This window comes from Pontibacter cellulosilyticus, assembly GCF_014306105.1.
In the GTDB taxonomy this organism is placed as follows: Bacteria; Bacteroidota; Bacteroidia; order Cytophagales; family Hymenobacteraceae; genus Pontibacter; species Pontibacter cellulosilyticus.
Map to the genome: position 1 here is coordinate 421731 of NZ_JACRVF010000004.1, position 57039 is coordinate 478769.

The following is a 57039-nucleotide window of genomic DNA, read 5'->3' on the forward strand; positions in this document are numbered from 1 at the left end:
TACCAAAGAGGCGCTGCAGATGATCGAGGAAGACGAGTTCCTGCGTGGCGCCAACTCTACAGTTCTATTCAAAGACAGCTGGCACAAAGGCGTAATTGGAATTGTGGCCTCGCGTTGCATCGAAAAATACTATCGCCCCACTATTATACTTACACAGTCTAACGGCAAGGCATCAGGCTCTGCGCGTTCGGTACATGGCTTTAATGTGCACAGTGCCATCGAGAGCTGCTCTGACCTGTTGGAACAGTTTGGCGGCCATATGTATGCAGCAGGCCTCACCCTGCCTGTAGAGAATATACCGGCTTTCAGAGAGCGTTTTGAGAAAATTGTGGCCGATACCATTACGGCGGAGCAAAAGATACCACAGATCGAGATTGATGGCAAAATTGAGCTGAAGCAGATAACACGCAATTTCTACAACATTGTGCGGCAGATGGAGCCTTTCGGTCCCGGTAATATGAGGCCTGTATTCGTGTCGGAGTTAGTGTATGATACGGGCAGTGTACGTATAGTTGGAGATTCACACTTAAAGCTACGCCTGACACAGGATGGCTACCATAGTATAGATGCCATCGGTTTTGGCCTCAGCGATTATTACCACAAAATAGCGAAAGGCATTCCATTCGACGTGTGTTATACAGTGGAAGAAAACATATTCAGAGGAGTCATCACACTGCAGCTTCGCATTAAAGATATCCGCATGAAGTAAACAAGAAAGGCTCCCGTTACAGGAGCCTTTCTTGTTGTTAACCTTAATATATACTATCTATCATACTATGGCTTAGGGTACATATGCTTTAGCTGCTGCAGTGGACTTTCTTGGGCTATTGCATTATCTTGCAGGCAAAGCTGTGCCAGCGTTTCGAAATCGCCAGCAAAGAAATTGATATCGACGGCTGCATTTATACCTGATACGCTTCCCCTGTCTGTATACTGCCAGAACATCCAGCTGTCGGTATGGTGTATTTCAGGTTTGTTATCGCTATAACGCGCAATCCAGAACAGGTAATCAGAAAAATGACCTTTTAAATGACGGCGATAGAAGCTCTGTCCAGTATAAATAATAGGCTTGACACCATAATGTGCCGTAACAGCTTCTAACCAGGTTCTGATGCTTTTGCGCATCTCCTCGCTGCTGATCTTTGCGTCAGCCACCTCAATATCTAAAACAGGAGGCAGATCACCTGGCTCCAGCGTTACAGTGCTCAGGAAAAGATCTATCTGGCCCTGTACAGGAGCTTCGGGTTTAAAGAAGTGGTAAGCACCTCGCTTAATACCATGGCGTTTGGTCTCTTCCCAGTTGCGGGCAAAGTATGGGTCTAATCTAAAATCGCCTTGAGTTGCTTTTACAAAAGCAAACGAAACATCTGACTCCTTTACTAATGCCCAGTCTACCTCTTTCTGCCAGCGTGAAACGTCAATTCCTTTTAAAGATGATGTGGTGGCAGAGGTTGTAACTTTAGGCTCGTTGTTATCAGGCGCGGGCACGCCTGTAGGCACTCCGGTATAACCGGTGAATAGAAGTAATCCGGATACTGCCAGCTTTTGGCCAGCTGAAAAGAGTAAAGAAAGAATCATAAAGGTAGTTGTAATATCAAGCGAGTTATCAAATTAAGTATTAATAAGATAACTTTCAATACCTTATGATAAGGTTTATATACTTTGTTAATTAAATTTAAAAAGTAAAAGTTCAATATAGTGGATTGTTAGTGGTAATAAAGCTGTAAAGATGCACGTTGCAGGATGCAGCCTTTATGCGTAATTTAGCCCCGATGATATTGAGAGCAGAACACCTGATAAAGAAGTATAAGTCTCGCCTTGTGGTAAACGATGTGAGCGTAGAGGTAAACCAGGGAGAGATCGTTGGATTGCTTGGCCCGAATGGCGCCGGTAAAACTACATCTTTTTACATGATTGTGGGACTGGTAAAGCCAAACAGTGGCAAGATTTACCTAAACGACGAGGAGATAACTGATATGCCAATGTACCAGCGCGCCAAGCGCGGAGTAGGTTACCTGGCGCAGGAAGCGTCGGTGTTCAGGCAACTTACAGTGGAAGAGAATATACTTTCTGTGCTGGAGATGACGAACCTGTCAAAGCAGGCGCAGCGTGAGAAGGTAGAGGAGTTGCTGGAGGAGTTTTCTTTAACGCACGTTCGCAAGAACAAAGGCATTGTATTGTCGGGTGGGGAGCGCCGCCGCACCGAGATTGCCCGTGCCCTGGCCGTAGACCCTAAATTTGTACTGCTTGACGAACCCTTTGCCGGCGTAGACCCTATTGCCGTAGAAGAGATTCAAAGTATAGTGGCTAAGCTTAAAAACAAGAACATCGGTATCCTCATCACCGACCACAACGTAAACGAAACCCTGTCTATCACTGACCGTGCTTATCTGCTGTTTGAGGGCAAGATACTGAAAGCCGGTACCGCCGAAGAACTGGCCGCCGACGAGCAAGTACGTCGTGTATACTTGGGTAAACATTTCGAGCTAAAAAGAAAAATTTAGTCTTTAATAGGTATATTACAAGGCTAATGTTTGCACACTCAGATATAGGCAACGCATTTTAACCATTTAGCCAAACCACCTGTGGAGATTATAAATTCGATCGTTACTTGGGTAATGAAGAAGCGGATCCATGATATAGATCTGTTTCGGAAGTATCCGCATGAAGTGCAGCAGGAGCTCTTTCAAAACCTGATCAATACTGCAAAAGGTACAGAGTGGGGTAAGAAGTATGGCTATGCTGATAACCTAAGTGTGCGGGAGTTTCAGGAGCGTGTTCCGATAAGCTCCTACGAAGAAATGTATCCGTACATTGAGCGGGTGATGAAGGGAGAGCAGAACCTGATTTGGCCATCAAAAATAGAATGGTTTGCCAAATCGTCGGGTACAACTAATGCCCGCAGCAAATTTATTCCTGTAAGTCCTGAATCTTTGGAAGATTGCCATTATAAAGGTGGCAAAGATATGCTCTCCATCTATGTGAATCTCTACCCTGACACAAAGCTTTTTACTGGTAAAGGTCTTTCTATTGGTGGTAGCCACCGCCCAAGTGAGATAAACGCTAAAGTTAATTGCGGCGACGTATCGGCGGTGATTATGCAGAACCTGCCTATCTGGGCAGAGGCCATGCGTACTCCTCCGCTTAAAGTAGCCCTGATGGACAAATGGGAGGAGAAGATAGAGAAGATGGTGGAGCTAACCGTAAAGGAAAACGTTACCAGCCTAAGCGGCGTGCCCACCTGGACCTACGTACTGTTAAAGCGCATACTGGAAGTTACCGGCAAGAGCAATATGCTGGAAGTATGGCCTAACCTGGAGCTGTTTACGCATGGTGCTGTGGCGTTTGGACCTTATCGTCAGCTTTTCCGCGACATCATTCCATCTGATAAGATGAACTATCTGGAAGTATACAATGCTTCTGAAGGCTTTTTCGGGATACAGGACCAGGCTGGCACCGAAGACGAAATGCTGCTGATGCTGGACTACGGCGTATACTATGAGTTTATCCCCATGGACCAGGTAGAGGAGGAGAACCCAAAAACGCTAACACTGGACCAGGTAGAACTTGGAAAGAATTATGCCCTCGTTATCTCGACAAATGCCGGGTTGTGGCGCTATAAGATCGGCGATACCATCCGTTTTACCAATCTCAGCCCGTACCGTATTAAGATATCTGGCCGTACGAAGCACTTTATAAATGCCTTTGGCGAGGAAGTAATAGTAGAGAATGCCGAGACAGCCATAACCAAAGCCTGCCAGGCAACAGATGCCGTTATTTCTAATTTCACAGCTGCGCCTGTTTATATGGAAAGCGGCAAGCGCGGTGGCCATGAGTGGCTGATAGAGTTTGAAAAAGAGCCAAACAATCTGCAGCAGTTTACACAGGTGCTCGACGAAACGCTGCGAGAAGTAAACTCCGATTACGATGCCAAGCGGCAAAATGACATTGCCCTACAGGAGCCTATGGTGCATATAGCCCCACAAGGTACCTTTATGAGCTGGCTCCGCGACAAAGGCAAACTAGGCGGCCAAAACAAGATTCCACGCTTGAGCAATACCCGCGAGTATCTGGAGGAGATGATGCAGTATTTGGAGGTGAGGAGCTAATAATATGGCAAGCATAGCAAAAGCTGAAGAAAGAGCATAAGCCTTAGCAAATATCAGCAGAAACACTAAGTGCAGGTGTATAAGTATGAATGAGAATCCCCGGCAAGTATGAACTGCCGGGGATTCTCATTTTAAAGTATTGCTTAGTAATAAATCTCAAATCACGAATAGCGGAGCTGATAAATTGCTGCATACAGGCCTAACCCCAGAAACAGCATGAGTAAGATGTTTGCTATCACAGGTATCTTCTTATCCTTGATTTCTTTATAGCGAATAAGGTTAAAAGTAACAAGCCCCAACAGTATAAGATTGATGATAGTTAGTACTTTGTTTAAAGTGTGCCATCCGTTTCTGATTTCTGCTGTCATATGTTTTTAATTGCTTGGCTTGAGACTAATTTCTGCATTTTATACTACTGCACCTAATTCATAATTTCTGATTGGGAGCGTAGCGATTTTTTTATTCCATAAAGCTGCTGAACATACCGCCTTCTTTTCTAGCGTTCTCTCCCTGTGGCATCAGCGCCTCAATAAGTTTCTTCACTGGCATTGACTGTAGCCATACTCTGCCTGTGCCTCGTAAGGTTGCTAGAAATAAACCTTCGCCGCCAAATATCATAGACTTTAAGCCACCAGCACGCTGTACGCTAAAATCAATTCCTTCTTCAAAGGCCACCACACAGCCAGTATCTACGCGAAGTGTCTCGTTGTTTAGGTGCTTCTCTACTACGGTGCCGCCGGCGTGTATAAACGCTCTGCCATCGCCCTGCATCTTCTGAAGTATAAAACCCTCGCCGCCGACGAAGCCGGAGCCAAGGCGCTGGTTGAAATGGATGCTTAGCTTAGTACCCAATGCGGCCGCCAGAAAAGCATCTTTTTGTGTAATGAGGCTGTTGTTGCGGGTAGTGCTAAGGTCAATAGGAAGTATAGTGCCCGGATATGGTGCAGAGAATGCTACATGGCTTTTGCCGTGGCCGCGGTGGGTAAAATGCGTCATAAATAACGATTCGCCTGTAATCAAGCGACTGCCTGCCGATACCAATTTACCCAAAAAGCCCTGGCTGGGATTGGATCCGTCTCCCATTTTCGTCTGGAAATCAATGCCATCTTCCATGTACACCATAGCGCCAGCTTCGGCGATTACCGTCTCGTTTGGGTCAAGCTCAATCTCCAGTACCTGAATGTCGTTTCCAAAAATTTTGTAGTCTATCTCGTGTGAGTTTCTCATAGTTATAGTAATGCGTTGGTTACTGTAGAAAGTTAAGTTTTTAGAATCAATAATAAAAGAAGGGCAAGCAGCTTAACTGTAAGTTTGTCTGCTTGCCCTTCTGGTGTGGCGATTATTTTATACTATAGGCTTATAGGCTACTCATCTTCCTCGTCCTCATCTTCTTCTCCTTTCTTACGGCGACGTGCCTTTGGCAGGTCTTTCACCTCATCTTCCTCGTCTGATGCTCCGCTGGTGTTGCGCACAAAATCCTCGTCGGTTTCTTCTACCTCCTCGCTTTCCTCTACATGATAATCTTCCTCCTCTTCACGTTTTGCTTTCTCGGCGGCATCACGTTTCATTAGCTTTTTATCGTCCACGTTCTTGTTCAGGAACTCGTTAATACGATCTATACTATAGTTGGAGATGATTTCACCGTGCTCGTTTACTTTGATCTCGAAGCCCTCTAGGTCCTTATGCACCCGCGACTTTTTCTTGCTGCTCTTGCTCTCTTTTTTATTTTTAGCCATGATCTTCTGGGTTATACTTATTGATGTATAAGCTAAGAAGGGTTAATTTGTTACAAGCCAGCCCAATTGCAGCAAATAAAAAAGGCCAGCCTATACAGGCCAGCCTCTTTTATACTTTATACTTTTTATAGTTAAGCCGTTGCGTACTGGCTTAGTCTTTCGATAGCAGCTTCAATGCGGTTAGCGGTTTCTTCGCGACCAATTACCTCAATGATATGCATCAGATCAGGACCTGCTTCTGCACCAGTAACAGCTAAGCGTAGCGCCTGCATTACCTGGCCAATCTTCATACCGTGGCGCTCAAGTATAGCTACAAGTAAATCCTTAACAGAATCAGCGTTGAAGTTCTCCAGCGATGAAAGTTCGTTTTTAAAATCTTCGAATACGGCTACAGACTGGCTGTTCCACTTCTTAGAAGCTACTTTCTCGCTATACTCTGTTGGAGCCACAAAGAAATATTCGGCCTCTTTCCAGAAATCCTGCGGGAAGCTTACACGCTCCTTCATTAGGCCGGCAATTTTCTCTGCTTTCTCTGGAGTAGTAGAAATACCGTGCTCCTCTAATGCCTTTATCAGGTAGCCAGCCAATTCGCTGTCTGGCTTGGCACGCAGGTACTGCTCGTTAAACCAGCGTGCTTTCTGAATATCGAAACGAGTGCCTGACTTACCGATACGCTCCACAGAAAACTCTTGGATCAACTCATCCATAGAGAAGATCTCTTGCTGCGTACCCGGGTTCCAGCCCAGGAAGGCAAGGAAGTTGGTGAAGGCCTCTGGCAGATAACCACTCTCACGGTAACCAGACGATACTTCATTTGTAAACGGATCTGTCCAGCGTAGTGGGAACACCGGGAAGCCTAGTTTATCGCCATCACGCTTGCTTAGCTTGCCGTTTCCGTCTGGCTTCAGTAGCAGTGGCAGGTGCGCAAACTCAGGCATGGTATCTTCCCAGCCTAAGTAGCGGTACAGCAACACGTGCAGCGGCGCAGATGGCAACCACTCCTCCCCACGAATCACGTGTGTGATCTTCATCAGGTGGTCGTCTACAATATTGGCCAGGTGGTATGTTGGCATACCATCCGACTTCATCAGCACTTTATCATCAATAGCAGAAGAGTGTACCATTACCCAACCACGGATCAGGTCTTTCAGGCGTACTTCCTCTTTGCGCGGTACTTTCAAACGGATTACGTAAGGGTCTCCGGACTCCAGGCGCTTCTTCACTTCATCCTCTGGCAGAGTAAGTGAGTTTTTCATGGTCATGCGCGTGATGGCGTTATACTGCGGCGTAGCTACCTTGGCAGCTTTCAAACGCTCACGCATCTCATCCAGCTCCTCAGCTGTATCGAAAGCATAATAAGCATGACCGCTCTCAACCAGTTGCAGGGCATACTGCATGTACATTGGCTTGCGCTCCGACTGGCGGTAAGGCGCGTAAGGGCCTCCGTTCCATGGGCTTTCGTCCAACTCAATGCCGCACCACTCCAGCGACTCACGGATGTAATCTTCGGCACCCGGCACAAAACGGTTTTGGTCAGTGTCCTCGATGCGAAGTATCATTTTACCGCCTGTTTTACGGGCCAGCAAAAAGTTGTAAAGGGCAGTGCGCACACCACCGATATGGAGAGGCCCTGTCGGGCTTGGGGCAAAGCGTACTCTAACTTCTCTTTCCATGTATGGTTGTTGTATTCAAATCAAATTTGGTGCAAAGGTACAAAATAAACTATGGTTTCGGTAACGCTAAAAGGTTGGGAGTGTTGCAAAGTATAAATAACAGTTGCCAGGGTTAATTGTTGCCATAGTATAAACATAATCAGCTAATTGCGTATTGGCTATATAAATACAATGAGGCAACTTATAATGGTGCATAAAAGGATATTGATGTCATGGGGCTTGTTGAAAGAGACTTGGCTGGAGTTTCTGGACAACAAATCTTTCCAGAAAGGAGCTGCACTGGCATACTATACCATCTTTGCGTTGCCGCCCATGCTTATCATCATCATCAGTGCCGCAGGTTATTTTTTTGGAGAACAGGCTGTTTCCGGAGAAATATACTTTCACATAAAAGAGCTTATAGGTTCTGAAGGCGCTTATTCGGTACAGAAGATGGTGGAGAATGTAAATGAGTTCGGTGATTTCAATATTGCCGCCATTATAGGTGCTGCTGCCTTGTTCGTGGCGGCTACTGGTGTCTTTATATCGCTGCAAGACTCTCTAAATGAGATTTGGTATGTAAAGCCAGTGCCTAAGCGGGGATACCTTAAACTTATACTTGACAGGGTGCTCTCTTTTGGGATGATATTGGCCATTGCTATCATCTTGCTTCTTTCTCTTTTAGCAAATACTATTTTGGTAGCAATTGGAGACTTCCTGACGGCACGGTTTTCCGGCTGGATCATCTATGTGATACATGTAGGAAATTTTTTGTCAGCCTTTCTGCTGATGTCCTTCCTGTTTGCCTGTATCTATAAATTTTTACCGGATGCTAAAATCAGGTGGCGTGATGTGGGAGTAGGTGCACTAGTTACTTCGCTGCTGTTCGTAGTGTTTAGGGGCCTGATCGGGTTTTATCTGGGTAACACGGATGTTGGTTCTGTTTATGGGGCAGCCGGTTCTATCGTGGTTATACTTACATGGGTATTCTTCACTTCACAGATCATTTTCTTTGGCGCTGTTTTCACGTTTGTGTACTCCCGTAAGTATGGTTTCAACATCTATCCAGCAGATTATGCTGTGCGTGTGATACGCCAGGAGGTGGAGGTAGGCAACTCTGCTGTAAATGCCGAGCCTGGGAAGCATGATAAGGAAGTTTATGGTGATTTGGAAGAGGAGGAAGAACCTGAAATTACTGACGAAGGCGAAAAGCAGGAGGGGGCGAATATTTAAAGAGTTACGAGTGCTGAGTTCTCAGTCTTGAGTCAAAGAGTAGATTTGGTAGTAAAACTAAGGTCTTACTTTTAGCTGTCCTTGCAGTGTGTTTTCACCGGCAAGTATAATTGATGCAGAATTATAAATTGGCAGTGGTGGAAAGTCTCCTTCTGAGGGGATAAGGGCTTATGACCAACAGCTGCTACAAATGCAAAAAGACAAAGAAGCTATACTTTGCTTCTTTGTCCTTCGTCAATAAATCTTCTGCTAAAATAGACTACTTCGTAGCAATACAAGAGATCTCTACGTTTACATCCTTCGGCAAACGGCTAACCTCTACCGTTTCGCGGGCAGGTGGGTTGCTGGTAAAGTAGCTACCGTAAGTCTCGTTAATCTTACCAAAGTTGTTCAGGTCTTTTACAAAAATGGTGCACTTTAAAACGTTGCTAAAATCCATGCCAGCCTCAGAAAGTATAGCCTGCAGGTTCTGCATTACCTTGTGCGTTTCGTTTTCGATGCTGTCGTTTATTAAGTTGCCACTGTCAGCGTCCAAAGCAATTTGGCCGGATACATAAAGTATTCCGTTAGCTAATGTTGCCTGGCTGTAAGGGCCGATAGGGGCCGGAGCTTTGGTAGAGTTGATGATGGTATGTGCCATAGTAGAATCTTTTAATTTGTATATTTACCATCAAAAGTACAGAAATATGCATATAGTTGTTTTGTCTGGCCCGGAAATGGCCGCCGAGTTCAAACAAAAATTTCCGGAAGGGAGAGAAGGTGTAAGCTACACTTTCCTGCAGTCCCATAGCCTACTAAATCAGCAACTTTCACCTACAGATATAGTATTTGACTTTCTGTTGCACGAGCAGCCGGAGCGCTTAAGTACGTATGCCCCTCAGCAGGTTGTCTTCTGCAATGCAGTAACAATGCAGCTGGCAGAACTGGTGCACCAAAGCGAATTAGAGGAGCCGTGTACCTTAATTGGTTTCAATGGATTACCTACACTCTTCAATAGACCTATACTGGAAGTAAGCCTTCTGAACCGAAAAGATGAAGAGAGTCTGAAAGAAATATGCGAGACTTTGGACACTGAGTACTTATTAGTTGATGATCGTGTTGGTATGGTAACGCCACGCATGATTTGCATGATCATTAACGAAGCGTTTTATACTTTGCAGGAGCAAACTGCAAGTGTAGAAGATATCGACCTAGGGATGAAACTCGGTACTAATTATCCGAAGGGACCGTTTGAGTGGGCGAAGCAGATAGGTATAGAAAATGTATACCAGGTGCTGCAGGCTGTTTACGAAGACACTAAGGAAGAAAGGTATAAGATATGTCCGCTGCTTAAGACGAAATACCTTAAAGACGAGGCGGTAGTATAAGTCTCAGAAATAAAAAAGGGAGCCAATTGGCTCCCTTTCCTTTTATACTTTGATTGTTACTCAACTGTAACAGACTTCGCCAGGTTACGAGGTTGGTCAACGTTACAGCCGCGCATTACCGCAATATGGTACGATAGCAACTGCAGCGGAATTACAGACAGAAGCGGCATCAGGTGCTCACTTGTCTCTGGGATTTCAATCACATAATCAGCCATAGAAGGAATGGTTTTATCACCTTCGGTTACGATGGCAATCACTTTACCCTTACGCGCTTTTACCTCCTGCACGTTAGATACAATCTTCTCGTATGAGCTGTCCTTCGTGGCAATTACCACCACTGGCATTTGCTCATCGATCAATGCGATAGGACCGTGCTTCATTTCGGCAGCAGGGTAACCTTCTGCATGGATGTAAGAAATTTCTTTCAGCTTAAGCGCACCTTCTAAGGCAACTGGGAAGTTATAACCACGGCCCAGGTACAGGAAGTTAGTTGCATCTTTAAACAATTCAGAAATTTTAACGATCTGGTCGTTAAGTTCCAGTGCCTTCTCAACTTTAGCAGGAATACTTTCTAGTTCCGCCATCAGTTGGTGCAGCTTGGTTGTTTCTAAAGTGCCGCGCTTGCTGCCCAATATCATAGCAATAAGCGTAAGCACTGTAACCTGTGCAGTGAAGGCTTTTGTACTTGCCACGCCAATCTCTGGGCCTGCATGTGTATAAGCGCCAGCGTCTGTAGCACGGGCAATAGAAGAACCTACCACATTACAGATACCAAAGATAGTAGCACCCTTAGACTTCGCCAATTCAATAGCGGCCAACGTATCGGCAGTCTCACCAGATTGCGAAATGGCAATTACAATATCTTTTTCTGTGATGATCGGGTTGCGGTAACGGAATTCAGAAGCATATTCTACTTCTACTGGGATGCGTGCCAAATCCTCGATCAGGTATTCAGCTACTAAGCCGGCATGCCACGATGTACCACACGCTACAATAATGATTCTGTCAGCGTTGGCAAGTTTGTTCTCATACTCACGCACGCCGCTCATCATCAGGTGGCTGCTTTCTGCCACCAGGCGTCCGCGCATAGAGTCAAGTATAGAGCGTGGCTGCTCGTAAATTTCCTTCAGCATGAAGTGCTCGTAACCACCTTTCTCAATAGACTCTAGTTCCATCTCTAAGCGGTGTACATAAGGCGTCTGCTTTACGTCCTCCTTCGTTCTGATTTCAAGCTCTCCGTCTTTAATCACTACCAGTTCGTAATCGTTCACATAGATCACATCGTTAGTGTACTCTATGATCGGAGTAGCATCAGAGGCCAAGAAGTACTCATCTTTACCAACACCTACTACTAATGGGCTGCCCTTACGCGCCGCGATCAGTTGGTTCTGGTCTTCTTTAGAAAGAACAACTATGGCATAAGCGCCAACCACTTCGTGCATGGCCAGGCGCACAGCCTCTGGTAAAGTGCAGTTGTTGTTCACTCTGATATCCTCAATAAGGTTAATAAAAACCTCAGAATCAGTATCAGATTTGAAAGTATGGCCTTTTTCCTGTAGCAGGGTTTTCAGAGCTCCGTAGTTCTCTATGATACCGTTGTGGATGATGGCTATTTTCCCAGAACTTGAGTAGTGTGGGTGCGCGTTCTTATCGTTAGGCTCTCCGTGCGTGGCCCAACGGGTATGTCCCATACCAATATGGCCATGCGTGTCCTTATCTGCTAAGAACTCTTCTAAGTCTGAAACTTTACCTTTTTTCTTATATACATTCAGGCTGCCATTCATAAGGGCAATTCCAGCGCTGTCGTATCCGCGATACTCTAATCTTTTTAAGCCTTTAATTACTATAGGGCAAGCTTCTCTGTGCCCTACGTATGCTACGATTCCACACATACTGTTTTTGTATTTTTAAAATAAAATAGGTACCCTGCAAAGGTACCTATTAGATTGATATAAAATAAACCTTCTAGTTCAGTTTTGAATAGTATACAACCAACTGCACTTTGTTGCTCTCAGTGTTGCTGATGATAGCCCGGTATGGCCTTGTCTCTGGCGCAATAGAGAACACTCCACTTTGAGTAGGAACAACTGTTGCTGATGCCAATAGCAAGCCTGTATTCGGCTTCTTGTCCAGCAGCATTGCCTGGAAGTATGATGTGATATTTAGCGTATACCTGTTCTTCTCACTGTCATAAGCAAGTGGTGCTGGGAACGCTGTGCCGTTTATCTGTCCTACTCCGTTTTGCTGCACCGCTATCGGATTGCCATTGGCATCTTTCAAAATGCGGTTTGTATTGTTTGTCTGATACAACACCAGTTGTGGCGGAGCTGGCAAGGCCGATGTTGATGATGCCTTCACAGGGATGATCAACTCAGCACGGTTGATTATGATTGTGCCGGCTGCTTGTTTAAACTGCTGCAAGTATGGCAGGGTAAGTTTTGTAACAAGCTGCGTGTTGTTTTGAATGTAGCTTTCGTTGCCTGTTTGTTTAGCAGGTATGAAGTTACCTTTTTGAGTTAAGCTAGCTACAGAGGTGCCTGTGCGATTTCCTTCAAAATTAGTAAAGTAATCTACAGCAGAGCTTTGCGCAAAACGGAAGATATGCTTTTTCTTGTCAGCTCCGTTTTTGTAATGTACTACAATTTTTGAGCTGTCAGCAGCCAGGTTAAGAGCTAAAATGCTAGATGGATCACCTGCAGGAGCAATAGCCAAACCTTTAAAGAAAGCCTCGAAGTTTGCTTGAGACTTAAGCGGCGCCTGACCAGACTGAGCCACAAAATCGTTAATTAAGCTTTGCGGTAGCTTTATCTTTACAAGCCTCTTTGCTGCTGTAGAGTCTACATCAAACTGCTTTTTCTTTTCGTAAAGCAAGGGAACAAGCGTAGTAGAGGCAAGTGGTGTTGCTTCTTTTGCCAGTGTAGATGTTGTAAAGTATGAAGCTTTTTCTTGGAAGCCCTCCGTTAAGCGAAATACGTTTATCTTTAGCGGCTCTGTTTTGTTGCCATAGATAAAGCTGTAGTCCAGGGTAAGCACCATAGAGTCTACCTGCGGATTTTCGCCAAACGTAATGTCGGCACCATTTAAAGCTACTTCTGTATAAGTTGTAGCTTTTAAAGTGCCTAGTACTGGGTCTGCTAATATACCTACTTGTGCAGGTGCTACCTTAAACGACAAGATTGAGTCGGGTAAGAGTACCGTGCCTGTGTTTATTGTAATTGTATCTGTAAAATTGGTGCCTATCTGGTTTTCATCCTGCAGGTCAATGCCAATTTCTGTTGGGTCGTCGCAGGATGCAAGGGTGGCGATAGAAAAGAAGAATAATAGAAATCTCCTAACGGCTAAGTTCATTATACAGGGTGTAGTATGAGTCTAAAAGGGTGTCGTCGGCGCTAACGGTGCTAATGCTTTTTGTCTGCATAAACTCGTTAAACAGTTCGTTGATATTTTCGCTAAAGTTTTCGTTCGTTTTGATAACAGAGTCAGCGTACTCCATACCAATTTTAATAAAGCTATCCAGATCAGCAGTTTTCAGGTGCTCCAGCATGCTGTCATCGATGTCAAGCATTTTCACTTTCTCCAGCAAATCCCCGTCAAACTTATGCTTATAGTTGTGGTTGTACACAGTAAACATCGACTTGGCATCCTTAAAGATTGGATCTTTTTTGTAAGTTGTCTTTAAGTACATCGGTATCAGACCTGTCATCCAATCATTGCAGTGTACAATGTCTGGTGCCCAACCAAGTTTCTTCACTGTTTCCAGCACGCCCTTGCAGAAGAAGATCGCACGCTCGTCGTTATCCTGGTGAAACTTGTTGTTCTTGTCAACGAAAACGGATTTTCTGTGGAAATAGTCTTCGTTGTCAATAAAATATACTTGCAGCTTGGCATTCGGGATAGATGCTACCTTAATAATCAGTGGCTTTTCGTCGTCGCCAACAGCAATATTGATACCTGAAAGGCGTACCACTTCGTGCAAACGATTTTTACGCTCGTTTATTAGGCCAAAACGCGGAACAAAAATTCGGATCTCCATCCCACGTTCCTGCATACCCTGTGGCAGCGTCTGCAAAAACTCGGCTACTTTAGTGGTTTGTAAGAAGGGATTGATCTCGGTGGCGGCGTAAAGAATTCGCAATTTGGACATAATAAAAAGTTAAAAATTAATAAGCAACAGTAATGGGACGTGCAAAATTAGTATTTTTTATTCTAATTTTCAATTCTATACGTTATAACTTACATTTGCCGGCCTTAAACAAGACAACAAGCATACCAACCAATGGAAGTTATAAAGCAGGTTAGCACCATCCGCGAAAAAATGCAGTCTCTTAGGTGTAGTGGCAAGCGCATAGGCTTTGTACCCACCATGGGAGCACTGCACGAAGGGCACCTGCAACTGCTTCGCGCATCTAGCCGTGAAAACGACGTAACGGTGTGCAGTATTTTTGTAAACCCCACCCAGTTTAATAACCCGGAAGATTATAAACTGTATCCCCGTACCTCAGAGCAGGATATCGCGCTTTTACAATCTGTAAACTGCGACTACCTTTTTTTGCCTGATGCACAAGAAGTATACACACAACAGACGCTGCTGCAGTTTAGTTTCGGAGCGCTGGAGGCGGTAATGGAAGGTGAGCACCGGCCGGGGCATTTTAATGGAGTAGCCACCATTGTAAGTAAACTATTTCATTATATAACACCACACCGCGCATACTTCGGGCAGAAGGATCTGCAGCAGGTAGCTATTGTGCGGCAATTGGTGCAGGCGCTGAGTTTTGATTTGGAATTGGTATGCTACCCAACAGTGCGGGAAGAGAGTGGCTTGGCCATGTCGTCAAGAAATGAGCGACTGAATCCAGAGCAAAGAGAAGTTGCTGCCAACCTATACAAAGCACTGCAAATGGCAGCAAGTATGTTGCCGGAAAAACCAATTCAAAGTATAAAACAGGAAGTGGCTGACTACCTGCAAAGTATAAACCAGATAGAACTGGAATATTTTGAAATCGCCGATCCTGCTACGCTGCAGCCTGTAAAGGATGTAAAGCAGGATCAGGAGATGGCACTGTGCATTGCGGCACAGGTAGGTCCGGTGCGCCTGATCGACAACATACTGGTGAATCTAAATAAGGAGTAAATTGTTTGGTTAGCGTGCAAGGCATACTGCTTAGGCTTTGGTAGTTAATCTGCGGGCAATTGCCTAACTTTGCGGCTTATTACAAGATCACCATGTATATTGAGGTTTTAAAATCGAAAATTCACCGTTGTAAGGTAACACAGGCCGAGCTGCACTATGTTGGCAGCATTACCATTGATGAGGACCTGATGGATGCCGCCAATGTAGTGGAAAATGAAAAAGTACAGATCGTTAACATCAACAACGGTGAGCGCTTTGAGACTTATGTAATTAAAGGCGAGCGCGGCACCGGTACTGTTTGTTTAAATGGCCCGGCTGCGCGTAAAGTGCAAGTAGGAGATATCGTAATTGTAATTTCTTACTGCAGCATTAAGTTTGAAGACGCTAAAAACCACACGCCAACACTTGTATTCCCTGATCAGCACAACCGCCTGGTGTAAATTCCTCGCATGAAAAAGCTGCTCTCATTTCTGAAATACGCACTGCTGCTGGGCGTATCTGCATTTTTGATGTGGTATGCCCTGAAGGAACTTGACTTTCAGAAAATGTGGGACGAGCTGAAGAATACCAACTATTCCTGGATTGCTGTGTCGCTGCTGATGGGAGTGGCTGCTTATATAAGCCGTGCTTACCGTTGGCAAATGCAGATAAAGCCTACTGGCCATAGTCCGTCGCTGCTGCACACGTATCGCGCCATGATGATTGGTTACCTAGCTAACCTGGTGCTGCCTAGAATGGGAGAGGTGGTTCGGTGCAGCATACTTAAGCGATCTGATAATGTGCCAGTGAACACAGGCTTCGGAACTGTAATCGCCGAGCGGTTTATAGACATGATCATGCTGTTGCTGGCTGTAGGTATTACCTTTCTGGTAGAGTTTAACCGTATTCGTAATTTCTTCCTGGGGCTGTTCACAGAAAAGTATACCGGCATGGAGCAAACTATTAACTCCCTGTATTGGGTGTTTTGGGTGTTGCTGGGTGCTGCCGTGGTTATACTTTTCATTATGCTGCGTTACCTAAATCGTTTGCGGAAAAACGCATACTTTAAAAAGGCAGTGGGTTTTGTGAAAGGCATGTTGCAGGGAGTATTTAGTATAACCAAACTCGATAAACAAGCTGTTTTCTGGGGCCATACTGTTTTTGTGTGGCTGATGTATTATGCCATGAGCGTGGTGGTGTTCTTTGCCATGCCAGCCACAAGCGAACTGAGCTGGGGAGCGGGTTTGTCGGTTTTGGTGATAGGCAGTTTGGGAATGGCGGCGCCGGTGCAGGGCGGGATAGGAGTATATCATTTGCTGGTGCAGGCAACGCTGCTGCTGTATGGAGTGCCCAAGGAGGCTGGTATGGCCTACGCTTTGCTGGCGCATACTTCCCAGACACTATTGGTCGTTGTAATGGGGGTGCTGAGTTTTATAGCAACTATGCTACAGCGCACTCAACCGTTGGTAACACAAGAGCAAACATCTGTTCATGAACTCAAGCGATAAGATTTACACGCTGCCGCAGCTGCAGGAAAAGCTACAAGTATGGCGCGCACAGGGCCAGAAGATTGTTTTTACAAACGGTTGTTTCGATCTGCTGCACCTGGGCCACGTGGATTACCTGGAAAAAGCACGACAACTTGGCGATAAGCTGGTGCTTGGTCTTAACACAGATGCGTCAATTAGCCGTATAAAAGGTCCAAGCCGCCCCCTTCAGGACGAAATGTCACGTGCGCGGGTAATGGCATCTCTTTTGTTTGTAGATGCAGTAGTGCTCTTTGACGATAATACACCGCTGGAGCTGATCAAAGCCGTGCAGCCGGATATACTGGTGAAAGGCGATGATTATGCAGTGGAGCAGATCGTGGGGCATGAGGTAGTGATGGCCAAAGGCGGCGAGGTGAAAACAGTACCGCTTGTTAAAGGTTATTCTACTACCAACATCGTAAAGAAAATAGAGAATCAACTAAACGAAAATAGATAACTATGATCTGGATTATAATGATTGCCATGATGCTTGCAAGTTGGCTTGTAAGCTGGCGATTGAAAAGCAAGTTTAAAGAATACTCTCAAACACCTCTAAGCTCTGGACTTACAGGCCGTGAGGTGGCAGAAATGATGCTGCGCGACAACGGCATTACTGATGTGAGAGTAATTTCGGTGGCAGGTCGCTTAACTGACCACTATAACCCAGCTGATAAGACTGTAAACCTGAGCGAGTACGTGTATGAGGCACGAAGTGCAGCGGCTGCAGCCGTAGCAGCGCACGAGTGTGGGCACGCAGTACAACATGCAAAGGCATACGCATTCCTGAAGTTCCGTTCGGCAATGGTGCCTGCTTTAAGTATAGCCTCGCGCTACATGCAGTGGATTCTGCTTATTGGTATCTTTATGATACAGTCTACGCCGGTGCCGCTGGCAATTGGTGTAGCCCTGTTTGCCCTGACAACTCTCTTTAGTTTTGTAACGCTGCCGGTAGAGTTTGATGCCAGTAAGCGTGCCCTTGCCTGGATTGACCGTCGTGGCATTGTAACAACTCAGGAACATGGCATGGCAAAAGATGCACTTAAATGGGCAGCCTTAACCTACGTAGTAGCTGCACTGGGTTCTCTGGCCACGCTGCTGTACTATGTTTCTATTTTGATGGGCCGCCGCGACTAAGGTGTTCAACAGAAACGACATATAAGTATAAACGCCGCTTGCACATAGTTGTAGGCGGCGTTCATTGTTTTTAGTCGCTTTTTCTAAAGCAAGAGTGTCTAAACACAGATAATTTATTCGGCTAACCTAACATTTATTAGGCTTACTGGTTGATTTAATTGCACTGTATTTCATAGTTTTGTACACTTATAATTTATTGTTTCAACAGAATCGTTTATATACACAAGTATGAATTTCCAATTAACAGAAGAGCATCTGGCAGTACAGGCTGCTGCACGCGAATTTGCACAGACAGAATTGTTGCCAGGCGTTATTGAGCGCGATGAGCACCAGAAATTCCCTGCCGAGCAAATCAAGAAAATGGGTGAGCTTGGCTTTATGGGCATGATGGTGGACCCGAAGTATAATGGAGGTGGCATGGACACAATTTCCTATGTGCTGGCCATGGAAGAAATCTCTAAGGTAGATGCTTCAGCTTCTGTAGTAATGTCTGTTAACAACTCACTTGTTTGCTGGGGTATCGAGAAGTATGGCTCTGAAGAGCAAAAGCAAAAGTATCTAACCAAACTTGCTACAGGCGAGATCATTGGTGCGTTCTGCTTGTCTGAGCCAGAGGCTGGTTCCGACGCTACTTCACAGCGCACTACTGCCGAGGACAAAGGTGACTACTACCTACTTAACGGCACGAAAAACTGGATTACGAACGGCAGTACTGCATCTGTATACATTGTAATAGCACAGACAGACGTAGCCAAAGGCCACCGCGGTATCAACGCCCTTATTGTTGAGCGTGGTATGGAAGGTTTCGAGATCGGTCCTAAAGAAAATAAATTGGGCATCCGTGGCTCTGATACACACTCTCTGATGTTTACTGACGTTAAGGTTCCGAAAGAGAACCGTATCGGCGAGGATGGTTTCGGCTTTAAGTTCGCGATGTCTACGCTGGCAGGTGGCCGTATCGGTATCGCTTCGCAGGCATTAGGTATTGCCTCTGGCGCTTACGAGCTGGCAGTAAAATACTCTAAAGAGCGTAAAGCGTTTGGTGTTGAAATTGCGAAGCACCAGGCTATCCAATTTAAGCTGGCAGACATGGCTACCAATATAGAGGCAGCACGTTTGCTTTGCCTACAGGCAGCGCACGATAAAGATACGCATTCGGATTATGGCAAGTCAGGTGCTATGGCCAAGCTTTTTGCATCAAAAGTGGCGATGGAAACAACTGTGGAGGCTGTACAAGTTCACGGCGGTTACGGTTTCGTGAAAGAGTACCATGTGGAGCGTTTAATGCGCGATGCAAAAATTACACAAATTTACGAAGGTACTTCTGAGATACAGAAAATAGTAATTTCAAGAGAATTGCTCAAGTAAATTTAGGGTTAAAACATTGTCTCCATGCTGTTTAGGCTAAGAATAGCATTTCTTGAATTAAAATTTATTTTTTAAAAATATTTTGAATTTTATAAAGATTAATCTTAGCTTTAAGCCAAATTTAAAGGGTTTATAGTATAAAAGTTAGTTGGTAACACACATGGAAGATTACAATAAGATTATTGAATCGCTTGGGGTGCGGTTCATTAAGGCAAAAAATCTGGTGTTGCAGCAGCCATTTACGGTTCGCAACGCCTACGATGTAGGCAATAACTTGATCCTGCTTCATAAAGGTAGCATCTTCTTTGGGGACGAAGAGCAAATGGTTGAAGAGGGAGAGTTACTGTTTATACCTGGTGGCCGTAGCACGAAAGTAACCTACGGACCTGCCGGAGAAGGAAAGACAATCTCTAACGATGACCTGATCACGAATAAAGAGAAGTTCTTCAAAAACAACAACGATCTTGACTTGATCGGTGATGCTGAGGAGAGCCACAGCTTTGTAAGCTTCGAGGCAAAAGTATTTGACTCGGTTAACTTCTTTGCTTCGCTTGATTTGCCGGCCTTCCTTATCTCTAACAACAACAAGCTAGCCAACCTGGTTATCAAAGTTGTAGAAGAGAGCATGCAGGAGTTGCCAGGTAAAGAGCGTCTGATCAATATCTATACAGAGAACATTGTTGTAGAGATCGTGCGCCACATCCTGCGCAACAGAATGTTTGTGGAGCAGTTGGCTACGAACAGCACTTACTTCAAAGACCCTCGCCTTATCGACCTGTTCAACTACATTAAGGAGAACTTAGGTGGCGACCTGTCTAACAAAGTGCTTTCTAACGTGGCAAACGTTTCGGAGGATTACGTAGGTCAGTACTTCAAAATGCTGACGGGCATCAACCCGCAAGATTACATCGAGTACCAGCGTATGGAGCGTGCTGTGTTCCTGCTTAGAACCACTAAGAAGAGCATTCGTGAGATCGGTAAAGAAGTTGGTTATAAAGATACCGCTTACTTCTGCCGTCGCTTTAAAATGATGTTTGGTATACCTGCCGGTAAAATGCGTCGTCGCGAATCAGCGATGAACATCTAAGGCAACGTTATACGAAGCGATAAGATTAGAAACCTCGGCCAAAAAGCCGGGGTTTTTTTCTATGTGGTTGCCTACCACAATTACATCTGCTCCGGCGTCTAAGGCTGTTTTTGCTTTATGGGTTGTATTAATGCCGCCGCCAACTATTACCGGCACATCAACTGCCTCACGAACGGCGGCAATCATCTCTGCGGTTATTGGTTCTTTAGCTCCGCTGCCGCCATCCAGGTAAATGTACTGTAGGCCCAGTAGTTCGCCGGCCATAGCGGTGCAGGCAGCAATAGCAGGTTTGTCGTAAGGCAAAGGAGTAGTGCCACTCATGTAAGAGGCTGTGGTCTGGCGGCCAGAATCTACAAGTATATAACCGGTTGGGTAAATCTCCAGTTGGCTGGCCTTAAGTATAGGCGCAGAAATAACATGATGCCCGATTAAGAACTCCGGGTTGCGCCCAGATATAAGTGACAGCAGCAAAATACCATCGGCTTGGGCATCAATGTGCAGGCTGCTGCTCGGGAAAAGTATAACCGGGATATTGCTGTGCTCCTTAATGAGTTTGATTATCTCGGCTTGGTTTTGAGACGTGATCAGGCTACCTCCAACAAAGAAGAAGTCAACTTGATGTGATGCGCTTAGCGAAAGTAGTTGCAGGCAGGATGCCTCGTTGAGGTTGTCCGGGTCTAACAGAACAGCAAAGTGCTTCCTGCCTGGTATATGTTTTTGTAAGCGAAGGTTCTTAAATGGCATCCTCTTTCGGAACAATAATCTCAGTTGTCTCTACTACAGTAACCTCTTCTACAGGGGCTGCTGCAATATCGTTATTTTCAGAGATACTATTCAGATGATCGCTTACCTTTTTCGATATATACATGAGCAGTAAGGCTGCTGCCTGCGACGAAATTACCTTCGCCACATTTGAATCTAGTACACCTTTCGAGCTTTTCTTGGACTTCTTTGGTTTCTCTCCAGTGTCAGCCATAGATCTAGCGTTAAAGCCGTAGCCTCCTGCCTGTTCTACTGTAGCAGACTCTTGTTCAGGCATAACCGGAATGCCTGCCGAATCATAGGCCCTGGTCTGCTTTACTTTTTTGTCCTTTTTAGCTTTTTTTTTACCGCTGCCGCTTATCATACGCTTTAGCAGGTAACCGGCTAGTATAACGCCTCCTGCCATGGCAACTTTTTTGCCTATTTCCTGCCCTTGGGTTTTAATGCTATCTACATCACCCATTAAGGCATTTTTATACTCTTCTTTTTGCCGTTCTAAAAAGTCACGTTCATTATCAAACAGCGGGTTCGATAGTTCGCTCATATGCTTTTCTCTCTTTTATCAGATTTATAGATCGTATTGTTTAAAGATTTGTCGGCCATCTCCTGGAACATCTTCTTGTCCAGTCCCACGATCAACACCACGAGTAAAATAATGTAAATAAGCGCTACTATGCCAAAGCCCCAGAAGGTACTGTCGAGCAGGTGGTTGAGCAGCAGACCTAAGAAAATGCTCACAAATATAACGCACATCAGAGCCGCAAATCCAAGCAAAACAGCATGTATCGTATTTACTAGTGCAGCTTTTAGTTTTTCTTGAATTTCTAATCGTATGATATCTATACGGGTGTCAATATAACCCATTAGGTTCTCGATTAGATTAGTGCTTTTTTCGCGTGTGCCGTTATCAGGAATTTCCATAGTTTATAAGTACTTGTTTTGTTGCTGATACTGTATACGTGGGTAGGTGTAAAAATTTACGCCAAGTATAACCGATTAAAAGTGTAGTACGGAATTTGATGTATATTGTCGGTTTTTAGTTAAATTTAACGTTAATCTTTTTAAAGATTCTGCCTGTTTGAACCGTAACTACTATAGCGTTTTAGGCATAAGCCATACGGCCACCACGCAAGAGGTAAAGGCTGCTTACAAGCGTCTTGCTATCAAGTACCATCCTGATAAAAATCAGGGTAATGTACTAGCAGAGGAGATGTTCAAACAAATCAACGCAGCTTATCAAACTCTCTCAAACCCAAATAAAAGAGCCCGATACGACCTGCGCCTGCAGTACCAGCGTGAACGCCAGCGCGTGCTGCGCCAGCAGCAGGCATACCAGGTAGACCCGCGTTACTACCAAACCCGCCAGCCTGCTGGAGTCTCAGAACGTTACTACCGGCCTATCAGGCGCGAAACATATAAGTTCTCCCGTAAAGACTGGTATATCACTATTGCTTTTGTGGCAGGGCTGCTAACGTTTAGCCTGCTGCTAAAGGTCGTAATGGATTACGTTACCGGAGAAGACAAGTATAAAACAGCTTTAACTTACATAGCAGACGGTAAGTATAGCAGCGCGCATAGGCTGCTTTCTGATGCCATACATTTTATGCCCGAGAATGCTGATGCGTATGAGGCTAGGGCGATGATAGAGTTGGATGTTTATGAAAACTACCCGGCAGCATTGGATGACCTGAACAAAGCGCTTAAGCTACGCGAGAGCCCATCGGCACAAGTATACTTTATGCGAGGGCGCAGCTATCAGCAGTTGGAGCAGTACCAGCAGGCAGAAAAGGATCTTACGCGGGCACTGGAGTTAAACAGTAATTTCTGGAGTGCTTACATGGCAAGAGGGGAGGTTCGCTTGTTTTTCTTAGGGAAGTATGAGGATGCTATTTCTGATTTAACAGTCTTCCTAAAAAACAGCAGGATTGGCAGCGAAAAATGGGTGTCTGCACTTACCTATAGGGGCTTTGCTTATTCTAGGTTAAAAGATTTTTATGCAGCGGAGCAGGATTACCGTATGGCCTCTGAAATAGACAAGCAAAATGGCAGGGCTTTATACTTGCTGGGCCGTAACGAAGTTGAACAACAGAAATCAGACTCGGCGTGCGCGCACTTTTACCAGGCTTATCAATTGGGCTACTCTGCGGCATTGTTCGAAATGCGTATGAATTGCCAGGAAATGCTTCCGCAGTAAACTTGTGGTGCACTTAGTTGTTAAATACTAAGTATAGTTTGCCGTAGAGCACTGGCCTAAAAACAAAAAACCCTTGCCGTTTCTGACAAGGGTTTAGCTGGTGGTGATGATTGGAATCGAACCAACGACACAAGGATTTTCAGTCCTTTGCTCTACCAACTGAGCTACATCACCAGCTTTTTTGTTGCCCTTTCGTTTAAGGGTATGCAAAAGTAGTAACTAACTTTTAAGTAGCAAACTTTCTTGGGAAAAATATTTTAAAATGTTGCGCTAGCGTACGTTTTACCCATTATTCTGCTATCTTTATCTACAAATTAGTATGTATAACGAATAATTGCTGTGATAATAGGAATCGAAAACATTATCTTCTTGATTGTGGCTGCCCTGGGTATAGGGTTGTTTGTGTGGCAGATCCGCAAAATCCGCAAAAATGTGCTCATGGGCCGCGATATGGAAATAGCGGGCAATCCTTCTGAGCGAATAAATAAAACATTACTGGTGGCTTTCGGTCAGCAGAAAATGTTTAAGCGCATGCTGCCGGCTGTGCTGCACCTGTTTGTTTATGTCGGCTTCTTAGTAATTAACATAGAAGTGCTGGAGATTCTGATTGATGGCGTATTTGGCACACACCGCATCCTTGGCTTTGCAGGTATTCTTTACAGCGGTCTAATGTTTATCAACGAGATATTGGCTGCTCTGGTAATTGTTGCCTGTATCATGTTTTTGTGGAGACGAAACGTGACAAAAGTACCGCGCTTGGCAGCCGGCGTAGAAATGCGCGCTTGGCCAAAGCTTGATGCAAACATCATCCTGATCACAGAGATTGTGCTGATGTTTGCGCTTTTTGCCTTTAATATCTCTGATCTTAAACTGGCCCAGTTAAGAGGCGTTGAAATTGCTGGTGCCTATCCTGTAAGCTCTCTGTTTGTAAACATACTAGGCAGCGACCCGGATAACTTATATGTGATTGGCAGAGTAGGCTGGTGGTTTCATATTATAGGTATACTTGCATTCATGAATTACCTGCCAAGTTCTAAGCACTTCCATATTATTATGGCCTTCCCGAACGTGTACTACTCTAAGCTGTTGCCAAAGGGTAAATTTACAACCAACCCGGCTATTACGCATGAGATCAAAGCTATGCTGGACCCAAGCTATCAGCCGCCTGCCCCTGAGGTAGACGCTGAGGGTAACCCGGTAATGCAGCGCTTCGGTGCTAAGGATGTGGAAGACCTGACGTGGAAGCAGTTGATGGACTCCTATACTTGTACCGAGTGCGGACGCTGTACTTCTGTCTGCCCGGCCAATATTACAGGCAAGCTGCTTTCGCCGCGTAAGATCGTGATGGATACCCGCGACAGAATGGAGGAGAAAGGGGAGAGCCCTGCCATCTTTAGGCCAAACCACTACAAAGAAATGGGTGTGGAGCGTGTCGAGACAACGGAAGAGAAAACGCTGCTTCGCGGTTACATTACTCCGGAAGAGTTGTGGGCCTGTACTTCTTGCAATGCCTGCGTAGAGTCTTGCCCTGTAAACATAGACCAGCTTTCTACTATTATGGACCTGCGCCGCTACCTGGTGCTGGAGGAGTCTGCTGCGCCGGCTTCGCTTAACGCTATGTTCACTAACATTGAGAACAACGGTGCTCCTTGGGCCTTCTCGCCTTCAGATCGCTTTAACTGGGCCGAGGACCTATATGTACCTAGCAAGAATTAAATTGTTGATTGCGAATAGTTAATTGCTTTATAGTTGAGTGTTGTTTGAAAGAGTTGTGGATAACACAATAATCAATCAACAATCAACAATCCTATAAAATCAGATGGAAGAGAATAAAAGATTAGTGAAAGTGCCAACGATGGCAGAGATGGCAGCCAATGGCGAAGAACCGGAAGTGCTGTTTTGGGTTGGCTGTGCCGGTGCTTTTGATGACCGCTATAAAAGAGTTACCCGTGCCTTTGTGCAGATACTGGAGCACGTGGGCATAAAGTATGCCGTATTGGGTACTGAAGAAAGCTGTACCGGCGATCCGGCCAAGCGTGCCGGTAACGAGTTCCTGTTCCAGATGCAGGCGCTTACAAACATTGAGGTGCTGAATGCTTACAATGTAAAAAAGATCGTTACGGCTTGTCCGCACTGCTTTAACACTATCAAGAACGAGTACCCTGATTTGGGAGGTAACTACGAAGTAATCCACCACTCCACGTTTCTGCAGCAGCTGATAAACGAGGGTAGAGTAAAAATACAGGGAGGAGGCGAGTTTAAAGGTAAGCGCATCACTTTCCACGACTCCTGCTACCTAGGCCGTGCCAACGATATTTACGAGGCGCCGCGCGATGTGCTGGCTGCCCTGGATGCCGACCTGGTAGAGATGAAGCGTAGCCGCGCCAATGGCCTTTGCTGTGGTGCCGGTGGTGCGCAAATGTTTAAAGAGCCTGAGCCAGGCAAGAAAGACGTTAACATCGAAAGAACAGAGGAAGCCTTAGCTACTTTGGGAGCTGGCAACGGAGTAATTGCTACTGCTTGTCCTTTCTGTATGGTAATGATGAACGACGGTGTGAAGAACAAGGAGCAGGAAGAAAACGTACAGGTTTTTGATATTGCTGAATTAATAGCACAGGCCGAAGGACTAAGTAGATAATTGTTGATTGCTACCTGTTAATTGCTGCTAAGTTTATACTTAGACAGACAGTTCAGAAACAACAATCAACAACCAATAATCAACAATTAAGTATGTATATTCCGTTTGACGAATTGCCGCCGCATGCGCGCCTGTGGATTTACCAGGCTAACAGGCCATTTACAGAGGCAGAGCAAACTGAAATAAAACCGCTTTTGCAACGTTTTGCTACTGAGTGGAGTAGCCACGGAAAAGGGCTGCAGGCATCTGCTAATTTGCTAAACGGTCGTTTCCTGGTTTTGGCCAACAATGAGACGGCCACGGCGGCAAGCGGTTGCTCCATCGATGCCTCCACGCGGTTTGTGCGGGAGCTGGAGGAGCGTTTTGGTGTTTCATTCTTCGATCGCTCTCAGCTTGCCTTTTTAAACAACGGTGAAGTGGAGACAATTGCCATGAGCGACCTGAAGAGCAGAGTGGCGGCAGGCGATGTAAATAAAGACACGTTATACTTTGATACGTTAGTAAACAATTACGGAGACTTGCAGCAGGCATGGCCAAAACCGGCCGGCTCCAGCTGGCTCTCCAGGTATTTCTGATTAGGGAAACTCTAACCTATACTTGTTCATGCATCAAACACTACAGATTAAGCCATTGGCACATCAACTAAAACTGATTAGTTTATTTCTGGTGCTGGCGCTGCTGCTCGGCTCTTGTGGGGCAAGCAGGTATATAAGCAGGGGCGATAAAAAGTTTGGGGAAGAGGAGTATGAGCGTGCCATCGAATTTTACAAACAGGGTCTAGGCAATGCCAATAACCCGGGAGAGGTAAACTTTAAAATAGCGGAAGCTTATCGCTTGTCTAACCGACTGGCACAGGCTGAGCCGTTTTACAAAGCTGCCCTGGATAATAACTACAAAAAAGAAGATGCCTTCTTCTACTACGGCATAGCGCTAAAAGCCAACGGCAAGTATGAAGAGGCACTTAATCAATTTGAGGACTACCTGAGATTAGGCGCAAACCCGCAGCTTAAAGCAAAGGCGGCCCGCGAGGTAGAGAACTTCAGTACCCTTAGCGATATTCTGCGCAAAGCTCCGCGTTACGAAATCCAAAACCTGGAAGCACTAAACACAGAAGCTTCAGAATTTGGCCCATATGTGTTGAACAACGAACTGGTATTCTCTTCTACGCGTGGCCCGGGTAAAACATACTTAGGTAACGGCGAAGGCTTTATAGATATATTTGCCACTACCCTTACTGATTCTGCCGCTGCGCTTGGCGGTGCCGTGCGCAAGTATGAAAGTATAAACATGGAGGGTATACATGATGCCTTAACCACTTTTACCAACGAAGGCCGCACCATGGTGTTTGCGCGAGGCAACGAGGGTAGTAAAAAAGGGCGTCAGAACGTAGACCTGTTCATCACGCATTTCCGCTCCGGAGCCTGGAGCGAGCCAGAGCTGCTTAAGATCAACGATCCGCGTGCCTGGGATTCATCACCAGCCTTTACGCCAGATGGCAGAACATTATACTTCTCATCAGACAGAAGAGGAGGCTTAGGCGGCAACGATATTTATAAATCAACTTTGGATGGCAGCGGACGCTTCTCCACACCTGAAAATCTTGGCCCAGGTATAAACACGCCAGGTAACGAAAGCTTTGTTTCTGTTGGTCCAGATGGTACGCTCTACATCGCTTCAGATGGTTTGCCAGGTTTAGGCAACCTGGACCTGTTCCGCGTGGAAAATGGTGTGCCTGTGAATATGGGGCAGCCGATAAACTCTCCAGGCGATGATTTTGGTATCTTTTTACAAAACGAGACCACAGGTTACTTTGCATCTAACCGCGACGGTGGCAAAGGCGGCGACGACTTGTATTCCCTTTCCAGAACAAAACGTAAAGTTGTTAATTTCTTTGTGGATGGTACGCTGTATCAGTTGCGTGAAGGCGCCCGCCAGCGCACGGCAGTTGCCAACCATCCGGTGGTTTTGCAAGATGAACAAGGAAACAAATTGCGTACTGCAACCACAGACGAAAACGGACAGTTTGACTTTGCCCTGGATACAGCCTCTACTTATTTTTTAGTATCGGAAAAGCCGGGTTTCTTTACGGCGCGTCAGAGTATTACAACGGTAGGCAAAATGCCAACGCAGGACCAGCTAACGGAGGAGGAAAACGAGGTGCGCCTAACGGCTACACTGGTGCTGAATGAGATTGTGAAAGAGAAGGCAATTGTACTTGAGAACATCTTCTACGACTTCGACAAAGCTAACATTAGACCAGACGCAGCCATAGAGCTTGATAAACTAGTGCAGGTGCTGAACGATAACCCAAGCATCTCCATTGAGCTTAGCTCTCACACTGATGCCCGTGGCAGTGACGTTTATAACCAGGACCTGTCGCAACGCCGTGCAGAGTCAGCCGTGGAGTATATTATCTCGAAAGGCATAGACCGCTCACGCATCACAGCAAAAGGCTATGGCGAGAGCAGACCAGTAGTTAAAAATGCCACTACTGAAGAAGAACATCAGCGAAACCGACGTACAGAATTTAAAGTGGTGCGTATACAAGAATAATCAGTGTAGCGCTACAAACAAAAGAGGCAGCATGTTTAACCGTGCTGCCTCTTTTGTTTAAAAGGTAATTCTATTATCTGAAGTTATACTTCAAGCCAACGGCAACATTATTTATCCTGTTTATTGGCATGTCTTTAAAGCTATCGGTCTTATAGCCAAAAAGTGCATGGCGATAGTCTACAGATAAAGAGATAGGCACTTTAGCAAATGAGTACTCCAGACCAATGCTGCCAATGCCGATAAGGTTTGTTGATAGTGGCTGTTCTTCTCTGTACCTACTCACCTCAGTACCTGTTACGCCAAGGCCTATGCCTGCGTAAGGCCTTAACCGTTGCGATGTTAACAATTGGGGCTGCCACACATATTGTAAAGACGCATGATAACCTTTGTCGTAGTCTGCAGTTCCTGCCTGCGCCTCTACTGCAAACTCCGGGCTGATAAAATGCTTTGCCGTAACAGTAACGTCAGGCCTGAATCTGTAAGAAGGAGAGAAGCGTAAGCCAATGGCAGTTTTGTAGCTGGAAATCGCATTTGGTTTAGAAGTGGGAGCATCATCTTGTGCTAGTGCAGGAAGTGCAAACAGACACAGAGCACCCGAAAGGGATAAGAGGAGTTTTCTTTTCATAGTTTTAGTAGTGCTTAATTTTCGAATATTAGCATAACAGCATATATCCATGTTTATTATACAGCCACATAGATAAATTTTCCTGGCCATTGGTTGCCTGAAATCTGAATATGTACAATTAAGATTCGCTTATCCCCGTTGCTTTGTTAAATTTGTAAGCAAATCATCCACAACTATGGAAGACAATAGATATTTGCGCCGCGGCGTTTCTGCCTCCAAGGAAGACGTGCACAACGCCATCAAGAACATCGACAAAGGACTTTTCCCGAAAGCATTCTGCAAGATCATCCCTGATATACTTACCGGCGACCCCGAATACTGTGCCTTAATGCACGCCGACGGAGCCGGCACTAAATCATCGCTGGCTTACATGTACTGGAAAGAAACCGGCGACATGAGCGTGTGGAAAGGCATTGCCCAGGATGCTGTAGTGATGAATACTGATGATCTGCTGTGTGTGGGAGCTACTGATAATATCCTGCTTTCGTCAACCATTGGCCGTAATAAGAATCTGATACCGGGTGAGGTAATAGCTGCCATCATAAACGGCACCGAAGAGGTGCTGCAGATGCTGCGCGATAATGGTGTAGGCATTTACAGCACAGGCGGCGAGACTGCTGACGTTGGCGATTTAGTACGCACCATCATTGTGGACAGCACCGTAACCGCACGTATGCGCCGCGATGAGGTAATCTCGAACCATACCATACAACCCGGAGATGTGATTGTGGGCTTCTCCTCTTCGGGACAGGCTAAGTATGAGACAGAGTATAACGGCGGTATGGGCAGCAACGGCCTAACCTCGGCACGCCACGATGTGTTCCATAAATACCTGGCAGCCTCTTACCCCGAAAGCTACGACCCAGAATTACCCGCAGATCTGGTATACTCCGGCAATTACCGCCTGACCGACATTGACAAGGAAACCGATATGGAAATGGGCAAGCTGGTGCTTTCGCCAACCCGTACCTATGCCCCAATTGTGATAGAGATACTAAAGCAGCACCGCCAGCACATACACGGTATGGTGCATTGCAGCGGAGGCGCACAAACCAAAGTGCTTCACTTTACCGAGAAGGTACACATCATTAAAGATAACCTGTTCCCGGTGCCGCCGCTGTTCCGCATAATACAAGAGCAGAGCCGCACCGACTGGAAAGAGATGTACAAGGTGTTTAACATGGGCCACCGCCTGGAAATTTACCTGCCGCAGCAATACGCCCAGAGCCTAATCGAAATCTCTAAATCGTTTGGTGTGGAGGCGCAGATTATTGGCCGCGTAGAGGCAAGCGAACACAACGAGCTTACCATTAAAAGCGACAAAGGCGAGTTTTACTACGAAGGATAATAAAGTATAAACCTATACTTCTGAGTAGCCACAGGTGCATAGCCTGTGGCTATTTTTTGTGGGTGATGTTATAAGTGAAGCTGGAACTACAGGCCTAAAAGTGGCTATACTTTCAGAGAATAGCTGTTTATGCTTAAAGAGAAATGTTAGCTAGCTTGCATCTGATGTTACAAAAGGGGCTGAAAAAGCTTTTTATATATAGTTTTTTCTATCAATCTTGTGCTATGTAAAACTCAAAACCACACACGCATGAAAAAAACAAACTTTTACCCCCCCCCAGTTTTAGATCCACTTGGCTAAGGCTGCTCCTTGTCTTCTTTCTATCCTCCAGCATGGCCATCTGGGGCTGCGACAAAGCCGAGGATGCTGTTGACTCTGTAGCCCAGACGCTAAAGACGGCACAAACACAGCAGGCAAAGAAAGGCGGTGATGCTGACGACAAGTATAAAACCGACAAGACCGGCCAGTATGTGAGCAAAGACGTGCAGGTAACAGGTTATGAAGATGGCAGCGAACGCCCAACCCGCCCCAAGTATGACATCCGGGACTACTCTGCAGAACAGATGGCAATGTTATCCACAGAGTGCGTTAACTGTGAATTGATGCCGGAGCCAGATGAACCATGTGATGGTTGTGGCGGTGGAGGAGGCAGTGGAACGACCATAGTTTCAGATTTTGTCAGTTCATAAGATAAGGGTTTGGTTAATGGCAGTATCTATATACATAATCTTCTGTTTGTAAAAGATAGTAATCCTTTACCCTCACCAGAGTCTGGATATACAAGACTTGATGTCGATTTAAATAAAGGTGCTGGAGGAAAATATATTTATCTAGAATTTACTCGAGATCCAAATAGTGTTAAGCAGGAGCATCCTGACTATAATCTCCGAAATGAGCCTATTACAGATTTTAAGGCCATAGCTTATAATACAGGATTGAGCGAATGGACAGCACCGCCTAAAAACTATTCTTATATCTATGAACACACTCCATATTGGGCGTTAACGAGCTATAAAATTATTGATTTGAATGATGGCGCGGGTGGAAAGTATATTTATGGCTATCAATCTAGGAATTTCGTTGTCTATGGTAACTCAATCAAAGAAGTAGGGATTTTGTATGGTAATAGTAGTTCTATTCAGCCACCATCAGGATGGATCAAACAACCCCAAGATTTAAATGAAGGAGCGGGCGGTGATTATATCTATTTTTGCTATAAGAAATAAGAAGGGCTAATATGAAGTTAATAAGCATAATATTAAAGATGATTCTGTGCTTCTGTTTTTATTATCAGGCTGCAGCCCAGCAGCCTGATAATAAAAGTATAGATTCCTTAAATACCCCTCCTGCCTATAAATTTGCCCTAGGCTTAAAGTATAGCTTTACTAACCAGTACGAATTTGGTATAACTGCAAAATATTTTGTCTTCCCAAAGGGCGCTTTGGAGGCAGGGTATTCGGGTGCGGTATATCGTGGTGCTCGGCTTTTATCTGTAATGTATGAGCGTCATGCAAATTTATATGCCAAAAGACAGCTTTTAGTATACTATGGGGGAGGAGCGGCAGCTCTGATTATTCCTAAAGAAACATATAGAAATCTACTTGGCCGTGATTATAACACAAGCGCTCAATTAGGAATAGGTATTACTGTTGGTGTTGAGAAAAGCTTAGGGCGATTACCATTAGCAATTTCATTGGATACCAAGAGCATATACTTCCGAAACGATGAAAGCACAACTGTTGGTAAAACTAGTCTGACAAATGCCACACTTGGGTTGAAGTATAAATTTAATTAAACAGATAGCTCTGTAGCTAAGTATAGGTTTAGGGATCATCTATAAGCTATAAAACTTTCTGCAGAAGTATCCATTCTAAACTTGGCACAATAATTGGCTTGGTGGAAGTATAAGGAAAAACCTATACTACCATGAAAAAGCTTCTGCTTCCGTTCTTGTTTGTGCTGCTGGCCTTGCCGGTGTTTGCGCAAACCGCTGTGCTTACCTTTACCGCCGAGCGTGGCGAGGTGTTCCACATCCAGCTTGATGATAGAACCGTTAACCACACCGCTTCTAATTTTGTGCGTATCGCGCCGCTAAGGCCGGGCAGACATTATGTGGAGGTGAAGATCAGAACACGCCAGGGAGTATACCAGATGGGACAACGCATTGTAGTGCCAGCTGGTGTAGAAGCTAATTATGGCGTGCGCACAGTAGGCAGAAGCGGAAAAGCATACCTGCGCCTGATCAGCGAAGTGCCTCTGGCGCCTCCTATAGTAAGGCCGCTGCCTCGCTACCCAGATCGCTACGATGACTACGACCGTTATGATCCAGTTCCTCCAAGTTACGATGATCGCTACAGAGGCGACTGCCGCAACCTGATGACAGGCCACGAAGTAGACCGCTTGATACAGACCATGCGCAGCCGCGACTTCGAAAGCACTAAACTAAGTATAGCCCGCGATGCGGTGCGCAGCGGAAGTATACTTGCCGAAGACCTGAAGCGCGTACTACAGCAGTTCGACTATGAAACCACGAGGGTAGAATTTGCCAAGTATGCCTACGACTACCTCTGCGATAAAGAACACTTCTACTACATCTACGACTTGTTCAGGTTCGACAGTAGCGTGCAAGAGTTGGAGCAGTATACAGGCAGGAGGTAAACGCTGAATGAGTGTTTGAATACGATTAACCCACCCCTAACCCCTCCGAGGAGGGGAACTTTCACATGCACGATATTCCCCTCCTCGGAGGGGCTAGGGGTGGGTTCTTACACCTGCTAATGCTTCATAACCCAAGCTTCTATTTCCCGAAGTACGTTAGGCATATCCTGCTTCACCGCAGCATCCTCAAACCGCAGGAACTTAACTCCAAGATTTTCCAGCTCGCTTTGTCTAGCAACATCTTCTTCATACTTGTAATCGTGGCTGTCGCCGTCCACTTCTATAGCCAACATTAGCTCCTTACAGTAGAAGTCTACAATAAAATTGCCTAGCGGTTTCTGCCTATCAAAATCTAAACCGAGCAGTTTTTTGTTCTTAAGTTCATTCCAAAGCAGAGTTTCAGCAAGGGTGCTGTTCTGGCGGAGCTGTTTGGCTAGCTCTTTTAAGTATGGTTTATACGGGATTATCCGGCGTTTCATCTGCAGGTGATTGACCCACCCCTAACCCCTCCGAGGAGGGGAATTGTTCCCTTACCAGTAGCCTATACCATTGATTTATAGGTCCGGTTAAATTGCTAACTATAAATGGATAAGTAGGAGTAAAGGCAAAAACTAAAATTCCCCTCCTCGGAGGGGTTAGGGGTGGGTTCTTGCATCTGTGGAGCTATGAAAAAAAGAAGCCGCTTAAGGATTAACTCCCCAAAGCGGCTTCTCTATTTCAGGAGCACTAAGTTGATTCACTCAATCACTCATCCACTCATTCAAAATTATCTCAGCCTGTCCACAGACCTTACCAAGTCCTCGTCGCGTTTGATAAAGCGGTTAGCCAGGGCGTTAAGCAGCAAACCCAGCATAGGCAGATAAAAGCCAGCCTCGTAGGCACCGTTATGATCAGCCTCTACCAGCTCTGCACCTACATAAGCCGCATAGTAAAATGAGGTACCTAGCAAAGCAGCTAATACCAGCGTGTTCAGCAGGCCCAGTTTCATTTGGTTCAGGCGATTTCTGAACTGGAAGATCTCATATAGTGCAATTGCAGCAGCGGCAATTGCCAGCATTCCTATTGCAATGGCGTTCTTCACAGGAGTACCCTCAGCAGCGTCGGCAGGCATGTAAGACTTAATATTCCAGGCAGTGAGCACAACTTCTTCACCGGTTGTGGCGTCAGTTTTAGACCAAAGAGGTAAAAACAGCATGGCAACCATCGATAGCACCAGCAGTAACAGAAATACGGATTGAATTCTTTGTATCATAAAGGGGTTAATTTAACTTGCAATGAGATACAAAATTAGACAAAGACCGGTAAAACCAAAACATAGATGAACACAGCATACATAGTTGATATACTTCGCACGCCAGTCGGCAAGTTTGGAGGCACGTTAAGTTCTGTAAGGCCAGACGATATGGCGGCGCTTGTAATGAAAGAAATTGTTGCCCGCAACCCGAATTTAGATCCTGCCCTGATTGAGGATGTGGTGATGGGGGCAGCCAACCAGGCTGGCGAAGACAACCGCAACGTAGCACGCATGGCCTTGCTGCTGGCAGGTTTGCCAATGGAGATTGGCGGCGTTACCGTAAACAGGCTTTGTGCTTCAGGTTTGCAGGCTATAATCGATGCCAGCCGTGGCATTACCTGCGGCGATGGCGAAGTATACCTGGCAGGTGGCGTGGAAAGTATGACGCGTGCTCCTTTTGTAATGGCCAAAGCCGAAACCGCCTTTTCGCGTACTCCGGAGATTTATGACACTACCATTGGCTGGCGCTTTACAAATCCTGCCTTATCCCAGCTACATTACCCGTTTGCAATGGGCGAGACTGCCGAGAACGTAGCAGAGCGATATGGCATTTCACGTGAAACCCAGGATGAGTTTGCCCACCAGTCGCAGTTAAAGTATAAAGCAGCTGCCGAAGCAGGTAAGTTTAAAGATGAAATTGTGCCGGTGCGTATTCCGCAGCGCAAAGGCGACGATATTATTTTTGATACAGACGAGCATCCGCGCTTATCATCATTAGAGAAACTGGCAGAGCTAAAACCGGCCTTTAAAAAAGGAGGTTCTGTAACGGCGGGTAACTCGTCAGGTATAAACGACGGCGCTGCGGTTTCAATTATTGTTAGCGAAGATATCCTGAAGCGCTATAACCTGACGCCAATGGCACGTGTGGTATCAGCTGCTGTAGCAGGCGTAGACCCGGCGCACATGGGCATGGGCCCTGTTCCGGCAACGCAAAAGGCACTGAAGCGTGCAGGCTTAAGTATAAACAACATCAGCCTTGCTGAAATTAATGAAGCTTTTGCCTCCCAAGCCGTGCCATGTGTGCAGCAGCTGGGCATCAACCCGGACATCGTGAACGTAAATGGAGGTTCTATTGCCATTGGCCACCCGCTAGGGGCAAGCGGCACGCGCATCTCTGCTACCTTGCTTCACGAAATGAAGCGCCGCAACGATGTAAAGTATGGCTTGGCTACCATGTGTGTGGGAGTAGGCCAGGGTGCAGCCATCATATACGAGAAAGTATAAACCTACAGACCTCGCAGTGTGCAAAGCTACTGCGAATGTATGGATGCAAAAAGCCCGTTCTGTTGCCAGAGCGGGCTTTTTGCCTTATAGGCACAAATCTGAAAAAAGATATTTGCCACTGTAAAAGAGCTTTTGGCACAGGCTTTGCCTATGTGTAATCAAATCAAAACCCAAAGCTTATGAAAAAGTTACTGACGATTACACTGATAGCCATTATGACTTTAGGTAGCCAGCTTGCAATGGCTGACGGACCGGGTAACGGCAAAGGGAAGCATAAAGGCAAAGCCAAAGGCAAGCCATCTTTTGTAGAAGAGAAACACCGCGCCCATGCCGAATGGAAGCGTGAGAAAGAATACGAGAAAGCTTATAAGAAGGAGAACAAGCGTTACGAGGATGATCGTGACGATGATGATACTTGGGAAAGACGCCGTGATGAGCAGAGAAGAAGCGAAGACCGCAGAAGAAATGACGAACGTTGGGAGAGAAACCGCCGAGACGAGAGTCGCCGAAACAATGATCGCTCCCTTGGTCAGGTAATCCTGGATGGCGTTCGTAACGGACAGACGCAAAACAACTAATACTTTTCCTTTCTACATATATTCGTAAACCCGCACATGCCTCAGGCGTGTGCGGGTTTTATTTTATACCTTTGCCATATGCGTTATTTTTTAGAAATAGCTTACGACGGAGGGCGATTTCATGGATGGCAGGTGCAGCCTAATGCACTATCGGTGCAGGAAGTTTTAGAAGATTGCCTGACCAAGATCCTGCGCGAACAGATAAGCACCACCGGCAGCGGCCGCACCGACACCGGTGTACACGCCAGTCAGCAATTTGTGCATTTCGACACAGGACAACAGCTAGACCCGCAACACGTTGTTTACCGGCTTAACCGCCTCCTTCCGGATGATATTGCCGCCATTAATTTATACCTAGTAACTGACGAGGCGCATGCCCGCTACGATGCCTTTGCCCGCACGTACCATTACCACATCACCCTCACCAGAAATCCCTTTAAACGTTACTACGCCTGGCACAACAGCCAACTGCTGGATGTGGAGAAGATGAACGAGGCTGCAGCCATACTTCTGAAGTATGAGGATTTTACGACTTTTAGTAAAGTAAAAGGCGACACAAAGCACTACCGCTGCAATATGTATGAGGCCCTATGGCAACAGGAGGAAGAGGAGCTGGTGTTTACGATCAGAGCTAACAGGTTTTTGCGTGGCATGGTGCGCCTGGTGGTAGGGGCTTTGGTTGATGTGGGGCGTGGCAAATTAACTGTGCAGGCATTTGAGCAGATCATCGCCAGCCAGGACCGCAGCAAAGCCAGCGGAGCCGCTCCGGCAGAAGGTTTATACTTAGCCAAAGTGGAGTACCCGGAGCATATTTTTAAAGTTTAATCTGAGGGTACAACCCTAATTTTAAGCAGGAGTAGTTAGATACGAGACTGCCAGTAATCCTGCAAATCAATTTAAATTTTCCTTCAACCTACCCATCCATAAATCCTGAAAATCCTGATTCAAAACCATTAACTTTGCAGCCGGTTAAAAGCTAAGGCACGTACAGAAGAAATTACACAGATTGTGCGTTTACAGATTAACCTTAAAAGCTGAATATCCATTTTGGAAGACAAACCCAAAAATACCGGTAAAGTATTCGACTCAGACGTGCTGAAGCGGCTGTTCACGTTCGTGAAGCCCTACATCGGCATCTTCTACTTTATCGTTTTCCTGACTTTTGCCTCGGCTATACTTGCTGCGGTGCGCCCTTTCCTGATACAGTACACTGTAGACAATGAAATTCTGCAGAACGATTGGGAAGGCCTGAACAAGATGTTCGTGATACTGGGCGTGCTGCTGGTAGTGCATGCTATTGTACAGTACCTGCATACCTATTTTGCCGGCTGGCTAGGGCAGCACGTGGTGCGCGATATCCGCATCAAACTCTACCGGCATATCCTGGAGCTGCGCCTCAAGTTTTTCGACAGAACCCCGATAGGTACCTTAGTTACCCGAAATGTATCGGATGTAGAAACGCTGTCGGATGTGTTTAGTGAGGGTTTAGCGGCTATGATCGGCGATATTCTGCAACTGGTATTTATTGTAGGCTTCATGTTCTACATCGATTGGGAGTTAACGCTGGTAAGCCTTTCCACATTCCCACTCATGCTCATCAGTACCTACATCTTCAAAGAAAAGATAAAAGATACGTTCCAGGAAGTACGCACGGCTGTAGCCAGGTTAAACTCGTTTGTGCAGGAACATATTACAGGTATGAGCATCGTGCAGATCTTCAACAACGAAGAGCGCGAGATGGATAAGTTCAAAGAGATCAACAAAGAGCATACCCGCGCCAACATCCGCTCCGTTTTATATTATTCGGTATACTTTCCGGTAGCAGAGATAATTGGTGCGGCAGGTCTGGGCCTTTTGGTGTGGTATGGTGCGCATGGTGTGATCGAGGATGAGACTTCGCTGGGTACACTGATGGCCTTTATACTTTACATTCAGATGTTCTTCCGACCGATACGCATGATCGCGGACCGCTTTAATACACTGCAACTAGGAGTAGTAAGTACAGAGCGTTTGATGAAGCTGCTGGACAGCAAAGAAATGATCGCCGACAATGGTAGCTATGCTCCGGAGAAGATAAAAGGCAATGTAAAGTTCGAAAACGTGTGGTTTGCCTACAACGAAGAGGAGTGGGTGCTGCGCGATATATCGTTTGATGTAAAAGCGGGAGAAACTGTAGCCTTTGTAGGAGCGACAGGTGCCGGTAAGACATCCGTTATCAACCTGCTCAACCGCTTTTATGAGATAAACAAAGGACATATTATCATCGATGGGCACGACCTGCAGGAGTATGACCTGAGCGTGCTGCGCCACCACATCGGGGTAGTTTTGCAAGATGTGTTTTTGTTCTCGGGTACCATTGCCGACAATATTAGCCTGGGCAACAAAGCTATTACAGAAGAGCAGATGTGGCATGCTGCTGACCTGGTGGGAGCACGTAAATTTATTGAGCGTTTGCCGGGAGGACTGCACTATAAAGTGATGGAACGAGGTGCCACGTTATCGGTGGGGCAACGACAGCTTATTTCCTTTGTGCGTGCCATGGTATACAACCCGGAGATCATCATTCTGGATGAAGCCACCTCTAGCGTAGACTCCGAAACTGAAGAACTGATACAGTACGCGATAGACCAGTTGATGCAGGGCCGTACTTCTATTGTAATTGCGCATCGCTTATCAACCATTCAAAAAGCTGATAAGATTATTGTGCTGGACAGGGGAGAACTGAAGGAGATGGGCAACCATGAAGAGCTGTTGAAGCATAACGGATACTATGCACAGCTTCACCAAATGCAGTACAAGAACATGATCGATTTATGAAAAAACTCTTCTACATTTTAGCAGCCTTCGGCGTTGTGCTGCTGGTACTTTATACTTTCTTAGGCGGTTTTACAGCACCGGAGGTAAAGATGGCTACCTCTGAAACGATGTACGTGGCAGGCCAGGCCTATACGGGTTCAGTAGAAGATGAGCAAATGAGCAAGCTGTTTATGCGGGCAGCGGAGGTAGTTGATAAAAAGGAATTGGAAGGAACATTGGGCAATATCTACTACAACGACCCAGACAAAAGCGGCGACAGCATCAGGGCATTTATTGGTGTGATTGTTCCGAATGCTGATGTTAAACTGCCGGAAGGTTATGAACTGCGCACGGTGGCAGGGGGCAAAAAAGTGGTGCGTGCCGAAGCAGAGGGCAATATGGCGCTGCTACCAAGAAAGCTATATAAAGCTATTTATGATTACGCCGAAGAAGAGAACTTGAAACTGGAGGATTTCTATGTAGAGTGGTTTCCGGCGCAGGACAGAGGCGTAGTAGAGGTGCCGGTAAAGCAGTAGCCTCTTTTATACTTGCAAGTATAAATTTATGCTTTAACTTTGGTTGCGGGGCAATCATCTACCTAACCAGCTCCCGATACTTTAGCAAACAACTTTGGGCAAGAAAGCAGAGGCGAAAAAAGAACTGATTCTGGACGCGGCAAAATCAGTGTTTGGCAGGCTGGGCTATAGCAAAGCCACACTTGATGATATCGCGCATGCCATTGGCCTAAAGAAGCCCACACTATACTATTACTACAAAAGCAAAGAAGTACTGTTTATAGAGGCCTTCTCGCAGGAGTGGAAAGAAAGCCTGTCTAACCTGAAGCGCATTGCAGAGGAAGAGCGAAACCCTCATGAGCGACTGTTGCTATACATCAGATCCTCGCTGCGGTACTACCAGAAAATCGTAACACAGCATACCATATCCATTAAAGTACTGATAGAGACGCGCATGCTATTCCAGGAGCTCTTCCGGGAGTCGCGGGCAAAGGAGGCAAATTACTATGCTACGGTAGTGAAGGAAGGTGTTGCCAATGATACCTTTATACCTTGCGAGGCCGAGCGCGTGGGCTACTCTATTATGGTAGTAAAAGACCTGATCCAGTTCGAGGAGTTTCAGCGTGCAGAGTTCCACCAGCAGGACTACATCGATTTTGAGAAGATAGAGCGCGATGTGCTGTTTACAGTAAATCTTATACTTAACGGTATTGCCATTAAAGCTTAAGCAAAGTTCATTAATTCACATGAAATCACTTTTACACCTAACGGGGCTGCTGTTCAGTCTCTTAATTATGTCTGGCTGTGGGGCAAGCTATCCATCTTCTGTCGCGCCAGGCATTTACAGCACAACTACTGGTCTTGGTTTTAGCCAGGAGAGATTTTATCCGGAGATAAACAGCAATAGCTTTCCGGAAGACCAGATTATAAACAAGAAAAGTGTAAAGGTTGTTGAGGCGCAACAACTTACGAAAGAGAAAAAGGAGGAGTTGAGGACAGCGCAAGCAGCTGCTATGCAACAAATACTGGTTGATACTGCAGATTTGGTATCGGTAAACTATGCACCAGGAGGAGTTTATATACACCCGCTGCAACTGTACGCAGACGAAACCGAAGTGGCAAATATACATTGGCAGGAGTACCTGACCTACCTTAATCAGGATTCTACGGTGGCGTTTTATCAAAGCCAGCAGCCAGATACTACAGTGATACAGCTAAACAAAACAGATTACTACAGAACTGCAGCAGGTCAAGTAGTCTCAGCTTATCAGTACCATCCGGAGTACCAGTTTTACCCTGTTGTAGGTATAAGCTATGAGCAGGCGGCTGATTACTGCAAGTGGCGCTCTAATGTAGTAACAGAATTGGTTAAAAGCGATCCAAATAATAAAGAGAAAGTGCAGGTGATATACAGGCTGCCAACTGAAAAGGAGTGGGAGATAATTGCTGCCGCAGGCTATGATAAAAACACCTATCCGTACAGCTCTGCCACAGGCGCAATCAGAAAGTATAAACTAAATCCGGTGGCAGCAGATTTTCTGTCTCGAAAAATAACTGCGCAGGTTCCTGCAGAGCAAGTAAAAAAGGACATTGTAAAAGAGGAGGTGCAGGATAACATGTTTAATGTTAGAAGAACCCTGCCATACTTCCTGCAGGTAAATACTCCGGATTATATCTATAGTGGCACTCCAAATGACTATGGCCTGCTGCATGTGCAAGGTAATGTGGCGGAGATGGTGGCCGAGAAAGGTATAGCCAAAGGAGGAAGCTGGAAAGATAAACTGGAAGACAGCAAAATCACAGACAGACAACTTTATTCTTCGCCGTCAGACAAGGTGGGGTTCAGGTGTGTTTGTGAAATAAAGCCGATGGAGAAATAAAAAATGACTTCTTTGTGTATGGCTCTAGTTGATCTCTATCTGGCACAAGTTTTAAGCGCAACGCGACTTGTGACTCAAAATGAAGGGAGGTCTCCAGGCTTTCATGAGCTATACTTCGTAATTCGCTAAAGTCAATGCTTCTTTCACTGCTTATACTCATAAATCAAAGAGCCCCGGCTATACTTGTGTATGGTCGGGGCTCTTTGATATCAGTAGCTGTGCTGCTTTGATATTATGTAAAACAACAATTAATGTGTTGCTCTGTATTGATCCAGTTTGGCCTTTAATGCCTCCACATCTGGATGGTGGCCTTTGGCAACTTCAGCGGCGTCTAGCTCAATTAGCATATTCTGCATTTGCTTTAAATAAGCAGCCTTATCTTTTTTTAAACAGCCTTTCTGATGGTCGTGGCATGTCCCGTCGGCGTTCATCGGCTTAAACATACTGCCTTCGCCATATATCAGCCACTGTGGATTCAGGTCTTTAAAGTTCTTCACGATTGCCACCAAGTCATCCAGCAGATAGTTTTGGCCGGAAATAATATTGGCAAGAGTGGTTTCGTCACTACCGGTCATGGCTTTAAGTTGTTCCATTTCCAGCTCTTTAAGGTTTGTGTAGAACCTGAATCTTTTACCGATTTGTTGTAAGTCGATGGCCATAAGCACAGATTTTTAGGTGAATGTAGACTAGCTATACGTTGATATAACAGAATCTATACAAAAAAAATCCCGCAAACTTTAAATGGCTGTAAATGCGACCTCTGTAATGGTGAACAATACCCCGCAAAAAGTCAAACTTACTCCTGCTCTTCTGACTGCAGTTGGCGTTCGTACAGCACTTTATATAGTCCGTCCTGGTTAATCAACTCTTCGTGCGTACCATGTTGTATAATCTCTCCATCCTCCAGCACTAGAATCCTGTCTGCCAGCTTAACCGATGATACCCTGTGTGAGATGATAATAGAGGTACGGTTGGCCATAATGCGGCGCAGGCTATTAAGTATGGCATTCTCTGTTTTGGTATCTACCGCCGAAAGCGAATCATCGAGTATAAGTATACTTGGCTCACGCACCAGCGCACGGGCAATAGATACACGCTGCTTTTGCCCACCCGATAAGGTAATGCCTCGTTCGCCTAGTTTGGTCTCAAACTTCTCCGGAAAGCGCATAATGTTCTCAAATACATCCGCATCTTTTGTAGACTGCACCATTTGCTCCTCGGTTATACTTGGCAGACCAAACCCGATGTTGTTGCTGATGGTATCGGAGAAAAGGAACACATCCTGCGGCACATAACCAATCTGGCTGCGAAGGCTTTTCAGGTTATAGTCACGCACATCAACTCCGTCAATTAAAATACGGCCATCTGTTACATCGTACATGCGTGGCAATAGGTTGGCAATCGTACTTTTGCCTGAGCCTGTATTGCCAATAATTGCCAGCGTTTCACCGTGCTTAATATCGAAGGAGACATTTTTCAGCGCTTGTATGTTCGTGTCAGGATAAACTAAGTTTACGTTCTCGAAGCGGATATCACCCATGATTTCTTTGCTCACGTTTTCACGGGAAACAATATCGTTTTTGGTGTGCAGGAACTCGTTGATGCGTGCCTGCGAGGCAGCAGCGCGTTGCACCAGGCTGGCCGTCCAACCCAGCGAGGTAACCGGCCAGGTAAGCATATTCACATAAATAATAAACTCAGCAATATTACCAGTAGTTATACTTCCGTTGATCACCTCCTGTCCGCCAATGTAAACCGTAATGATCGTACTCAGACCAACCAGGAACAATACCAACGGAAAGAACAGCGAGTTCACGAAGTTCAGCTCCAGCGATTTGTCTTTGTAGGTGTTACTGGAGGTAGTAAAGTTGTTGTGGGAATCATCCTCCCGCACAAAAGACTTAAGTACCCTGATTCCTGAAAACGCCTCCTGCACAAATGTATTTATACCCGAAAGGCTCTTTTGTATCTCGTCAGACTTACGCTCTATGATGTTGTTTACATAGTAAATGCTGATGGCAAGTATAGGCAGCGGAATCAACGTATACATCGTCAGTTTCACGTTTACCGAAAGCATGTATGGGATCACCATCAGGAAAAGTATAATCAGGTTAATGCCATACATTATGGCAGGGCCAATGTACATGCGCACACGGCTCACATCCTCGGAGATGCGCGCCATCAGATCGCCGGTGTTGTTGCGGCGGTAAAAGCTAAGCGGCAGGCTTTGGTAGTGCTCGTAGATCTCGTTCTTCAGGTCGTTCTCGATCAGGCGGCTCATTACGATAATGGTCTGGCGCACAAAAAACAGGAAAACGCCCCGCAGCAGTGCCATCAAAAGTATAACTACACCATACACCAGAATGCTGCTGGCAAAAACATCATACACGTTTTCCTGCTGTGCAAAGCCCTCGTAGAGGCCGTGCAGGTTAATGCCTTCCTTTATCAGGTTAAAGGCATGGCGCACCACCTGTGCCGGCAGAATCTGGAAAAAGTTAGAGATGATCGTAAACACAATGCCCCACAAGAGCCTGTATTTATACTTAAGAAGGTATTTATTTAGATAACGTAATGATTTCACAGTTAATTAGTAAGCTCAAGGGCTTTTACGTAGACTTACAAAGTACAAATTGAAATAATCAAAAAAAGAATTAATTTTGCAGCGCGAAACGGGAAAGGGTAACCTGCCTCATTCACACAAAGATAGAATAACCCTTAATCAATTACATAAATGGTCGAATTAAAAGAAGTAGAACTGAAAGACAAGTCAGTCTTCGGTCAGATTTCAGAATACAATCATGAGAAAGTTGTTTTCTGCCATGACCAGGAAACAGGCTTGAAAGCTATCATCGGTATCCACAACACGGTACTTGGCCCAGCTTTGGGTGGTACGCGTATGTGGTCTTATGCTTCAGAGGCAGAGGCTTTAGACGATGTGTTGCGTCTTTCTAGAGGTATGACCTACAAGGCTGCAATCTCTGGTCTTAACTTAGGTGGCGGTAAAGCTGTAATCATTGGCGATGCCAAAAAAGATAAATCAGAGGCGCTGCTTCGCAGATTCGGCCGTTTTGTAAAGAACCTGAACGGTGCTTACATCACTGCTGAGGACGTGGGCATGACTACAAAAGACATGGAGTATATCCGTATGGAAACGGAGCACGTGTCTGGTTTGCCTGAGTCTATGGGTGGTAGCGGAGATCCTTCTCCTGTAACTGCTTACGGTACTTATATGGGTATGAAGGCTGCTGCTAAAAAAGCTTTCGGTTCTGACTCTTTAGAAGGTAAGAAGATCTCTGTACAGGGTGTTGGCCACGTAGGTGGTTACCTGGTAGAGCTTTTAGCAAAAGAAAACGCGCAGATCTTTATCACAGACATCTACGAAGACCGTCTGCAGGAAGTATCTAGCAAGTATGGCGCTAAAGTGGTAAGCATGGACGAGATATATGATCTTGACGTGGATATCTACTCTCCGTGTGCGCTTGGCGGTACGATCAACGACAATACATTAGACAGACTGAAGTGCCAGGTAATCGCAGGCTGCGCTAACAACCAGCTGCGCGACGAGAAAATACATGGCCCAGCTCTTGTTGAGAGAGGCATCGTTTACGCTCCTGACTTCCTGATCAACGCTGGTGGTTTGATCAACGTTTACTCTGAGCTGATCGGGTACAACCGTGAGAGCGCTTATGCACAAACTGAGCGTATTTATGGTTATACGTTGGATATCTTTGATCTTGCAGAAAGAGAAGGCATCCACAACCAGGCTGCTGCTATGAAGATGGCTGAGAAGCGCATCCAGAGCATCGGTAAAATCCGCTCTACTTACTAAGTATAAATACACGAAGAATACTGTTAAAACAAAAGTGCTGCATTAACCTGTGGCACTTTTGCTTTACACAGCTACAGATTAAAAGGAACTATAAGCAGATGGCTTTGCATTTAAGCTTATAGTATAAAGTAAAGCTTTGCTGCATTGCAAAGTATAAGGCGCCAGCTGGTGCCGATCAAGTAAAACAACAACAACCAAATACGCTCTTTAAAATAAGAATATGCTCAACCGCAGAACACTACGAATCAAGGCGATGCAAGCCATTTATGCCTATCAGCAGGCCGAAGGTTCAGATTATCTGCTGGCGCTGGACCAGATAAGCGAGGAGTTTGCTCCGGACCTGAACTCGATGGAGGTACAGGACAAGAAGTTACTGGAAGGCAAAAAGCAGATCGCGCAGCTCCTGTTCAAGGAGTGGTACGAGACGCGCCAGTTCGAGACCGAGGAATCAGACAGAGAGATAACAGACGCGGTAAACAGAGCCATTGCTTACTACAACAACCTCACAAAGAAAGACTACAAGTACTACGGCAACCAAATGCTAAGTGCAGTAGAGCGTATTTACGACCATTACATTGGCACACTCCAAATACTGGAAATCATCAACAGCCTGATTGAGGAAGAAGAGGAGAAGAAGGCCAACCGTTTTACAGCTGCCACTGGCCCGGATACAAAACGCTTCCTGAACAACCGCGTGGTACAGCGTCTGCTACAGAACGAGTCATACAGGCAAGCCATCATCCGCCGAAACATTAGCTGGGGCTCCGATATAAGCGAGATACGTGCTGTTTACAAGAATGTGCTAAAGCAGGATGAAGCCTTTTTAGCATACCTGGCATTGCCTGCTCCAACCCTGGAAGAGGACTCAGAGATAGTGAAACATATTTTCAAAAACATTATCTTTAAAGAAAAAAACTTACAATCTTTGTTTGAAGAGCAGGATCTGAACTGGGTAGAAAATAAAGCCATTGTAAAGAGCCTGGTAAACAAAACCGTTAAGATTTTTAGCGAAGAGTCTGAAGAAGGTTTCGGCCTTTTAGATCTGTCTGCCAACTGGGAAGACGATAGAGCGTTTTTCGAGGAGCTATACTTCCAAACCATTCAGGACGATGAGAAGTATGAGGCGATGATAGCGGCAAGCGTTAAAAACTGGGACGTAGAGCGTGTGGCCCTGCTCGATAAGATCATACTTAAGATGGCACTCTGCGAAATGCACATCTTCCGAAGCATTCCGGTTAAAGTTACCATCAACGAGTACATCGAAATCTCTAAGCTCTACAGTACGCCAAAAAGCAAGCAGTTTGTTAACGGGGTGCTGGATAAGATGGCGCAGGAGCTTGCCACAAAAGGCGAAATCCGCAAGTCGGGTCGCGGCTTAATAGATAACAAGTAAGCAGCAGCATTTGAGTTAGCTGGCAAACAGGAATCGCCGTAAAAGGAAAAAATTTGTACTCGTTTATATAAGAACATAAAAACTATGGGTAAGAAAACAAGCAACTTACTAGTCTTTGTGTCTGGCGCTGCTGTTGGTGCTGCCGCCGGCATTTTATTTGCACCCGAAAAAGGTAGAGAAACGCGTAGCTGGCTAAGCTACCGCCTGGAAAGATACCGCGACACATTATCTGATTTGCTGGAGCAGCTGATGGCGAAAGAAGACAACCTGCCAACTACTGCAAAGTCTGAGGGGCAGCGCGTGATACAAGATGCCAAGAACAAAGCCGAGAAACTACTGGGCGATGTAGACTCATTAATAAACGAAATCAATAGCCGGAAAGAAATATAAGCATGAGACAAGTAACCCTTATTCCTGGAGACGGGATAGGACCTGAGATCACAGAAGCTGTAAAAGCTATTTTTAAAGCTGCCAACGTGCCTGTACAGTGGGAAGAGGAAAACGCAGGGCAGACAACTTTTGATTCTATGGGTGAGCTGATACCAGCTACACTGATAAACTCTCTTAACAAGAACTGCGTTGCTTTAAAAGGCCCGATCACTACACCAGTAGGCAAAGGCTTTAAAAGTATAAATGTGCAGCTGCGCCAGATGTTTGACTTATACTCAAACGTGAGACCGGCTAAAACTACAAAAGGAATTAAAACCCGCTTCGAGAATGTTAACTCTGTGCTGTTCCGCGAGAACACCGAAGGGTTATACTCTGGGCTGGAAATGTTTGATGAGCGCCTGCAGATCTCTGATTCTGTGGCCCGCTTAACACGCGTTGGCTGCCGTAAAATTATACGTGCCGCTTTCGAGTACGCCAACAAACACCAGTGCAAAAAGGTAACAGCCGTGCACAAGGCAAACATCCTGAAGAGTGCAGGCGCTTTGTTTTTAGATGAGTTTACAACCATCGCAAAAGACTATCCGCACATTCAGGCTGATGACAAGATCATTGACAACATGTGCATGCAGCTGGTGGCCAAGCCAGAGCAGTTTGATGTGATTGTTACTACAAACCTGTTCGGTGATATCCTGTCTGACCTTTGCGCTGGCCTGGTAGGTGGCCTGGGTGTAGTGGCAGGTGCCAACATTGGCGATGAAATGGCAATTTTTGAGGCCGTTCATGGTTCTGCTCCGGATATCGCTGGCAAAGGTATAGCTAACCCTACAGCCTTGCTTCGTTCTGCAATCATGATGCTGCACCACCTCGATTTAAAGGATGAGGGTAATCGCATTGAGGCAGCACTGGAGGCCACGCTTGCAAATCCGCAGGAGTGCACAGGCGACCTTGGCGGTAGTGCCAGCACCATGCAATTTGCGCAAAACATCATTTCAAAATTATAAACCCAAACCCATTTTTGATATGAAAAAGAATCTGATTTTAGCAGCTAGCTTCGCTGTGGCTATCTTCGCCACCAGCTGCGACAATAACGCCGGAAGCGACAACGTAACTGAAACTGAAGCTACAGCTACAGAAGCAACTGCAACTGAACCAGTTGTAGAAAACCCAAATGTGGCAGGAGCTGAGGAAGCGGTAGCGCCAGAAAACGCACCGGTTATCTCTTTCGCCGAGACTTCTTACGATTTCGGTACTGTAAAGCAGGGCGAAGTAGTAGAGCATACTTTCAAGTTCACAAACACAGGTAAGTCTCCGCTTATCATCGAGAGTGCAACAGCAACGTGTGGCTGTACTGTGCCAGAGTCACCGAAAGAGCCAATTGCTCCAGGCGAGACCGGCGAAATCAAAGTTAACTTTAACAGTACTGGCAAAGCAGGTCAGCAGTCACCGGTGGTAACTGTTCGTGCCAACACAGTGCCTAACATCACACAGGTAACACTAAAAGGCACTGTGGAGCCTGCTAGTACTATACCAACTGCAGGTGCCGATGGACCTGTAAAGAGAAACTAAGCTTTAAGAGCTGATAAGAGAATACACAAACATGCAAACCATCTTACTACAAGCCGCACCAGACGGAGGCATGCTGCCTCAATTACTGATGTTCGGCGCCATTATACTTGTTTTCTATTTCTTCATGATCAGGCCACAGCAGAAAAAAATGCGTGACCAGAAGAAATTCCGTGAAGAGCTAACCAAAGGCATGAACGTCATCACCATTGGTGGCATGCATGGAAGGTTAGTTGGAATAGAAGATGATATTGTTGTGATTGAAGTTGATAAAGGTATCAGACTAACGTTTGACAAAACATCAATTTCGATGGAGGCAACTGCCCGAGCTCAAAAAGTTTAGAAGCATTGCCATTTGGGACAATAAAAAATATAGTTAACTGGTTTGCGAAGCCATTCAGGCCACAAACAAAGCAATACTGGAGAGTAGTATTGCTTTGCTTTGTGGCGGCTTCTACCTTTTGGCTACTTAATGCCTTAAACAAAAGCTACTCTACCCAAACCACTTATCCTGTTAAGTTTGTTTACGACGAGAATGAACTCGTGCCGGTAAAGCCCTTGCCAGAGGAGGTTACCATAAACGTTACCGGGAAAGGCTGGAAATTGCTACGCAAATCGCTGCGCGTGGAGGTACAACCAGCTGAAATATTTATCCGCAACCTGCCCCGAAACAATTACCTGCTCGGGCCGGCATTGCGCCCTGCTTTAGTAAATGCGCTGGATGGCATGGAACTTAACTTTGTAGTGACGGATACGCTATACTTTAACTTTAATCAGAAAGTATCACGTACTGTTGCGGTTAAGTTAGACCCATCTCAGAAAGTAACCGGAGATCGCTTCGCAGTGGTTGGACCTGTTATCATGCAACCTGACTCAGTTACCTTTACAGGGCCATCTTCTATGGTAGAAAGCCTGCCAAACCCCTTATTGGTACGTCTGCCAGAAGGCCAGCAGCTAACAGAGGCTACCAAGCTTAAGGTGCCAATCAACTACGACAACAAAGCGCTGGTAAAGGCAGATGCAAGCTCTGCGGAAGTGACACTGAATGTAAGAGGACTGGTACAGGAGGAGCGTCAGATTGTTCCGGAGATTGTAAATGCACCGGCAGGCAAAGAGATTACTCTACGGCCACCTTATGTGCTGGTACGCTACCAACTGCTCGAAGACTCTGCTGTTTACATCAACCGTGATAATTTTAAGGCTATACTTAACTACAAGCGCTACTCCCGCCGCGACTCAACGCTTATTCCTGAACTTGTGCAGAAGCCAACTGGTGTGCGTAATGTAACGCTGTGGCCGGAGCGCGTTAAAGCTGTTGTCGAATAACCTCCAATGTTAAAAGTAGGCATTACCGGTGGCATAGGCGTGGGCAAAACGGTTGTAGCGCGCATGTTCAGTCTGCTGGGGATACCAGTTTACGACTCTGATGGGCGGGCAAAGTGGGTAATGCAGCACGACCAGGCGCTTAAGTCTGAACTGACGGGTGCTTTCGGGCCCAAAGCCTTCACAGAAAAAGGAGATCTTGACCGCGCATACATCGCCTCAATTGTTTTTAATAACCCGGAGCGCCTGCAGCAATTAAACAGCCTGGTGCACCCGCACGTGCGCAACGACTTTGCCGCCTGGGTTGCCCAGCACACAGACAAGCCCTACATTATAAAAGAAGCTGCCCTGATGTACGAGTCGGAAGCCTGGAAGCAGATCGATAAGATGATTACGGTGTACGCGCCCACCGATGTTCGGATAAAGCGCCTGCTGCTGCGGGATACACACCGTACAGAAGCCGACATAAAAGCCATCATAGGCAAACAGCTCAGCGAAGAGGAGAAAATGGCCCGTGCTGATTACGTTATTACCAACAATGATCAGGAGATGATCATACCCCAGGTGCTTGCGCTGCATGAGCAGCTTCTTAAACTAGCCCCGGCTTACTAAATCCAATAAATTTACAGGAGTGCTTGTGTTGCAGCCAAAGTGGTGGCAGGCTATACTTTTGCCCTTATGCAGGCGTTTGTAAAGTATAGGCTGGCGAAGTATAAAACTTTTGGCAGTTGGAAAGAAGCAGACAGAAAAGTATAGACATAAAAAAAGGACAACTTTTAAGTTGTCCTTTTGTGGGGCGTACTGGATTCGAACCAGTGACCCCCTGCTTGTAAGGCAGGTGCTCTGAACCAGCTGAGCTAACACCCCAATTTTTTCTTTTCGAGACCTATTGTCGTCGTTTGATGATGCAAATATGGGGGTTATTTTTGATACTGCAAAACATTTGAAAAAAAATTGTCAAAAATTTTTTTCAGGCCCCAGCCTCTATTGTACGCGTGTTATTAGTAGCGTACCTTTAAGTTTTGTAAGGTGCTATAAATCTGAGCTTTTACCTGGTGAAGAAACGAGTTGTTAAAAAAATGCTATTTTACACTATTGCTGCTTTTGTGGCGGTGGCAAGTATAGCGTTTGGGTTAGTGTATGCTTACCAGGATAAAATTATCGGGTTGTTCGTAGCCGAGGCTAACAAGCACATCAACACCAAAGTAGAAGTTGCCCAAATTTCACTGTCGCTTTTCGAGAAGTTTCCGCAGGTGGCTGTATCGCTGGATAAGGTTAACGTGCACGAAGGCGTGGAAGGCAGTGAAGAATCATTGGCACGGGCAGAGAAACTATACTTTACTTTTAGTATCTGGAATGTGCTGCGCGGGAAGTATAGCATAGAGCAGCTTTACATGGAGCATGGCGCTATCTATGTAAAGGTGCTGCCGGATGGTAAGGTAAATTACATGGTCATCAAGCAAGACTCCTCCAGCACCGGAAACGAGGCGTTTGCCTTTAACCTGGAGCAGATAAACCTGAAGGAGGTAAGCCTTAACTATATAGATCAGCAGCTGAAGCAAACCTATGAGGTTAATGCGCATGAGCTGGTTGCGGCGCTGGGTGTAACAAACGAAAGTATAGCCATAGAGGCAAACGGAAACGCTACGGTTAATACCATTAAAGTAGGCACAGGAGAATATTTTAAAGGTAAGAAGATAGATCTGGCCTCAGCCCTTGTGATTGATCGCGTTAACAAGCTTGTACAGCTACAGCCTTCTACAGTTAACATCGAAAGCGCGTCTTACGAAGTTGGAGGCACTATCGGCTACGCCGGGCCAACTGTTCTGGATCTTAAGCTGGATGGCAAAAACACAAGCGTGCAGTCGCTGTTGTCGCTGTTGCCGCAAAGTATAAGCAACGACCTTAACCAATACCGCAGCGAGGGGGAAGTATACTTTAATGGCACTGTTAAGGGCAATGTATCAGCCAAAGAAAACCCCACCATTGCATTTAACTTCGGAGCCAGGAATGCATCGTTTTATCACCCGGATGTAAAGCAGCGTGTTGATGACATAAACCTGACAGGAAGCTTTACAAACGGAAGCAAACAGAATGCTGCCACCACGGTGCTGGAGCTAAAGGACTTGTCTGGGGTATTAAACGGACACCGCTTTAACGGCAACTTTAAGTATAGCAACTTTAACAATCCCAATATTGCTTTTGATATCAAGGGCAAGCTGGATGTAGGGTATGTGTTGGGTTTGGCAAAGCTGGAGCAGGTACAAAGCGGAAGCGGCCTGGCAGATGTTCGCATTGCTTTCTCAGGTAACCTGAACGAGTTTAAGGCACGGCCCGGCAACAGCACGCTAAATACCTCCGGCGACATAACCCTGCATAATGTATCGCTGTCCTTACTAGAGCTGCCGCTGCCATTGCAGAACCTGAATGGCAACTTCATCTTTAAGCGCAACGATGTGGCTGTTTCTGATTTTAAAGGCAAGCTCGGCAACTCAGACTTCGTGATCAACGGCATGTTTAAAAATGTAATGGCCTGGCTGTTGCTTGACAGGCAGCGCTTGCTGGTAGAAGCCGATTTCAACAGCAAATACATCGACTTTAACCAATTGCTGAGTGAGGAACTGAACACACCTCAACAAGCCAGGAAAGGAAGTCGCAGCGACTACAAATTTATACTTTCCCCTAACATTGCTTTCGATATCAGTGCTTCTGTAGATAGAGTCAGGTTCCGAAGATTTAGGGCGAAGAACATAAAGGGAGAAGTTACCCTGCGTAACCAGGTGGTATCTTCGCCGAACATATCCTTTAATGCCATTGGCGGTAATTTTGCTGTGCGCGGCAAACTCGATGCGCGCACCCGGGAGCATATTAAAGTAAGCACAGCCACAAAACTCAACAACATGAGCGTGGATAGCTTGTTCTTTGTGTTCGAGAATTTCCAGCAAAACTTTATCATGGACCGTCACCTGCGCGGCCAGCTTACGGCTAATATTGTTTCTGATATTTACTTCGACAGCCAGCTGAATGCCAAGACTGACTTATTGCAGGCCGAAATAGTGGCCACCGTGCGCAATGGGCAGCTGATTAACTTTGAGCCGATGCAGAAGATGTCTGCGTTCGTAAAACGCTCTGAGCTGGCTAATATGCGTTTTGCCGAACTTCATAACAGTTTCTGGATTCAGCAACGAACAATTTATATTCCGGAAATGGATATTCGGTCCAATCTGTCTGCAGCCCCTACCGTGTCTATATCTGGGCAGCATACTTTTGACCAGCACATGGACTACAAAATAAAGCTGCCCCTATTTAGCAGTCAGCGCCCCGATAAGGATGCTGCCTTTGGTATAGTGGCTTCAGATCCCGGTGCCGGTAACAGCAGCCTGTTCCTGACGCTAAAGGGCAAAGAGAGTGACTTTAAAATTGCCTATGATGATGACCGTGTGCGACAAAAGATCAAAACAGACCTGAAACAGGAGGGCCAGGAGTTAAAAGACCTGCTACGCGGCAAGAAGCCGAAAGATAAAGAGAAGAAAGTAGAGCTGCAGGAAGGAGAGTACTTCGATTTTAACTAAAGCTTAATGTAGCTACAGGTTTAATAGTAAAATAGCTTTGTAAATATATACCCGCCTAAGTAATGGCTGTTTCTGCCAATATATGCAAAATCATATTTTTCATTAACTTGCTTTTATTGTGCGTTCACCAGTAAAAGGTGCTGCTAAAACGGAAAAGTTATAAAAATATGGCAACTATAGCTGTGGTGGCGCGTTAAACAAACCAAAACTACAAAAAATTAATAAGTGGTTTTTGGGATTAAAGGTTTACGATAATAAGAAGATTACAATTGAGGCTTTGATGGAAAAGGAAGCACTTTAATTGTAACAAAAGAAATAAGGGTGAAAAAAAAGCAGGAGCTTCTCCTGCTTTTTTGTTTATAGCTATTTTATGTCTGTGTCGGAGCCAACGTAGGAGTTTTTGAGCTGAGATGCCGGGGCGTGGCCACCTGCCTGCCGTTGCAAGTATAAAGTTTGCGTTGGGTATGCAAACTCGGCGCCATGCTTCTCCACTATCTCAATGATCTTGTAAGCCACTTCCTCTTTTATATTCACATACTCCGTCCAGTCCATCGACTCCACAAAATATAACACCAGAATATTTTTAGAGCTATCGGCTAATGTCTGGAAGCGCACGACGCCATCCTGGTTTGTGTTTGGGTGCTTGTCGATAAATTCCTGCAGGTCTGTGGTAATGGCCCGCAGCTGCTCTGATTTTGTGTCGTAGGTTAAAGTGATATCAAAATTCACTCTCCTGAAGGTGCGTAGCGTCAGATTGTTCAGTGGCTTATCGATCATGAACTTATTGGGCACTGTCACGAATGTCTTGTCTAAAGTGCGAATGCGGGTACTTCGGAAGCCTATCTTCTCTATTGTTCCTGTAATGCCGCCAACTTCAACTAAGTCGCCTACTACAAACGGATGGTCCAGGAAGATGGTGAAGGAGGCTAATAGGTTCTCTAGGCTTTCTTTGGCCGCAAATGCTAAGGCCAGACCACCTACACCCAAACCTGCCACCAAGCCTGCGACGTTTACTTCGAACACAGCCCCAAGCATCACCAAGAAGGCGAAGATCACGATCATTACCTTCGTGAAATCCTTAAAGAACGGCACCAGCTGGTCGTCTAGCTTAGAAGTGGTTCTCTCGGCCCGGTATCTGAATATGAGACCTATAAAATCCACGAAACGCATAAACACCCACGCAAGCGCCACAATAACAAACACCTGGTAAGTACGGAACATGAATGTTTTCAGGAACGGGTCGCTTTTGCGCAGCTGGCTAGACTCCAGTGGGTAGTCCAGCACCTGGAAAGCCAGGTACAGAAAAACAAGGAACAGGAGCACCTCCAGGGGGTGTAGCAGCAAGCGCCTGAACTCCGGCAGAAAGTCATCCTCTTTCGAGAATCTTTTCACAAAACGGTACATCAGCCCAGATAGAATCTTGGATAGTACCGTCTTAAAAATAAAGCCAAACAACAGGATACCCAGTGCCAGCAAGTACTCCGACACGGTATTTCCTAAAAACTCGTAACGTAATATTTCTTTCCAGTCAGTCATGGTTTATACTTTACAGCAACTGGCTAAGCGCAATCTCAAAGCTCACTTTTGCAATTTCAGTTTTCTGGCTGTGTTTAGCGTGTGTTTTCTCTAACGCCAGGCGAATGGTATTAGAGATGTCTGTAAAAATAGCCTCATCTGTTATCTCCACTTCACTCTCCATGAGGTAAGCAAAAACACGCGCCATACCACAGTTTGCAATAAAGTCCGGGATAACTGATAGGTTGCGATCGGCAAACTCACCTGTAGGCCCGAAGAAAATCTCCGGATCCTGGAACGGCACATTGGCACCGCTAGAGATAACCTCCATGCCATTGGCGATCATTTGCTCTACCTGCTCGCGCGATACGAGCCTAGATGCTGCTGCAGGTATAAATATCTCGGCTGGCACAGACCAGATGCGGCTGTTAACTTCTTCAAAAGGCAGCAGGCTTTCCGGGTTAAGCGCATTGCCCTGGCGGCTCAGGAACAGGTCTGTAATCTCTTTAAAAGAGAAGCCGTCTTCTTTTATCAGGCCGCCTGCTCTGTCTATGATGCCAACTACACGGGCACCTTTAGAAGCCAGGTAGTATGCTGCTGCTGCTCCAACGTTTCCCCAACCCTGTATAATGGCGCGCTTGCCTTCAAACTGGCCACCCCAGATGTCGTAATAGTGGCGCACAGCCTCTGCTACACCAAACCCGGTAATCATGTCGGCAACGGTATACTTGCGTGCCGTAGAAGGCGAGAAATGAGGATCCTCAATTACCTTGATCACGCCTTGGCGCAGCTGGCCTATCTTATTTATCTTTTGTGGTTCTGTCGCATTAAAGTGGCCATTCACGATGCCCTCCTGTGGGTGCCATAAACCGTAATCCTCTGTGATGGGAATTACCTCATGTATCTCGTCCACGTTCAGGTCGCCGCCAGTGCCGTAGTAGTTTTTAAGTAGTGGTATAACCGCTTTGTACCAGCGTTCCAGCACGCCGCGCTTGCGTGGGTCGGCGGGATCGAAGTTGATGCCTGACTTAGCTCCGCCTATGGTTGGGCCTGATACAGTAAACTTCACCTCCATTGTTTTGGCAAGTGACTCTACTTCGCGCTTATCCAAGCCTTTGCGCATACGAGTGCCTCCACCTGCAGCTCCGCCTCGCAGTGAGTTTATTACTACCCAGCCTTCTGCCTCAGTTTCTGCATCTTTCCACTCAAAAACTATTTCGGGTCTTTTATTTTCAAATTTCTCCAGTAGGTCTTTCATGCTATAAGGGATGTCTTTACGGTTGCGCAAAGGTACAAAAATACAGGAGAGGATGCACGCCTAGCGTACGCTTCGGAGGTTAAACAACTGCACTGCTACATAAAACAATTGCTTTATTGGTTGTTATAGTTATAGGAGCTTAGAAAGTATAATGTGCTCTGGGTTATCCTTTTGCGGTTATTAGGCAGGAGTAGTTGTGGTAACAAAATTAACTTGAATCCGTGTTGATTAGAAAGTGACTATATTTTATACAATGAGCATGGCGAAGTACAATAAACACTATGTTGAAAGAGTTCTGATATCCCGGAGAGAGCCAACTATAGTATAGTAATATGTTAATGTATTAGTATTTAGTATATCATATATCCAATTTTTTATTTTTTACGTAAATCTAAAATATGCAATGTTTGTTGCTTTAGGGATAGGGCGGCTGCGTTGCAGCACACAAGATAAGTGTACGACAATATTAAATTGCGCTGACACCACTCAGCATAATACTGTAAACACCGTATATATCTTATTGTGAATAAGATCGATTAAATGTATGTAGAAACTGTTAGGTATAATTTTAATTATGAAAAGTTTGTTATCAAGAGTTGAATCAAAGAAAATAGATAAGGCAGCTGCGATGTTGAAGGTGCTGGCACACCCTAAAAGGCTTGCTATAGTCGATTTGTTGGGAAAAGAAGACAAAATGACTGTAACAGAGATATATAAGCATCTTGACCTGCCTCAAGCTATCGCTTCTCAGCACCTTATTACGCTAAAGGATAAGGGAGTATTATCCTCGTTTAAAGTGGGTACAA

Annotated in this window: 58 protein-coding genes and 2 tRNA genes (2 of these 60 running past the window's edge); 39 read left to right on the forward strand and 21 right to left on the reverse strand. The window is 45.7% G+C overall.

Translation table 11 applies throughout. The features are described from left to right. On the forward strand, positions 1-709 hold the 3' portion of the coding sequence (gene recJ, locus H8S84_RS15175; RefSeq protein WP_187068207.1) for a single-stranded-DNA-specific exonuclease RecJ. 998 nt of this gene lie to the left of the window's left edge; 709 of the gene's 1707 nt are visible here — the last part of the coding sequence; the start codon falls outside the window, past its left edge; its stop codon occupies positions 707-709. 65 nt (positions 710-774) lie between these two features. Here recJ and H8S84_RS15180 read toward each other — a convergent pair whose 3' ends face one another. Continuing rightward, positions 775-1578 carry a glycoside hydrolase family 25 protein gene (locus H8S84_RS15180; protein ID WP_187068208.1) on the reverse strand — a complete coding sequence of 268 codons (804 nt, stop codon included), beginning with the start codon at positions 1576-1578 and terminating at the stop codon, positions 775-777. Positions 1579-1772: 194 nt separating this feature from the next. Between H8S84_RS15180 and lptB the strand changes: the two genes are divergently transcribed. Next, a complete protein-coding gene (gene lptB / locus H8S84_RS15185) occupies positions 1773-2504 on the forward strand; it encodes an LPS export ABC transporter ATP-binding protein (RefSeq protein ID WP_187068293.1) in 732 nt (243 codons plus the stop codon). Positions 2505-2618: 114 nt separating this feature from the next. After that, the gene (locus H8S84_RS15190; protein ID WP_187068209.1) at positions 2619-4109 is read left to right on the forward strand and encodes a GH3 auxin-responsive promoter family protein; all 1491 of its coding nucleotides are present in this window, start codon (positions 2619-2621) and stop codon (positions 4107-4109) included. A gap of 161 nt (positions 4110-4270) precedes the next feature. Here H8S84_RS15190 and H8S84_RS15195 read toward each other — a convergent pair whose 3' ends face one another. The 4 genes from H8S84_RS15195 to gltX form a co-directional block, all read right to left on the reverse strand. Then, positions 4271-4477, reverse strand: coding sequence for a hypothetical protein (locus H8S84_RS15195; protein ID WP_187068210.1), 207 nt, complete (start codon positions 4475-4477; stop codon positions 4271-4273). Positions 4478-4568: 91 nt separating this feature from the next. Then, complete coding sequence (locus H8S84_RS15200) at positions 4569-5336, reverse strand: TIGR00266 family protein (RefSeq protein WP_187068211.1); 768 nt, start codon at positions 5334-5336, stop codon at positions 4569-4571. Between the two features lie 137 nt (positions 5337-5473). After that, positions 5474-5845: a hypothetical protein gene (locus H8S84_RS15205; RefSeq protein ID WP_187068212.1), complete on the reverse strand. Its 372-nt coding sequence runs from the start codon at positions 5843-5845 to the stop codon at positions 5474-5476. 131 nt (positions 5846-5976) lie between these two features. Further along, complete coding sequence (gene gltX / locus H8S84_RS15210; protein WP_187068213.1) at positions 5977-7518, reverse strand: glutamate--tRNA ligase; 1542 nt, start codon at positions 7516-7518, stop codon at positions 5977-5979. Between the two features lie 171 nt (positions 7519-7689). Here gltX and H8S84_RS15215 point away from each other — a divergent pair, with 171 nt between their 5' ends. After that, entirely contained in the window at positions 7690-8730 is a 1041-nt protein-coding gene (locus H8S84_RS15215) for a YihY/virulence factor BrkB family protein (RefSeq protein ID WP_230407196.1), read from the forward strand. A 259-nt stretch (positions 8731-8989) separates the two neighbouring features. Here the strand turns inward: H8S84_RS15215 and H8S84_RS15220 are convergent, their stop codons facing one another. Continuing rightward, a complete protein-coding gene (locus H8S84_RS15220; RefSeq protein WP_187068214.1) occupies positions 8990-9370 on the reverse strand; it encodes a RidA family protein in 381 nt (126 codons plus the stop codon). A gap of 46 nt (positions 9371-9416) precedes the next feature. Between H8S84_RS15220 and H8S84_RS15225 the strand changes: the two genes are divergently transcribed. Continuing rightward, positions 9417-10097 (forward strand): 3-hydroxyacyl-CoA dehydrogenase family protein, encoded by a 681-nt coding sequence (locus H8S84_RS15225; protein WP_187068215.1) that lies wholly within the window; start codon positions 9417-9419, stop codon positions 10095-10097. Positions 10098-10153: 56 nt separating this feature from the next. On the opposite strand, the gene glmS is transcribed toward H8S84_RS15225, so the two are convergent. The 3 genes from glmS to H8S84_RS15240 form a co-directional block, all read right to left on the reverse strand. After that, positions 10154-11989: a glutamine--fructose-6-phosphate transaminase (isomerizing) gene (gene glmS / locus H8S84_RS15230; RefSeq protein WP_187068216.1), complete on the reverse strand. Its 1836-nt coding sequence runs from the start codon at positions 11987-11989 to the stop codon at positions 10154-10156. Positions 11990-12062: 73 nt separating this feature from the next. Then, positions 12063-13445, reverse strand: a complete 1383-nt coding sequence (locus H8S84_RS15235) for a DUF4270 family protein (protein ID WP_187068217.1) — start codon at positions 13443-13445, stop codon at positions 12063-12065. Next, positions 13429-14241: a glycogen/starch synthase gene (locus tag H8S84_RS15240; RefSeq protein ID WP_187068218.1), complete on the reverse strand. Its 813-nt coding sequence runs from the start codon at positions 14239-14241 to the stop codon at positions 13429-13431. Before H8S84_RS15240 ends, H8S84_RS15235 begins: the two co-directional genes overlap by 17 nt. Before the next feature lie 132 nt (positions 14242-14373). Between H8S84_RS15240 and panC the strand changes: the two genes are divergently transcribed. The 7 genes from panC to H8S84_RS15275 all read left to right on the forward strand — a co-directional run bounded on the left by panC (position 14374) and on the right by H8S84_RS15275 (position 20325). Beyond that, positions 14374-15228, forward strand: coding sequence for a pantoate--beta-alanine ligase (gene panC, locus H8S84_RS15245; RefSeq protein WP_187068219.1), 855 nt, complete (start codon positions 14374-14376; stop codon positions 15226-15228). Positions 15229-15320: 92 nt separating this feature from the next. Continuing rightward, positions 15321-15668 carry an aspartate 1-decarboxylase gene (panD, locus tag H8S84_RS15250; RefSeq protein ID WP_187068220.1) on the forward strand — a complete coding sequence of 116 codons (348 nt, stop codon included), beginning with the start codon at positions 15321-15323 and terminating at the stop codon, positions 15666-15668. A 9-nt stretch (positions 15669-15677) separates the two neighbouring features. Further along, on the forward strand, positions 15678-16715 hold the full coding sequence (locus H8S84_RS15255) for a lysylphosphatidylglycerol synthase transmembrane domain-containing protein (RefSeq protein WP_187068221.1): 1038 nt from the start codon (positions 15678-15680) through the stop codon (positions 16713-16715). Next, complete coding sequence (gene rfaE2, locus H8S84_RS15260) at positions 16699-17193, forward strand: D-glycero-beta-D-manno-heptose 1-phosphate adenylyltransferase (RefSeq protein WP_187068222.1); 495 nt, start codon at positions 16699-16701, stop codon at positions 17191-17193. Before H8S84_RS15255 ends, rfaE2 begins: the two co-directional genes overlap by 17 nt. Before the next feature lie 2 nt (positions 17194-17195). Then, the gene (locus H8S84_RS15265) at positions 17196-17870 is read left to right on the forward strand and encodes a zinc metallopeptidase (protein ID WP_230407197.1); all 675 of its coding nucleotides are present in this window, start codon (positions 17196-17198) and stop codon (positions 17868-17870) included. A 228-nt stretch (positions 17871-18098) separates the two neighbouring features. Next, positions 18099-19238 carry an acyl-CoA dehydrogenase gene (locus H8S84_RS15270; protein ID WP_187068223.1) on the forward strand — a complete coding sequence of 380 codons (1140 nt, stop codon included), beginning with the start codon at positions 18099-18101 and terminating at the stop codon, positions 19236-19238. A gap of 160 nt (positions 19239-19398) precedes the next feature. Next, positions 19399-20325, forward strand: coding sequence for an AraC family transcriptional regulator (locus H8S84_RS15275; RefSeq protein ID WP_187068224.1), 927 nt, complete (start codon positions 19399-19401; stop codon positions 20323-20325). Here H8S84_RS15275 and H8S84_RS15280 read toward each other — a convergent pair. Genes H8S84_RS15280 through H8S84_RS15290 form a run of 3 tightly spaced genes read right to left on the reverse strand, consistent with a single transcriptional unit; the run spans position 20308 to position 22008 of the window. Further along, a complete protein-coding gene (locus H8S84_RS15280) occupies positions 20308-21069 on the reverse strand; it encodes a geranylgeranylglyceryl/heptaprenylglyceryl phosphate synthase (RefSeq protein WP_187068225.1) in 762 nt (253 codons plus the stop codon). The two genes, H8S84_RS15275 and H8S84_RS15280, sit on opposite strands and share 18 nt — an antisense overlap. Further along, positions 21059-21631 carry a hypothetical protein gene (locus tag H8S84_RS15285; RefSeq protein ID WP_187068226.1) on the reverse strand — a complete coding sequence of 191 codons (573 nt, stop codon included), beginning with the start codon at positions 21629-21631 and terminating at the stop codon, positions 21059-21061. Before H8S84_RS15285 ends, H8S84_RS15280 begins: the two co-directional genes overlap by 11 nt. Then, positions 21628-22008: a phage holin family protein gene (locus H8S84_RS15290; RefSeq protein ID WP_187068227.1), complete on the reverse strand. Its 381-nt coding sequence runs from the start codon at positions 22006-22008 to the stop codon at positions 21628-21630. Before H8S84_RS15290 ends, H8S84_RS15285 begins: the two co-directional genes overlap by 4 nt. Before the next feature lie 157 nt (positions 22009-22165). Between H8S84_RS15290 and H8S84_RS15295 the strand changes: the two genes are divergently transcribed. After that, positions 22166-23281, forward strand: coding sequence for a tetratricopeptide repeat protein (locus H8S84_RS15295; RefSeq protein WP_187068228.1), 1116 nt, complete (start codon positions 22166-22168; stop codon positions 23279-23281). A 98-nt stretch (positions 23282-23379) separates the two neighbouring features. Here H8S84_RS15295 and H8S84_RS15300 read toward each other — a convergent pair. Next, positions 23380-23455: transfer RNA gene (locus H8S84_RS15300), tRNA-Phe, on the reverse strand. A 168-nt stretch (positions 23456-23623) separates the two neighbouring features. Here H8S84_RS15300 and H8S84_RS15305 point away from each other — a divergent pair. From H8S84_RS15305 to H8S84_RS15320, 4 genes are all read left to right on the forward strand, one after another. Further along, positions 23624-24997, forward strand: coding sequence for a 4Fe-4S dicluster domain-containing protein (locus H8S84_RS15305; protein ID WP_187068296.1), 1374 nt, complete (start codon positions 23624-23626; stop codon positions 24995-24997). Between the two features lie 103 nt (positions 24998-25100). After that, the gene (locus H8S84_RS15310; protein WP_230407198.1) at positions 25101-25919 is read left to right on the forward strand and encodes a (Fe-S)-binding protein; all 819 of its coding nucleotides are present in this window, start codon (positions 25101-25103) and stop codon (positions 25917-25919) included. 92 nt (positions 25920-26011) lie between these two features. Continuing rightward, positions 26012-26494 carry a hypothetical protein gene (locus tag H8S84_RS15315; protein ID WP_187068229.1) on the forward strand — a complete coding sequence of 161 codons (483 nt, stop codon included), beginning with the start codon at positions 26012-26014 and terminating at the stop codon, positions 26492-26494. Positions 26495-26522: 28 nt separating this feature from the next. Continuing rightward, positions 26523-28472, forward strand: coding sequence for an OmpA family protein (locus tag H8S84_RS15320; protein WP_187068230.1), 1950 nt, complete (start codon positions 26523-26525; stop codon positions 28470-28472). Between the two features lie 73 nt (positions 28473-28545). Here H8S84_RS15320 and H8S84_RS15325 read toward each other — a convergent pair whose 3' ends face one another. Beyond that, entirely contained in the window at positions 28546-29097 is a 552-nt protein-coding gene (locus H8S84_RS15325) for an outer membrane beta-barrel protein (RefSeq protein WP_187068231.1), read from the reverse strand. Positions 29098-29272: 175 nt separating this feature from the next. Here H8S84_RS15325 and H8S84_RS15330 point away from each other — a divergent pair, with 175 nt between their 5' ends. The 5 genes from H8S84_RS15330 (at position 29273) to H8S84_RS15350 (ending at position 33103) form a co-directional block, all read left to right on the forward strand. Beyond that, positions 29273-30445 carry an AIR synthase related protein gene (locus H8S84_RS15330; protein ID WP_187068232.1) on the forward strand — a complete coding sequence of 391 codons (1173 nt, stop codon included), beginning with the start codon at positions 29273-29275 and terminating at the stop codon, positions 30443-30445. A gap of 332 nt (positions 30446-30777) precedes the next feature. Next, positions 30778-31134: a hypothetical protein gene (locus H8S84_RS15335; protein ID WP_187068233.1), complete on the forward strand. Its 357-nt coding sequence runs from the start codon at positions 30778-30780 to the stop codon at positions 31132-31134. 9 nt (positions 31135-31143) lie between these two features. Next, positions 31144-31671, forward strand: coding sequence for a hypothetical protein (locus H8S84_RS15340; protein WP_187068234.1), 528 nt, complete (start codon positions 31144-31146; stop codon positions 31669-31671). A gap of 11 nt (positions 31672-31682) precedes the next feature. Further along, positions 31683-32240, forward strand: coding sequence for a hypothetical protein (locus H8S84_RS15345; RefSeq protein ID WP_187068235.1), 558 nt, complete (start codon positions 31683-31685; stop codon positions 32238-32240). Positions 32241-32371: 131 nt separating this feature from the next. Next, positions 32372-33103, forward strand: coding sequence for a DUF4476 domain-containing protein (locus tag H8S84_RS15350; RefSeq protein WP_187068236.1), 732 nt, complete (start codon positions 32372-32374; stop codon positions 33101-33103). A 116-nt stretch (positions 33104-33219) separates the two neighbouring features. Here the strand turns inward: H8S84_RS15350 and H8S84_RS15355 are convergent, their stop codons facing one another. Together H8S84_RS15355 and H8S84_RS15360 are read right to left on the reverse strand one after the other, a co-directional pair. Then, positions 33220-33582: an endonuclease domain-containing protein gene (locus H8S84_RS15355; protein ID WP_187068237.1), complete on the reverse strand. Its 363-nt coding sequence runs from the start codon at positions 33580-33582 to the stop codon at positions 33220-33222. A 287-nt stretch (positions 33583-33869) separates the two neighbouring features. Then, positions 33870-34355, reverse strand: a complete 486-nt coding sequence (locus H8S84_RS15360; RefSeq protein ID WP_187068238.1) for a DUF4293 domain-containing protein — start codon at positions 34353-34355, stop codon at positions 33870-33872. Positions 34356-34421: 66 nt separating this feature from the next. On the opposite strand from H8S84_RS15360, the gene H8S84_RS15365 reads away from it, so the two are divergent. From H8S84_RS15365 to H8S84_RS15395, 7 genes are all read left to right on the forward strand, one after another. Further along, positions 34422-35621: a thiolase family protein gene (locus H8S84_RS15365; protein ID WP_187068239.1), complete on the forward strand. Its 1200-nt coding sequence runs from the start codon at positions 34422-34424 to the stop codon at positions 35619-35621. A 179-nt stretch (positions 35622-35800) separates the two neighbouring features. After that, the gene (locus H8S84_RS15370; protein ID WP_187068240.1) at positions 35801-36199 is read left to right on the forward strand and encodes a hypothetical protein; all 399 of its coding nucleotides are present in this window, start codon (positions 35801-35803) and stop codon (positions 36197-36199) included. Positions 36200-36277: 78 nt separating this feature from the next. Further along, entirely contained in the window at positions 36278-37024 is a 747-nt protein-coding gene (gene truA / locus H8S84_RS15375) for a tRNA pseudouridine(38-40) synthase TruA (RefSeq protein WP_187068241.1), read from the forward strand. A gap of 222 nt (positions 37025-37246) precedes the next feature. Further along, positions 37247-39016 carry an ABC transporter ATP-binding protein gene (locus H8S84_RS15380; protein ID WP_187068242.1) on the forward strand — a complete coding sequence of 590 codons (1770 nt, stop codon included), beginning with the start codon at positions 37247-37249 and terminating at the stop codon, positions 39014-39016. Beyond that, entirely contained in the window at positions 39013-39531 is a 519-nt protein-coding gene (locus H8S84_RS15385; RefSeq protein WP_187068243.1) for a GyrI-like domain-containing protein, read from the forward strand. The genes H8S84_RS15380 and H8S84_RS15385 overlap by 4 nt, the downstream gene beginning before the upstream one ends. 94 nt (positions 39532-39625) lie before the next feature. Then, a complete protein-coding gene (locus H8S84_RS15390; protein ID WP_187068244.1) occupies positions 39626-40237 on the forward strand; it encodes a TetR/AcrR family transcriptional regulator in 612 nt (203 codons plus the stop codon). Between the two features lie 19 nt (positions 40238-40256). Further along, on the forward strand, positions 40257-41390 hold the full coding sequence (locus tag H8S84_RS15395) for a formylglycine-generating enzyme family protein (RefSeq protein ID WP_187068245.1): 1134 nt from the start codon (positions 40257-40259) through the stop codon (positions 41388-41390). A gap of 248 nt (positions 41391-41638) precedes the next feature. Here the strand turns inward: H8S84_RS15395 and H8S84_RS15400 are convergent, their stop codons facing one another. Together H8S84_RS15400 and H8S84_RS15405 are read right to left on the reverse strand one after the other, a co-directional pair. After that, positions 41639-42049, reverse strand: coding sequence for a helix-turn-helix domain-containing protein (locus tag H8S84_RS15400; RefSeq protein WP_187068246.1), 411 nt, complete (start codon positions 42047-42049; stop codon positions 41639-41641). Positions 42050-42186: 137 nt separating this feature from the next. Beyond that, on the reverse strand, positions 42187-43971 hold the full coding sequence (locus tag H8S84_RS15405) for an ABC transporter ATP-binding protein (protein WP_187068247.1): 1785 nt from the start codon (positions 43969-43971) through the stop codon (positions 42187-42189). A gap of 150 nt (positions 43972-44121) precedes the next feature. Here H8S84_RS15405 and H8S84_RS15410 point away from each other — a divergent pair, with 150 nt between their 5' ends. The 8 genes from H8S84_RS15410 to coaE all read left to right on the forward strand — a co-directional run bounded on the left by H8S84_RS15410 (position 44122) and on the right by coaE (position 50500). Continuing rightward, positions 44122-45219, forward strand: a complete 1098-nt coding sequence (locus tag H8S84_RS15410) for a Glu/Leu/Phe/Val family dehydrogenase (protein ID WP_187068248.1) — start codon at positions 44122-44124, stop codon at positions 45217-45219. A gap of 220 nt (positions 45220-45439) precedes the next feature. Beyond that, positions 45440-46612, forward strand: a complete 1173-nt coding sequence (nusB, locus tag H8S84_RS15415; protein ID WP_187068249.1) for a transcription antitermination factor NusB — start codon at positions 45440-45442, stop codon at positions 46610-46612. Positions 46613-46696: 84 nt separating this feature from the next. After that, positions 46697-47002 carry a YtxH domain-containing protein gene (locus H8S84_RS15420; RefSeq protein ID WP_187068250.1) on the forward strand — a complete coding sequence of 102 codons (306 nt, stop codon included), beginning with the start codon at positions 46697-46699 and terminating at the stop codon, positions 47000-47002. A gap of 2 nt (positions 47003-47004) precedes the next feature. Next, on the forward strand, positions 47005-48003 hold the full coding sequence (locus tag H8S84_RS15425; protein ID WP_187068251.1) for an isocitrate/isopropylmalate dehydrogenase family protein: 999 nt from the start codon (positions 47005-47007) through the stop codon (positions 48001-48003). Positions 48004-48022: 19 nt separating this feature from the next. Further along, positions 48023-48568: a DUF1573 domain-containing protein gene (locus H8S84_RS15430; protein WP_187068252.1), complete on the forward strand. Its 546-nt coding sequence runs from the start codon at positions 48023-48025 to the stop codon at positions 48566-48568. A 31-nt stretch (positions 48569-48599) separates the two neighbouring features. Further along, positions 48600-48908, forward strand: coding sequence for a preprotein translocase subunit YajC (gene yajC / locus H8S84_RS15435; protein WP_187068253.1), 309 nt, complete (start codon positions 48600-48602; stop codon positions 48906-48908). 101 nt (positions 48909-49009) lie between these two features. Beyond that, positions 49010-49891, forward strand: coding sequence for a YbbR-like domain-containing protein (locus H8S84_RS15440; RefSeq protein WP_317175446.1), 882 nt, complete (start codon positions 49010-49012; stop codon positions 49889-49891). Positions 49892-49897: 6 nt separating this feature from the next. Continuing rightward, positions 49898-50500 carry a dephospho-CoA kinase gene (coaE, locus tag H8S84_RS15445; protein WP_187068254.1) on the forward strand — a complete coding sequence of 201 codons (603 nt, stop codon included), beginning with the start codon at positions 49898-49900 and terminating at the stop codon, positions 50498-50500. Between the two features lie 180 nt (positions 50501-50680). Here the strand turns inward: coaE and H8S84_RS15450 are convergent. Beyond that, a tRNA-Val gene (locus tag H8S84_RS15450) sits at positions 50681-50755 on the reverse strand. Positions 50756-50967: 212 nt separating this feature from the next. Here H8S84_RS15450 and H8S84_RS15455 point away from each other — a divergent pair. Continuing rightward, a complete protein-coding gene (locus H8S84_RS15455; RefSeq protein WP_230407199.1) occupies positions 50968-53460 on the forward strand; it encodes an AsmA-like C-terminal region-containing protein in 2493 nt (830 codons plus the stop codon). 363 nt (positions 53461-53823) lie between these two features. On the opposite strand, the gene H8S84_RS15460 is transcribed toward H8S84_RS15455, so the two are convergent. Then, positions 53824-54996 carry a mechanosensitive ion channel family protein gene (locus H8S84_RS15460; protein WP_187068255.1) on the reverse strand — a complete coding sequence of 391 codons (1173 nt, stop codon included), beginning with the start codon at positions 54994-54996 and terminating at the stop codon, positions 53824-53826. 10 nt (positions 54997-55006) lie between these two features. Beyond that, positions 55007-56233, reverse strand: a complete 1227-nt coding sequence (locus H8S84_RS15465; RefSeq protein WP_187068256.1) for a Glu/Leu/Phe/Val dehydrogenase dimerization domain-containing protein — start codon at positions 56231-56233, stop codon at positions 55007-55009. Between the two features lie 574 nt (positions 56234-56807). On the opposite strand from H8S84_RS15465, the gene H8S84_RS15470 reads away from it, so the two are divergent. Next, positions 56808-57039, forward strand: the 5' portion of a protein-coding gene (locus H8S84_RS15470) for an ArsR/SmtB family transcription factor (RefSeq protein ID WP_187068257.1). Its footprint extends 77 nt past the window's final position; 232 of the gene's 309 nt are visible here — the first part of the coding sequence; it begins with the start codon at positions 56808-56810; its stop codon lies off the right edge, out of view.

Bases quoted from the DNA above. Each gene is read 5' to 3' on its own strand.
- H8S84_RS15255 (WP_187068221.1), top strand. From the start codon at position 15,678: ATGAAAAAGCTGCTCTCATTTCTGAAATACGCACTGCTGCTGGGCGTA.
- H8S84_RS15220 (WP_187068214.1), bottom strand. From the start codon at position 9,370: ATGGCACATACCATCATCAACTCTACCAAAGCTCCGGCCCCTATCGGC.
- H8S84_RS15350 (WP_187068236.1), top strand. From the start codon at position 32,372: ATGAAAAAGCTTCTGCTTCCGTTCTTGTTTGTGCTGCTGGCCTTGCCG.
- H8S84_RS15310 (WP_230407198.1), top strand. From the start codon at position 25,101: ATGGAAGAGAATAAAAGATTAGTGAAAGTGCCAACGATGGCAGAGATG.
- H8S84_RS15410 (WP_187068248.1), top strand. From the start codon at position 44,122: ATGGTCGAATTAAAAGAAGTAGAACTGAAAGACAAGTCAGTCTTCGGT.
- H8S84_RS15385 (WP_187068243.1), top strand. From the start codon at position 39,013: ATGAAAAAACTCTTCTACATTTTAGCAGCCTTCGGCGTTGTGCTGCTG.
- H8S84_RS15315 (WP_187068229.1), top strand. From the start codon at position 26,012: ATGTATATTCCGTTTGACGAATTGCCGCCGCATGCGCGCCTGTGGATT.
- panD (WP_187068220.1), top strand. From the start codon at position 15,321: ATGTATATTGAGGTTTTAAAATCGAAAATTCACCGTTGTAAGGTAACA.
- H8S84_RS15195 (WP_187068210.1), bottom strand. From the start codon at position 4,477: ATGACAGCAGAAATCAGAAACGGATGGCACACTTTAAACAAAGTACTA.
- H8S84_RS15465 (WP_187068256.1), bottom strand. From the start codon at position 56,233: ATGAAAGACCTACTGGAGAAATTTGAAAATAAAAGACCCGAAATAGTT.
- panC (WP_187068219.1), top strand. From the start codon at position 14,374: ATGGAAGTTATAAAGCAGGTTAGCACCATCCGCGAAAAAATGCAGTCT.
- glmS (WP_187068216.1), bottom strand. From the start codon at position 11,989: ATGTGTGGAATCGTAGCATACGTAGGGCACAGAGAAGCTTGCCCTATA.
- lptB (WP_187068293.1), top strand. From the start codon at position 1,773: ATGATATTGAGAGCAGAACACCTGATAAAGAAGTATAAGTCTCGCCTT.
- coaE (WP_187068254.1), top strand. From the start codon at position 49,898: ATGTTAAAAGTAGGCATTACCGGTGGCATAGGCGTGGGCAAAACGGTT.
- H8S84_RS15270 (WP_187068223.1), top strand. From the start codon at position 18,099: ATGAATTTCCAATTAACAGAAGAGCATCTGGCAGTACAGGCTGCTGCA.
- H8S84_RS15215 (WP_230407196.1), top strand. From the start codon at position 7,690: ATGAGGCAACTTATAATGGTGCATAAAAGGATATTGATGTCATGGGGC.
- H8S84_RS15280 (WP_187068225.1), bottom strand. From the start codon at position 21,069: ATGCCATTTAAGAACCTTCGCTTACAAAAACATATACCAGGCAGGAAG.
- H8S84_RS15365 (WP_187068239.1), top strand. From the start codon at position 34,422: ATGAACACAGCATACATAGTTGATATACTTCGCACGCCAGTCGGCAAG.
- H8S84_RS15430 (WP_187068252.1), top strand. From the start codon at position 48,023: ATGAAAAAGAATCTGATTTTAGCAGCTAGCTTCGCTGTGGCTATCTTC.
- H8S84_RS15320 (WP_187068230.1), top strand. From the start codon at position 26,523: ATGCATCAAACACTACAGATTAAGCCATTGGCACATCAACTAAAACTG.
- H8S84_RS15355 (WP_187068237.1), bottom strand. From the start codon at position 33,582: ATGAAACGCCGGATAATCCCGTATAAACCATACTTAAAAGAGCTAGCC.
- H8S84_RS15285 (WP_187068226.1), bottom strand. From the start codon at position 21,631: ATGAGCGAACTATCGAACCCGCTGTTTGATAATGAACGTGACTTTTTA.
- H8S84_RS15180 (WP_187068208.1), bottom strand. From the start codon at position 1,578: ATGATTCTTTCTTTACTCTTTTCAGCTGGCCAAAAGCTGGCAGTATCC.
- H8S84_RS15275 (WP_187068224.1), top strand. From the start codon at position 19,399: ATGGAAGATTACAATAAGATTATTGAATCGCTTGGGGTGCGGTTCATT.
- H8S84_RS15400 (WP_187068246.1), bottom strand. From the start codon at position 42,049: ATGGCCATCGACTTACAACAAATCGGTAAAAGATTCAGGTTCTACACA.
- H8S84_RS15240 (WP_187068218.1), bottom strand. From the start codon at position 14,241: ATGTCCAAATTGCGAATTCTTTACGCCGCCACCGAGATCAATCCCTTC.
- H8S84_RS15235 (WP_187068217.1), bottom strand. From the start codon at position 13,445: ATGAACTTAGCCGTTAGGAGATTTCTATTATTCTTCTTTTCTATCGCC.
- rfaE2 (WP_187068222.1), top strand. From the start codon at position 16,699: ATGAACTCAAGCGATAAGATTTACACGCTGCCGCAGCTGCAGGAAAAG.
- H8S84_RS15265 (WP_230407197.1), top strand. From the start codon at position 17,196: ATGATCTGGATTATAATGATTGCCATGATGCTTGCAAGTTGGCTTGTA.
- yajC (WP_187068253.1), top strand. From the start codon at position 48,600: ATGCAAACCATCTTACTACAAGCCGCACCAGACGGAGGCATGCTGCCT.
- H8S84_RS15420 (WP_187068250.1), top strand. From the start codon at position 46,697: ATGGGTAAGAAAACAAGCAACTTACTAGTCTTTGTGTCTGGCGCTGCT.
- H8S84_RS15345 (WP_187068235.1), top strand. From the start codon at position 31,683: ATGAAGTTAATAAGCATAATATTAAAGATGATTCTGTGCTTCTGTTTT.
- gltX (WP_187068213.1), bottom strand. From the start codon at position 7,518: ATGGAAAGAGAAGTTAGAGTACGCTTTGCCCCAAGCCCGACAGGGCCT.
- H8S84_RS15370 (WP_187068240.1), top strand. From the start codon at position 35,801: ATGAAAAAGTTACTGACGATTACACTGATAGCCATTATGACTTTAGGT.
- H8S84_RS15460 (WP_187068255.1), bottom strand. From the start codon at position 54,996: ATGACTGACTGGAAAGAAATATTACGTTACGAGTTTTTAGGAAATACC.
- H8S84_RS15290 (WP_187068227.1), bottom strand. From the start codon at position 22,008: ATGGAAATTCCTGATAACGGCACACGCGAAAAAAGCACTAATCTAATC.
- H8S84_RS15455 (WP_230407199.1), top strand. From the start codon at position 50,968: ATGCTATTTTACACTATTGCTGCTTTTGTGGCGGTGGCAAGTATAGCG.
- H8S84_RS15205 (WP_187068212.1), bottom strand. From the start codon at position 5,845: ATGGCTAAAAATAAAAAAGAGAGCAAGAGCAGCAAGAAAAAGTCGCGG.
- truA (WP_187068241.1), top strand. From the start codon at position 36,278: ATGCGTTATTTTTTAGAAATAGCTTACGACGGAGGGCGATTTCATGGA.
- H8S84_RS15190 (WP_187068209.1), top strand. From the start codon at position 2,619: ATGAAGAAGCGGATCCATGATATAGATCTGTTTCGGAAGTATCCGCAT.
- H8S84_RS15325 (WP_187068231.1), bottom strand. From the start codon at position 29,097: ATGAAAAGAAAACTCCTCTTATCCCTTTCGGGTGCTCTGTGTCTGTTT.
- H8S84_RS15330 (WP_187068232.1), top strand. From the start codon at position 29,273: ATGGAAGACAATAGATATTTGCGCCGCGGCGTTTCTGCCTCCAAGGAA.
- H8S84_RS15425 (WP_187068251.1), top strand. From the start codon at position 47,005: ATGAGACAAGTAACCCTTATTCCTGGAGACGGGATAGGACCTGAGATC.
- nusB (WP_187068249.1), top strand. From the start codon at position 45,440: ATGCTCAACCGCAGAACACTACGAATCAAGGCGATGCAAGCCATTTAT.
- H8S84_RS15225 (WP_187068215.1), top strand. From the start codon at position 9,417: ATGCATATAGTTGTTTTGTCTGGCCCGGAAATGGCCGCCGAGTTCAAA.
- H8S84_RS15335 (WP_187068233.1), top strand. From the start codon at position 30,778: ATGGCCATCTGGGGCTGCGACAAAGCCGAGGATGCTGTTGACTCTGTA.
- H8S84_RS15360 (WP_187068238.1), bottom strand. From the start codon at position 34,355: ATGATACAAAGAATTCAATCCGTATTTCTGTTACTGCTGGTGCTATCG.
- H8S84_RS15395 (WP_187068245.1), top strand. From the start codon at position 40,257: ATGAAATCACTTTTACACCTAACGGGGCTGCTGTTCAGTCTCTTAATT.
- H8S84_RS15200 (WP_187068211.1), bottom strand. From the start codon at position 5,336: ATGAGAAACTCACACGAGATAGACTACAAAATTTTTGGAAACGACATT.